50 protein-coding genes (2 of these 50 cut by a window edge) are annotated in these 55,904 nt (G+C 62.6%); 26 read left to right on the top strand and 24 right to left on the bottom strand.

What is annotated here, in order from left to right; translation table 11 throughout:
• On the bottom strand, nucleotides 1-41 hold the 5' portion of the coding sequence (locus AC3WP7_RS15025) for a helix-turn-helix domain-containing protein (RefSeq protein WP_102591741.1). The gene continues 397 nt to the left of window position 1, outside the view; only the first 41 of its 438 coding nucleotides appear in the window; it begins with the start codon at nucleotides 39-41; its stop codon lies beyond the left edge, outside the window.
• A gap of 79 nt (nucleotides 42-120) precedes the next feature.
• Here AC3WP7_RS15025 and AC3WP7_RS15020 point away from each other — a divergent pair, with 79 nt between their 5' ends.
• Complete coding sequence (locus tag AC3WP7_RS15020) at nucleotides 121-618, top strand: DUF2938 domain-containing protein (RefSeq protein WP_093124161.1); 498 nt, start codon at nucleotides 121-123, stop codon at nucleotides 616-618.
• A 4-nt stretch (nucleotides 619-622) separates the two neighbouring features.
• On the opposite strand, the gene AC3WP7_RS15015 is transcribed toward AC3WP7_RS15020, so the two are convergent.
• Complete coding sequence (locus AC3WP7_RS15015) at nucleotides 623-1,795, bottom strand: MFS transporter (protein WP_102591742.1); 1,173 nt, start codon at nucleotides 1,793-1,795, stop codon at nucleotides 623-625.
• Between the two features lie 118 nt (nucleotides 1,796-1,913).
• Here AC3WP7_RS15015 and AC3WP7_RS15010 point away from each other — a divergent pair, with 118 nt between their 5' ends.
• Entirely contained in the window at nucleotides 1,914-2,813 is a 900-nt protein-coding gene (locus AC3WP7_RS15010) for a LysR family transcriptional regulator (RefSeq protein WP_092244785.1), read from the top strand.
• 89 nt (nucleotides 2,814-2,902) lie between these two features.
• A complete protein-coding gene (locus tag AC3WP7_RS15005; RefSeq protein ID WP_092244788.1) occupies nucleotides 2,903-3,676 on the top strand; it encodes a DUF2242 domain-containing protein in 774 nt (257 codons plus the stop codon).
• Nucleotide 3,677: 1 nt separating this feature from the next.
• Here the strand turns inward: AC3WP7_RS15005 and aceE are convergent, their stop codons facing one another.
• Complete coding sequence (aceE, locus tag AC3WP7_RS15000) at nucleotides 3,678-6,338, bottom strand: pyruvate dehydrogenase (acetyl-transferring), homodimeric type (RefSeq protein WP_102591743.1); 2,661 nt, start codon at nucleotides 6,336-6,338, stop codon at nucleotides 3,678-3,680.
• A gap of 146 nt (nucleotides 6,339-6,484) precedes the next feature.
• Here aceE and AC3WP7_RS14995 point away from each other — a divergent pair, with 146 nt between their 5' ends.
• The gene (locus tag AC3WP7_RS14995) at nucleotides 6,485-6,955 is read left to right on the top strand and encodes a MarR family winged helix-turn-helix transcriptional regulator (protein WP_071492022.1); all 471 of its coding nucleotides are present in this window, start codon (nucleotides 6,485-6,487) and stop codon (nucleotides 6,953-6,955) included.
• Between the two features lie 23 nt (nucleotides 6,956-6,978).
• Here the strand turns inward: AC3WP7_RS14995 and AC3WP7_RS14990 are convergent, their stop codons facing one another.
• From AC3WP7_RS14990 to AC3WP7_RS14980, 3 genes are all read right to left on the bottom strand, one after another.
• Nucleotides 6,979-7,989, bottom strand: coding sequence for a transketolase-like TK C-terminal-containing protein (locus AC3WP7_RS14990; RefSeq protein ID WP_102591808.1), 1,011 nt, complete (start codon nucleotides 7,987-7,989; stop codon nucleotides 6,979-6,981).
• Nucleotides 7,990-8,322: 333 nt separating this feature from the next.
• Nucleotides 8,323-9,351: an AraC family transcriptional regulator gene (locus AC3WP7_RS14985; RefSeq protein WP_092244794.1), complete on the bottom strand. Its 1,029-nt coding sequence runs from the start codon at nucleotides 9,349-9,351 to the stop codon at nucleotides 8,323-8,325.
• Nucleotides 9,348-10,478: a carbon-nitrogen hydrolase family protein gene (locus AC3WP7_RS14980; RefSeq protein WP_093124140.1), complete on the bottom strand. Its 1,131-nt coding sequence runs from the start codon at nucleotides 10,476-10,478 to the stop codon at nucleotides 9,348-9,350. Before AC3WP7_RS14980 ends, AC3WP7_RS14985 begins: the two co-directional genes overlap by 4 nt.
• A 212-nt stretch (nucleotides 10,479-10,690) precedes the next feature.
• Here AC3WP7_RS14980 and AC3WP7_RS14975 point away from each other — a divergent pair, with 212 nt between their 5' ends.
• Nucleotides 10,691-12,730 (top strand): NADPH-dependent 2,4-dienoyl-CoA reductase, encoded by a 2,040-nt coding sequence (locus AC3WP7_RS14975; RefSeq protein WP_093527990.1) that lies wholly within the window; start codon nucleotides 10,691-10,693, stop codon nucleotides 12,728-12,730.
• Nucleotides 12,731-12,787: 57 nt separating this feature from the next.
• On the top strand, nucleotides 12,788-13,672 hold the full coding sequence (locus tag AC3WP7_RS14970; protein ID WP_102591744.1) for a 1-aminocyclopropane-1-carboxylate deaminase/D-cysteine desulfhydrase: 885 nt from the start codon (nucleotides 12,788-12,790) through the stop codon (nucleotides 13,670-13,672).
• On the opposite strand, the gene AC3WP7_RS14965 is transcribed toward AC3WP7_RS14970, so the two are convergent.
• The 3 genes from AC3WP7_RS14965 to AC3WP7_RS14955 all read right to left on the bottom strand — a co-directional run bounded on the left by AC3WP7_RS14965 (nucleotide 13,662) and on the right by AC3WP7_RS14955 (nucleotide 16,279).
• A complete protein-coding gene (locus AC3WP7_RS14965) occupies nucleotides 13,662-14,219 on the bottom strand; it encodes a cytochrome b (protein WP_071492016.1) in 558 nt (185 codons plus the stop codon). The genes AC3WP7_RS14970 and AC3WP7_RS14965 overlap by 11 nt on opposite strands.
• A gap of 114 nt (nucleotides 14,220-14,333) precedes the next feature.
• Entirely contained in the window at nucleotides 14,334-15,161 is an 828-nt protein-coding gene (gene phnX, locus AC3WP7_RS14960; RefSeq protein ID WP_092244805.1) for a phosphonoacetaldehyde hydrolase, read from the bottom strand.
• A complete protein-coding gene (locus AC3WP7_RS14955; protein WP_102591745.1) occupies nucleotides 15,158-16,279 on the bottom strand; it encodes a 2-aminoethylphosphonate--pyruvate transaminase in 1,122 nt (373 codons plus the stop codon). Before AC3WP7_RS14955 ends, phnX begins: the two co-directional genes overlap by 4 nt.
• A gap of 110 nt (nucleotides 16,280-16,389) precedes the next feature.
• On the opposite strand from AC3WP7_RS14955, the gene AC3WP7_RS14950 reads away from it, so the two are divergent.
• Both AC3WP7_RS14950 and AC3WP7_RS14945 read left to right on the top strand, forming a co-directional pair.
• A complete protein-coding gene (locus AC3WP7_RS14950; RefSeq protein ID WP_092244811.1) occupies nucleotides 16,390-17,247 on the top strand; it encodes a LysR substrate-binding domain-containing protein in 858 nt (285 codons plus the stop codon).
• A gap of 100 nt (nucleotides 17,248-17,347) precedes the next feature.
• A complete protein-coding gene (locus AC3WP7_RS14945) occupies nucleotides 17,348-18,055 on the top strand; it encodes a YebC/PmpR family DNA-binding transcriptional regulator (protein ID WP_058423896.1) in 708 nt (235 codons plus the stop codon).
• Nucleotides 18,056-18,098: 43 nt separating this feature from the next.
• On the opposite strand, the gene AC3WP7_RS14940 is transcribed toward AC3WP7_RS14945, so the two are convergent.
• Together AC3WP7_RS14940 and zapE are read right to left on the bottom strand one after the other, a co-directional pair.
• Nucleotides 18,099-19,400, bottom strand: a complete 1,302-nt coding sequence (locus tag AC3WP7_RS14940; protein WP_102591809.1) for a protein kinase — start codon at nucleotides 19,398-19,400, stop codon at nucleotides 18,099-18,101.
• A gap of 39 nt (nucleotides 19,401-19,439) precedes the next feature.
• Nucleotides 19,440-20,534: a cell division protein ZapE gene (gene zapE, locus AC3WP7_RS14935; protein WP_102591746.1), complete on the bottom strand. Its 1,095-nt coding sequence runs from the start codon at nucleotides 20,532-20,534 to the stop codon at nucleotides 19,440-19,442.
• A 215-nt stretch (nucleotides 20,535-20,749) separates the two neighbouring features.
• On the opposite strand from zapE, the gene AC3WP7_RS14930 reads away from it, so the two are divergent.
• From AC3WP7_RS14930 to AC3WP7_RS14900, 7 genes are all read left to right on the top strand, one after another.
• Entirely contained in the window at nucleotides 20,750-21,247 is a 498-nt protein-coding gene (locus AC3WP7_RS14930) for a Csu type fimbrial protein (protein WP_442963906.1), read from the top strand.
• Entirely contained in the window at nucleotides 21,241-21,783 is a 543-nt protein-coding gene (locus AC3WP7_RS14925) for a Csu type fimbrial protein (RefSeq protein ID WP_092244821.1), read from the top strand. Before AC3WP7_RS14930 ends, AC3WP7_RS14925 begins: the two co-directional genes overlap by 7 nt.
• Before the next feature lie 18 nt (nucleotides 21,784-21,801).
• Nucleotides 21,802-22,344 (top strand): Csu type fimbrial protein, encoded by a 543-nt coding sequence (locus AC3WP7_RS14920; RefSeq protein ID WP_034107216.1) that lies wholly within the window; start codon nucleotides 21,802-21,804, stop codon nucleotides 22,342-22,344.
• Between the two features lie 2 nt (nucleotides 22,345-22,346).
• Nucleotides 22,347-22,835 carry a Csu type fimbrial protein gene (locus AC3WP7_RS14915; RefSeq protein WP_092244824.1) on the top strand — a complete coding sequence of 163 codons (489 nt, stop codon included), beginning with the start codon at nucleotides 22,347-22,349 and terminating at the stop codon, nucleotides 22,833-22,835.
• Nucleotides 22,836-22,860: 25 nt separating this feature from the next.
• Entirely contained in the window at nucleotides 22,861-23,649 is a 789-nt protein-coding gene (locus AC3WP7_RS14910) for a fimbrial biogenesis chaperone (protein WP_102591747.1), read from the top strand.
• A gap of 71 nt (nucleotides 23,650-23,720) precedes the next feature.
• On the top strand, nucleotides 23,721-26,078 hold the full coding sequence (locus AC3WP7_RS14905) for a fimbria/pilus outer membrane usher protein (protein WP_102591810.1): 2,358 nt from the start codon (nucleotides 23,721-23,723) through the stop codon (nucleotides 26,076-26,078).
• A complete protein-coding gene (locus AC3WP7_RS14900) occupies nucleotides 26,075-27,049 on the top strand; it encodes a Csu type fimbrial protein (RefSeq protein WP_092244827.1) in 975 nt (324 codons plus the stop codon). The genes AC3WP7_RS14905 and AC3WP7_RS14900 overlap by 4 nt, the downstream gene beginning before the upstream one ends.
• On the opposite strand, the gene AC3WP7_RS14895 is transcribed toward AC3WP7_RS14900, so the two are convergent.
• Complete coding sequence (locus tag AC3WP7_RS14895) at nucleotides 27,046-27,783, bottom strand: anti-sigma factor family protein (protein WP_102591748.1); 738 nt, start codon at nucleotides 27,781-27,783, stop codon at nucleotides 27,046-27,048. The genes AC3WP7_RS14900 and AC3WP7_RS14895 overlap by 4 nt on opposite strands.
• Nucleotides 27,780-28,286, bottom strand: coding sequence for an RNA polymerase sigma factor (locus tag AC3WP7_RS14890; RefSeq protein ID WP_092244834.1), 507 nt, complete (start codon nucleotides 28,284-28,286; stop codon nucleotides 27,780-27,782). Before AC3WP7_RS14890 ends, AC3WP7_RS14895 begins: the two co-directional genes overlap by 4 nt.
• Before the next feature lie 167 nt (nucleotides 28,287-28,453).
• Here AC3WP7_RS14890 and AC3WP7_RS14885 point away from each other — a divergent pair, with 167 nt between their 5' ends.
• On the top strand, nucleotides 28,454-29,536 hold the full coding sequence (locus AC3WP7_RS14885) for a catalase family peroxidase (RefSeq protein ID WP_092244838.1): 1,083 nt from the start codon (nucleotides 28,454-28,456) through the stop codon (nucleotides 29,534-29,536).
• Complete coding sequence (locus tag AC3WP7_RS14880; protein WP_092244841.1) at nucleotides 29,533-30,072, top strand: cytochrome b; 540 nt, start codon at nucleotides 29,533-29,535, stop codon at nucleotides 30,070-30,072. Before AC3WP7_RS14885 ends, AC3WP7_RS14880 begins: the two co-directional genes overlap by 4 nt.
• An 18-nt stretch (nucleotides 30,073-30,090) precedes the next feature.
• Here the strand turns inward: AC3WP7_RS14880 and AC3WP7_RS14875 are convergent, their stop codons facing one another.
• Both AC3WP7_RS14875 and AC3WP7_RS14870 read right to left on the bottom strand, forming a co-directional pair.
• The gene (locus tag AC3WP7_RS14875; protein WP_102591749.1) at nucleotides 30,091-31,242 is read right to left on the bottom strand and encodes a M14 family metallopeptidase; all 1,152 of its coding nucleotides are present in this window, start codon (nucleotides 31,240-31,242) and stop codon (nucleotides 30,091-30,093) included.
• 465 nt (nucleotides 31,243-31,707) lie between these two features.
• The gene (locus tag AC3WP7_RS14870; RefSeq protein ID WP_092244847.1) at nucleotides 31,708-32,058 is read right to left on the bottom strand and encodes a DUF6124 family protein; all 351 of its coding nucleotides are present in this window, start codon (nucleotides 32,056-32,058) and stop codon (nucleotides 31,708-31,710) included.
• 132 nt (nucleotides 32,059-32,190) lie between these two features.
• On the opposite strand from AC3WP7_RS14870, the gene AC3WP7_RS14865 reads away from it, so the two are divergent.
• The gene (locus tag AC3WP7_RS14865) at nucleotides 32,191-32,823 is read left to right on the top strand and encodes a LexA family protein (protein WP_071492000.1); all 633 of its coding nucleotides are present in this window, start codon (nucleotides 32,191-32,193) and stop codon (nucleotides 32,821-32,823) included.
• On the opposite strand, the gene AC3WP7_RS14860 is transcribed toward AC3WP7_RS14865, so the two are convergent.
• The 4 genes from AC3WP7_RS14860 to AC3WP7_RS14845 are packed head-to-tail and all read right to left on the bottom strand — an operon-like array spanning nucleotide 32,820 to nucleotide 38,346.
• Entirely contained in the window at nucleotides 32,820-34,745 is a 1,926-nt protein-coding gene (locus AC3WP7_RS14860) for an acetyl/propionyl/methylcrotonyl-CoA carboxylase subunit alpha (protein ID WP_102591750.1), read from the bottom strand. The two genes, AC3WP7_RS14865 and AC3WP7_RS14860, sit on opposite strands and share 4 nt — an antisense overlap.
• A complete protein-coding gene (locus AC3WP7_RS14855) occupies nucleotides 34,742-35,548 on the bottom strand; it encodes a gamma-carboxygeranoyl-CoA hydratase (protein WP_092244853.1) in 807 nt (268 codons plus the stop codon). The genes AC3WP7_RS14860 and AC3WP7_RS14855 overlap by 4 nt, the downstream gene beginning before the upstream one ends.
• 15 nt (nucleotides 35,549-35,563) lie before the next feature.
• Nucleotides 35,564-37,171: a carboxyl transferase domain-containing protein gene (locus tag AC3WP7_RS14850; RefSeq protein WP_092244856.1), complete on the bottom strand. Its 1,608-nt coding sequence runs from the start codon at nucleotides 37,169-37,171 to the stop codon at nucleotides 35,564-35,566.
• Nucleotides 37,172-37,182: 11 nt separating this feature from the next.
• Nucleotides 37,183-38,346, bottom strand: a complete 1,164-nt coding sequence (locus AC3WP7_RS14845; protein WP_102591751.1) for an isovaleryl-CoA dehydrogenase — start codon at nucleotides 38,344-38,346, stop codon at nucleotides 37,183-37,185.
• A 150-nt stretch (nucleotides 38,347-38,496) separates the two neighbouring features.
• Between AC3WP7_RS14845 and AC3WP7_RS14840 the strand changes: the two genes are divergently transcribed.
• Entirely contained in the window at nucleotides 38,497-40,134 is a 1,638-nt protein-coding gene (locus tag AC3WP7_RS14840; protein WP_093527957.1) for an AMP-binding protein, read from the top strand.
• A gap of 541 nt (nucleotides 40,135-40,675) precedes the next feature.
• Here AC3WP7_RS14840 and AC3WP7_RS14835 read toward each other — a convergent pair.
• From AC3WP7_RS14835 to AC3WP7_RS14825, 3 genes are all read right to left on the bottom strand, one after another.
• Entirely contained in the window at nucleotides 40,676-41,575 is a 900-nt protein-coding gene (locus AC3WP7_RS14835) for a hydroxymethylglutaryl-CoA lyase (RefSeq protein WP_102591752.1), read from the bottom strand.
• Nucleotides 41,576-41,591: 16 nt separating this feature from the next.
• A complete protein-coding gene (locus tag AC3WP7_RS14830) occupies nucleotides 41,592-41,984 on the bottom strand; it encodes a MerR family transcriptional regulator (protein WP_071491993.1) in 393 nt (130 codons plus the stop codon).
• Nucleotides 41,985-42,097: 113 nt separating this feature from the next.
• Nucleotides 42,098-43,033, bottom strand: a complete 936-nt coding sequence (locus AC3WP7_RS14825) for a LysR family transcriptional regulator (protein ID WP_071491992.1) — start codon at nucleotides 43,031-43,033, stop codon at nucleotides 42,098-42,100.
• Between the two features lie 151 nt (nucleotides 43,034-43,184).
• On the opposite strand from AC3WP7_RS14825, the gene AC3WP7_RS14820 reads away from it, so the two are divergent.
• Nucleotides 43,185-44,393, top strand: coding sequence for an acyl-CoA dehydrogenase (locus tag AC3WP7_RS14820; protein ID WP_102591753.1), 1,209 nt, complete (start codon nucleotides 43,185-43,187; stop codon nucleotides 44,391-44,393).
• Between the two features lie 142 nt (nucleotides 44,394-44,535).
• Here AC3WP7_RS14820 and AC3WP7_RS14815 read toward each other — a convergent pair whose 3' ends face one another.
• On the bottom strand, nucleotides 44,536-45,867 hold the full coding sequence (locus AC3WP7_RS14815) for a substrate-binding domain-containing protein (protein WP_102591754.1): 1,332 nt from the start codon (nucleotides 45,865-45,867) through the stop codon (nucleotides 44,536-44,538).
• A gap of 120 nt (nucleotides 45,868-45,987) precedes the next feature.
• Entirely contained in the window at nucleotides 45,988-46,800 is an 813-nt protein-coding gene (xthA, locus tag AC3WP7_RS14810; RefSeq protein ID WP_093124042.1) for an exodeoxyribonuclease III, read from the bottom strand.
• Between the two features lie 168 nt (nucleotides 46,801-46,968).
• Between xthA and AC3WP7_RS14805 the strand changes: the two genes are divergently transcribed.
• From AC3WP7_RS14805 to AC3WP7_RS14780, 6 genes are all read left to right on the top strand, one after another.
• Nucleotides 46,969-47,619, top strand: a complete 651-nt coding sequence (locus tag AC3WP7_RS14805) for a GNAT family N-acetyltransferase (RefSeq protein ID WP_071491988.1) — start codon at nucleotides 46,969-46,971, stop codon at nucleotides 47,617-47,619.
• A 64-nt stretch (nucleotides 47,620-47,683) separates the two neighbouring features.
• Nucleotides 47,684-49,411 (top strand): autotransporter assembly complex protein TamA, encoded by a 1,728-nt coding sequence (locus AC3WP7_RS14800; protein WP_092244878.1) that lies wholly within the window; start codon nucleotides 47,684-47,686, stop codon nucleotides 49,409-49,411.
• Nucleotides 49,411-53,082 (top strand): translocation/assembly module TamB domain-containing protein, encoded by a 3,672-nt coding sequence (locus AC3WP7_RS14795; protein WP_102591755.1) that lies wholly within the window; start codon nucleotides 49,411-49,413, stop codon nucleotides 53,080-53,082. The genes AC3WP7_RS14800 and AC3WP7_RS14795 overlap by 1 nt, the downstream gene beginning before the upstream one ends.
• Before the next feature lie 203 nt (nucleotides 53,083-53,285).
• Entirely contained in the window at nucleotides 53,286-53,759 is a 474-nt protein-coding gene (locus tag AC3WP7_RS14790; RefSeq protein WP_092244885.1) for a MarR family winged helix-turn-helix transcriptional regulator, read from the top strand.
• Nucleotides 53,756-55,207 carry an efflux transporter outer membrane subunit gene (locus AC3WP7_RS14785; RefSeq protein WP_102591756.1) on the top strand — a complete coding sequence of 484 codons (1,452 nt, stop codon included), beginning with the start codon at nucleotides 53,756-53,758 and terminating at the stop codon, nucleotides 55,205-55,207. The genes AC3WP7_RS14790 and AC3WP7_RS14785 overlap by 4 nt, the downstream gene beginning before the upstream one ends.
• Nucleotides 55,208-55,222: 15 nt before the next feature.
• Nucleotides 55,223-55,904, top strand: the 5' portion of a protein-coding gene (locus tag AC3WP7_RS14780; RefSeq protein ID WP_071493452.1) for an HlyD family secretion protein. It continues 518 nt past the right edge of the window; the window shows 682 of its 1,200 coding nt (coding positions 1-682); the start codon lies at nucleotides 55,223-55,225; its stop codon lies off the right edge, out of view.

The following is a 55,904-nucleotide window of genomic DNA, read 5'->3' as shown; positions in this document are numbered from 1 at the left end:
GAGGGCAGCCCCGTACGCCGGGCCACTTCCGAGATATCCATGATGCCTCCCTTGACTTGAAGTTGACTTCAACTTCTATCCTGCCTGTGAACGAGGGGCTCATCAATCGGAGGGCAGGTCATGTTGTCGATGGAAGAAGGTGTAAGGCTGGTATTGATCGGGATCGGGGCGACTGTCGTGATGGATGTGTGGTCGATGATTCTCAAAGGCTTGGGCATTACAACGCTCGATTACTCGATGGTGGGCCGCTGGGCCGGCCACCTGCGTCACGGCACGCTTGCCCATGCCAGTATCGGCAAGGCCTCGCCGGTACGCGGCGAATCGGCGCTGGGCTGGGCGATTCACTATGCCGTGGGTATCGCCTTTGCGGCGCTGTTGGTGAGTATCTACGGCGTGCAATGGCTGCATGATCCCCAATGGTTGCCTGCGTTGATGGTGGGCACGCTGACGGTGGTGATCCCTTACTTCGTGATGCAGCCCGCGATGGGCGCGGGTGTGGCGGCGTCTCGCACACCAACACCTTGGAGAAATCGCCTGCGCAGTGTGCTGTCCCATGGCGTGTTTGGTGCCGGTCTGTATCTTTCGGCCGTGGCGCTCAGCCAGGTAGGGTCTTATTGATTCTTCAACTGCGGGCGCCTCTCGACGCCCCGGCCAATGCCCACAGCATCAGCAACACCACCGCCCAGGGAAATGCGGCGACGCCCCAGCCCTGGAGCAGCACCCCGCCCGCGAGGCCGCCGCCAGCGATGCCCAGGTTCCACACGGTCACCAGCATCGATTGCGCGGGGTCCGCCGACTCACCTGCCGATTTGGCCAGTGCGGTTTGCAGCAACGCGGGCAACCCGCCGAACGCCAGGCCCCACAGCGCGACCGCGAGGTAGATAGCCGCCGGCAGGTTCATCCAGAACGCCAGCGCCAAGGCGACCAGACCGAACAGCGCACAACTGATCAGCAGTAACGGGCGTAACCACCGATCAATCAATACACCCGCCAGCCAGATGCTCAGCAACGCGGCAAGGCCAAACACCAGCAGCACTTGGTCAATATCGGCGGCAATCCCCGCCGGCACCAGCAGCGGCGCGATGTAGGTGTAGAGAATGTTGTGGGCAAGCACGTAGGTAAAGGTTACCCATAGCACCGGACGGATACCCGGCAAGCTGAACACTTGATGCAGCCCCAAGCGGTTGCCCGCTGGTTCGCCGGCGAAATCCGGCAGTTGCAGGCGTGCCCAGATCAGTAGCACCAGCGTCAGCCCGGTCATGATTGCAAAACTCAGGCGCCAGCCAACCGCAGCCCCCAGAAAGGTGCCGGCGGGCACACCCAGCGACAGGGCCAGCGGTGCACCCAGCATCGCAACTGCGATGGCCCGGCCCTGCAGGTGGGGCGCGACCATTCGGCTGGCATAGCCCGCCAACAGCGCCCACAGCAGTCCGGCGAATACACCGGCAAAGAAGCGCGCCACCAGCGTCAGCCCATAGTGGCCGGATAGCGCGGTCACACTGTTGACCAGGGCAAAGCCGCCGATCGCGATCAGCAACAACGGGCGGCGTCGCCAGCTTCGGGTCAACAGTGTCAGGGGGATGGCCGCCAGCAGTGATCCAAGGGCGTACAGTGTAACCAATTGACCGACCAGCGCGGGCGACACGCCCAGGCCTTCGCCCATCTGCGGCAGGAGCCCGGCGGGCATGGCTTCGGTGAGGATAGTGATAAAGCCGGCGCTGGCCAGGGCCAGTAATCCTCCCAGCGGCAGTGTTTCTTTTCGGGCGGTCACGGGGGAATCGGTGAGGGAGGTCATCGCGCTCTATCCATGCAAAAGGGCAGCCGGCAGAGTAGAGGGCTGTGATCTGCGGAAAAACAGGCTAAGGTTCCGAACTTATCGGACGCTTGTGTCCGTAATTTCCAAGGATTCACCCATGGACAGTCTGGGTAGCCTCTCTGTATTCGTGCAGGTGGCAGAAACGCGTAGCTTCACCGTCGCCGGGCGCGTGTTGGGTGTGTCGTCGTCGGCCGTCGGCAAAAGCATTGCGCGGCTGGAAGACCGCCTGGGCGTGCGGCTGTTTCATCGCAGCACCCGCAGCATCACTTTGACTAGCGAAGGTGCGCTATTGCTGGAGCGTTCGCGCAGGATCCTGGCCGAGGTCGAGGCGGCTGAGCGGGAGCTGACAGACGCCAGTGCCACGCCCCGTGGCACGCTGCGCATCAGTGTGCCACAGGTGCGTGGCCTGCTGATGCCGGTGCTCAGTGATTTCATGCGTGCGTACCCGGAGATCGAGTTGGATGTGGATTTTTCCGACCGCATGGTGGACGTGATCGAGGAAGGTTTCGATGCGGTGATTCGCACCGGCAAGCCGGAAGATTCGCGCTTGATGGCACGCCACCTGGGGCATTACCGGTTGGTGCTGGTGGGTACGCCAGCCTATTTTCGCCAGCACGGCACCCCACGGCAGCCGCAGGACTTGAACGGCCATGCCTGCCTGCGCCACAAGTTCTGCGCCACTGGCAAGTTGGAACCCTGGCCGTTACGCCTGGCCCCCGGCGCGTCGGAGCCGGTCCTGCGTACTCCGTTGGTCAGTACCACCATCGAGTCCCTCAAGCATGTGGTGCTCGACGGGTTGGGGATCGCCTGCCTGCCGGACTACATGGTCGAACAGGCCGTGCAGGAGGGGCGCCTGCAAAGGGTGCTGGATGATTTTCTGGAACACCGAGGCAGTTTCTGGATGTTATGGCCATCAAGTCGCCATGCTTCGGTCAAGTTGCGCGTGTTTATTGATCATATGTGTGCAGGTCTTTTTCCTACGGGCGGCGTAAGGTAAGGCTGTGACGTTTTACCGACAGGAATGCGCGCGCCAAGGCCTCGTTCTGTTGCACAATACCGCCCGGACCGTTTTCCTCAGGATTTTCAATGTCGACATCATTTCACTTGCGTAGCCTCGGGCTGGCGCTGGTGCTGGCGGGCGCCGCGGGCTGCTCGTCACCCAAGACCGCCATTTATGAACATGAGAATTTCGACGACTCCGGTACGTTTTCCCGCGATTACCCGGTCACCGATGTGGCGGCGTGCGAAGCGGCGCGACGTGCCTTGCTGAGCCAGGGCTATATCATCACCAGCAGCGATCCGAAACTGGTGGTGGGTAACAAGAGCTTCCAGCAGACCGGCGAGACCCACTTGCAGATCAGCTTCAACGTGGTGTGTGCCGACGATGGCAAAGGTACCAATCACTCCACCATGTTCGCCAACGCCTTGCAGGACCGTTACGCGCTGAAGAAGGTCAACAACTCCGCGAGCCTGGGCGTGGGCGTGCTGGGTTCGGTGTCGATGCCGATCGGTTCCACCGATGACTCGATGGTGAAGGTGGCGAGCGAGACCGTTTCGGCACCGAAATTCTACGAGCGCTATTTTGCGCTGGTGGACGTGTTCTTGCCTCAGGAAGTGAAGAAGGCCGCGCATATCCCCGAGCAGCCGAAAGCCGAGCTGGGTGTGCCGGAACCTAAAACCGCACCGGCAGCAGAGAAAACCGAATCGCCGAAGGAGGAGCCTGCCGTTTCCCAGCCCGTCACGCCGCCTGCCGAGGCCGCGCCGATTGCGCCGCAGGCGGAACCCGCGCCGGCTACCAGTAACCCGGACCTGCCGGCACCGACAGAAGCGATTCCGCCCCTGCCGACACCGGCGCAGTAATTCATACCGCCACGGGGTTGACCTTGTCGACGTTGATCCCGTAGCGGCTGATGGCTTCACTGACTTTTTCACGACCGATAACGCCGTCATCCGCCAACGCCTTCAAGGCTGTCAGCGCGATGAAATACCGGTCCACTTCGAAGAACGCGCGCAGGGTGTCACGGGTATCCGATTGCCCGAAGCCGTCCGTGCCCAGTGCCACAAAGCGTCGGCCGTGGACAAAGGGGCGGATCTGATCGGCGAACAGCTTCATGTAGTCCGTCGCCACCACCACCGGCCCGTTCTGCCCGGCCAGGCATTGCTCCACATAACTTACCCGTGGCTCGCTCTGCGGGTGCAGCAGGTTCCAGCGTTCGGCTGCATGCCCGTCGCGGCGCAATTCGGTGAGGCTGGTGGCGCTCCACACAGTGCTGTGCACGCCGAAGTCCTGCTCAAGCAGCTCGGCCGCCGCGATCACTTCGCGCAGGATTGAGCCACTGCCCATCAGTTGCACCCGGGCCTGCTCGCTGGTCTTGAGCGGGTACATGCCCTTCAGAATCCCGTCTTCCACCCCTTCGGGCATCGCCGGGTGCGGGTAATTCTCGTTGAGCAGGGTGATGTAGTAGTAGATGTCCTCCTGTTCCACGTACATCCGCCGCATGCCTTCGCGAATGATCACCGCCAGCTCGTAGGCAAATGTCGGGTCGTAGGACACGCAGCACGGAATCACCGACGACAGGATATGGCTGTGTCCATCGTCATGCTGCAAGCCTTCGCCCATCAGCGTGGTGCGGCCGGCCGTGGCCCCCAGCAAAAAACCGCGTGCCCGTGCATCGCCGGCGGCCCAGGCCAGGTCGCCGACCCGCTGGAAGCCGAACATCGAGTAGAAGATATAGAACGGCACCGTCATCAAGCCGTGGTTGCTGTAGGACGTACTGGCCGCGATCCACGAGGAAATGGCGCCGGATTCATTCAGGCCTTCCTGCAGGATCTGTCCGTCCTTGCTTTCCTTGTAGTAGCTCAGTTGCCCTGCGTCCTGCGGGGTGTAGAGCTGGCCTACGGCGGAGTGGATGCCAATCTGACGGAACAGGCTTTCCATGCCAAAGGTGCGCGACTCGTCCGGCACGATAGGCACGATCAGTTTGCCCAGGTGCGGGTCCTTGAGCAGGGTGCCGAGGATGCGCACAAAGGCCATGGTGGTGGAGATCGCCCGTTCGCCGGTGTCCTTGAGCTGGGTGGCAAAGGCGGCGAGTTCGGGGATCTGCAAGGGTTCGACCGCACTGTGGCGTGCCGGTACATAGCCGCCCAGGGCCTGGCGGCGCGCAGCGAAGTAACGGGCTTCTTCGCTGTCGGCGGCGGGCTTGAGGTAGGGAATGTCGGCGAGTTGCTCGTCCGCGACTTCCAGGCCAAAACGATCGCGGAAGGCTCTTACCGCGTCTGCGCCCATCTTCTTCAATTGATGGTTGATGTTCTGGCCTTCGCCGGCTTCACCCATGCCGAAACCCTTGACGGTTTTCGCCAGGATCACCGTAGGCTGGCCGCTATGGCGCACAGCGGCGGCGTAGGCGTTGTAGACCTTGTCCGGGTCATGCCCGCCCCGTGAGAGCTTCCAGATTTCGTCGTCGGACATGTCCGCAACCAATGCCAGCAACTCCGGGTATTTGCCGAAGAAATGTTCGCGCACATAAGCGCCGTTCTGCGACTTGTAGTTCTGATAGTCGCCGTCCACGCATTCCATCATGCGTTGGCGCAGCAGGCCGCTGTGGTCTTTGTCCAGCAGGGCGTCCCAACCACCGCCCCAGATCACTTTGATCACGTTCCAACCGGCGGCGCGATACAGGCTTTCGAACTCCTGGATCACCTTGGCATTACCGCGCACCGGGCCGTCCAGGCGTTGCAGGTTGCAATTGACCACAAAGATCAGGTTGTCGAGTTTCTCGCGCCCGGCCAGGGAAATGGCGGCCAGGGATTCCGGCTGGTCCATTTCGCCATCACCGAGGAAGGCCCAGACCTTGCGCCCCTGGTGGGGTTTGAGGTCGCGCAGTTCCAGGTAGCGCATGAAGCGCGCCTGGTAAGCGGCAGTGATCGGGCCAAGGCCCATGGACACGGTGGGGAATTGCCAGAAGTCCGGCATCAGCCGTGGGTGCGGGTAGGACGAAATACCCTCGCCACCGGCCTCACGGCGAAAGTTGTCGAGTTGCGCTTCGCTGATGCGGCCCTCCAGGTAGGCGCGGCCATAAATGCCGGGGGAGGAGTGGCCCTGGATGTACACCAGGTCGCCGTCAAAGTGCTCGGTACGGCCACGAAAGAAGTGGTCGAAGCCTACGTCGTAGAGCACGGCGGCTGACGCATAGGTTGCGATATGCCCACCCACCCCTGAGTGCTTGCCTGCACGCAACACCATTGCCATGGCATTCCAGCGGATAAACGCATTGATACGGCGTTCGATGGCCAGGTTGCCGGGGTAGGGCAACTGACGGTCCACCGGGAGGGTATTGACGTACGGCGTGGTCACCCGCCCGTAGAAGTCGCCATGCCGCGCCACGTCGAAATCCAGCAACTGATCGATCAGGTAGTGCGCGCGGGGCCGGCATTCAGTGGACAACACCGATTCGATGGACTCCAGCCACTCGCGGGTTTCCTGTGGGTCGTCGTCGCGTCTGACAGCGTTGTTCGGGGTCATGTGAGGCTCCAGGGTAGGCAGGTTTGAAGTGGCGGGCTCCTTGTGGGAGTGCCGGTAAATATAATTGCAATTGCAACTACATGACCGAATCTAGCGCGGGATGAGCTACTATTGCAACCTTCTTGAAATTCTCCGGATGGTGTTGCATGTCGTCGAAAGAGCCGGATGTATGGTTCCGTTTTGTCAGGGCCCACAGGACGGTCATCCGTGAAATCGAGCGTCGCCTGGCTGAGGCGGACCTGCCGCCGTACGCCTGGTACGACGCGCTATGGGGGCTGGAAAGCGGCCCCGACGGCACCCGCCGCATGCACGAATTGGCCGACGTGCTGGCCATCGAACGCTACAACCTCACGCGGCTGGTCGACCGCCTGGAAAAGGACGGTCTGGTGGTACGTTCCCGCTCCGACGGTGATGGCCGCGCGGCGTTTGCCTCGATCACCGAGGCCGGTCGGGTGCTGCGTAAAAAGATGTGGAAGATCTACGAAAGCACGGTGGATGAGTTGTTTCTGTCGCAGATTGAGCCCGAGCAGCGCCAGGGCTTCGCCGACGCGTTGGAGCGCACCGCCGGGCTGGCGATGGAGGCGGGCGTGCAGACCCGCAGTCGCCGCAAAATCTGAAACCCTGCGGCGCTGCCTTGCCGTCACTCGCATTCCACTGCATAGCGCTTCATCGCGTCCTGCACTTGCCGTGTGTCGATCCGCCCTTCATCCGCCAATGCCCTGAGCGCCGATACCACGATCCAATATCGACTCGGCGCCGCCGCCTGTACCGACCCCGCGCCCAGCGCCACAAAGCGTGCATCCACGTGCGCCCCCAACTGATCGACAATCGCCTGCGGATACCCGGTCACCGCAATTACCGGCGCAGCGGTCCCCGCCAGGCAATCACGCAAATGGCAACCGCGCTTGGGCAGTCTTGGGTGCAGGCGATTCCAGCGTTCAGCGGCCGCTGCCTCGCGGGCCAGTCGTGTGTAGCTGGGGCAGCTCCATGGCTGCGCGCTGATGTTCCAGTGCTGTTTGAGCAAGCGCCTGGCGTGCACCACCTCGTCAAGCGCGCGGCCTGCGCCGAGCAATCGCACATCGAAGGGGCTGTTGCGCTGGAGTGGGTACATGCCCTTGAGCGCGGCCTCCCGGTCCTGCTCGCCCAACGGCGCTGCACTGTCCTGATCGTGCAACGCGAGGTAATAGAAACCGGGCTTGCCCTCGACATACAGGCTTCGCAACGCCGCGAGCACAATCGCGCGGGCTTCTTCCCCCGAGGCCGGGTCATACGGGGTACAGCGCGGATGAGTGGCCAGCCACAACGGCAAGGACGGCTGCGCACCTTTGGGCCACCGGGAGGGCTGGTTTTCAATGTCGTTGCACAGGATGCCGCGCTGCCGGGTAACGTTCGATAGCGCGCTCAACTGTGCCGCCGAGTGCGCGCTGTGCAGGTACAGCAAGGGTTTTTCCACGGCGTTGCGGGCGAACCAGGCGGGCCAGTTACCCACGCGTCGGGAGTGCGACTGGCCGTGGATCACCCAGGCCTGGCGGCTGGATTCGAGGGTGCTGGCCATGCTGATCACGGTGTGCAACGGTGACCGGCTGGCGGGGGTGGCAGTGCTCAAGGCGTCGATACAGAGCTGCGCGGCGTGTGCGGTAGCGGCGGTCATGGAGAGGGTCACCTGGCGACGAATGCCCATACCCTAATGGAAATTCGCATTTAATTGCAATTGCAATGATTGCAATAGTGCCTCATTCCTCGGGTGCTAAATCCCTGCAGCGCTGCTACGTTTAATCCTTGAGTGCAGGAACGTCATGACGTCGACATTTTTTCGTCATCACGGCACTTTAGGCTGGTGATGCAGGTCATTTATCTGCAACCCCTGTTAACGCAAGAAGGAGTCCGCCATGGACGATTACCAGGAAGAACTGCTTGAGTACCACGCGATTGAGTTGGACCCGCTGGAACCGGCAGACGATGCAACAGAGCTGTAATAAAGACTTCAGGCGGAATGCCGCTGACTGCGGCGAAATTCCCCTGGGGTCTGGTTGTTCCACCGCCTGAAGGCCCGTTGAAATGCCTGGGCCGAGGCAAAGCCGAGCAAGTAGGCGATCTCGCCGAACGCCAGTTCCGTGTCGCGGATGTAGGTCATGGCCAGGTCACGACGGGTGTCGTTGAGAATCGCGCGAAACTGAGTGCCTTCATCGGCCAGTTTGCGGCGCAGCGTCCAGGTCGGCAGCTTCAAGCGTGCCGCCACTTCTTCCAGGTCGGGTTCCCGGCCGCCATTGAGCATCGGCCCGAGCAAACGGGTAATGCGCTCGCGCAGGCTGCGGGTGCGGGTCAGTTGCTCCAACTCTCGCTCACACAGCTGCAACAACAGGTTCCAGGTACTGGGGCAGTGCTGCGGGTTGCGCAGGGCCAGGGTGTGCTGGCTGAGGCGCAGTTGATTGGCGTCGGCACCGAAGTGAACGTCTCCCAGCGCGTCGTAGCGTTCGCTGTACTCCGGCGCCTCGAACTCGATGTCGATACGCTGCGCCTGCACCGGTTGCCGGGCCAGGCTCGACAACTGATGCAGCCAGCCGGCGATGATCGAGTCCACCACGAAGCGGTTGTAGGCGTTGTAGGGGCTGATGGAGTAGAAGCGCAACCAGGCGCCCTCGGCATCCTCGACGAAGCTCGACTGCCCGCGATAGTTGGAGCCGTACAGCGCCTCGAAACGCGTTAATGCGCGCGCCGCCTCGCGCACGTTGGGCGCCTGGTCGGCGGTGACGCCGGCGAGCCCCGCCTGGCTCAAGCGGCTGAGCTGGCCCATGCGCAGGCCCAGGCCCGGGTCGCCGGTGAGCTGGATGGCGGCGTGGCCCAGGCGCATGTAACGCGGGATCGACAAGCGTGCACCGGCTTCGGCGAGGCGCGCCGAGTCGAGTCCGTATTGCAGTAGCAGCGGCTGCGGGTCCAGGCCGTGGCTGCTGATGGCATCGGCCAGGCTGTGCACGAAGCCCACCGACAGGTCCCCCAGCCGTACCGGTTTCACAGCCAGATATTCAACAAGCGCGCGCCACGGGCCTCGCCATCGGCGCTGATTTGCCCGTTGCTGCTGAGAAAACTGTGCCCGGCGGTGCCCAGGTCCCAGAACTGCCCGCGCAGGAACACGCTCATGCCGGCGCTGGCCTGGCTGATCGGTTGCTGGCTGATCAGCGTAAGACGGCGCCAGGCTTCGCCTTCACTGAGTTCTTCGGGCTTGAGGCTGATTTCGGTCGGGGTGGACACGCTTTTGAAGCCGCGCCACGGACGGTCCCAGGTATCGCGACCCAGCACAAAGGCTGGCACCGCGATCAATTGCGCGCCTTGTTCGTTGAGCTTGCGGTAGTTGTCCGGGTACCAGCTGTCGCTGCCGACCAGCACCCCCAGGCGCCCGGCCGGAGTGTCGACCACGCTGACGATGTTTTCATCGCCAGGCTTGATGAAGCCGCGCTCATCGTAGATCGGGTAGAGCTGGCGCTGCGGATCGCCGATCGGCAAGCCGTCGGCGGCAAACACCACGCTGGCGTTATACAAGGCGCCATGGCCGACCTGCAGTTGACCCTGGCTCACGCTCGGGTTCGGCAGGGTGATGGAGCCGGCCACCAACGTAACGCCGAACTCCTTGGCCAGGCCGCCGAACAACAGCTGATAGTCCCGTGCCATGCCCGAGGCTTTCATGCGCAGGTAGGCGTCGTCGGTGCGATTGTCGCCGGTGGCGCTGATCCAGGCGCGGGCGAACAGCAGCGGGTTGCTGACCGACAGCCAGTTCATCGCATCTTTCACATGGAGCGCCTGGTACACCTCGTTTTTTTCGCCGGTGAGCATCAGCCAGGTGCCGATATGTTCGGGCAGCACCACGATGGTCTTGTCATTGATCAGCCCCTGGTCCCGGGCTTTTTGCAAGTACGCCGCGAGCTTCAGGTGCAGGCGTTCCAGGCTCTGGTAGTCGGCGGGGAACAGTTCCGGCTGGATGCCCAGCAGGTTGCCACGGTCGGCAGGCAGGCCTTCGTTGACGGCGAGGGTGATCCGCAGGTCCGACAGGTAATGCGCCACGGGGCGTTCCTGGGTCCAGACCAGATAGGCGGCGATGGCGGCAACCAGCGCCAGGGAGACGGTAAGAGCAAGAAGTTTACGCATGGGGGAACAGACAACAGACCGTGTGCAGGGTTCGCCGACTAGGGTAGGGCCCATGGGCGGGCTTGCCAAGGGGCGCTGTGCATTTGGATCAATAACTTGTCAGTTTCAGTCATTGAGCCGTCATCCACCGCCTCTTAGTCTGTGGGACATAAACCGATGGCGGGTCGCACGAGCCCGTCACACCCCGTGATGATCCGTTGTGGAGCTTGACCATGACCGCTGCTGCCTACCCGCATCTGCTGGCCCCGTTGGACCTGGGTTTTACCACTTTGCGCAACCGTACCCTGATGGGTTCGATGCACACTGGCCTTGAAGAGAAACCCGGCGGGTTCGAACGCATGGCTGCCTATTTTGCCGAGCGCGCCCAGGGCGGCGTGGGCCTGATGGTCACCGGCGGCATTGGCCCGAATGATGAGGGCGGGGTGTACGCCGGCGCAGCCAAGCTGACCACCGAGGAAGAAGCACAAAAACACAAGATCGTGACCCAGGCGGTGCACGCGGCGGGTGGCAAGATCTGCATGCAGATCCTCCACGCCGGCCGATATGCCTACAGCCCCAAACAGGTCGCGCCGAGTGCGATCCAGGCGCCGATCAACCCGTTCAAGCCCAAGGAGCTGGACGAAGAGGGCATCGAGAAGCAGATCCAGGATTTCGTCACCTGCTCGCTGCTGGCCCAGGTCGCCGAGTACGATGGCGTGGAAATCATGGGCTCCGAAGGCTACTTCATTAACCAGTTCCTCGCGGCCCACACCAACCACCGCACCGACCGCTGGGGTGGCAGCTACGAAAACCGCATGCGCCTGGCAGTGGAAATCGTGCGTCGTGTGCGTGAAGCCGTGGGTCCGAATTTCATCATCATCTTCCGCCTGTCGATGCTCGACCTGGTGGAAGGCGGCAGCACCTGGGAAGAAATCGTGCAGTTGGCCAAGGCCATCGAGGGCGCCGGTGCGACGATCATCAACACCGGTATCGGCTGGCACGAAGCGCGCATCCCGACCATCGCCACCAAGGTGCCGCGTGGCGCGTTCAGCAAAGTCACCGCCAAGCTGCGCGGGGCGGTGCAGATTCCGTTGATCACCACCAACCGTATCAACACCCCGGAAATCGCCGAGCAGATCCTGGCCGAAGGCGATGCCGACATGGTCTCCATGGCACGCCCGTTCCTGGCCGACCCGGAGTTCGTCAACAAGGCCGCCGCCGGCCGCGCCGATGAGATCAATACCTGCATCGGCTGCAACCAGGCGTGCCTGGACCACACCTTTGGCGGCAAGCTGACCACTTGCCTGGTCAACCCACGGGCGTGCTACGAAACCGAGCTCAACTATTTGCCCGTCCAGCAGGTCAAGAAGATCGCCGTGGTCGGTGCCGGTCCTGCCGGCCTGGCCGCTGCGACGGTGGCCGCCGAGCGTGGCCACCACGTGACCTTGTTCGATTCCGCCAGCGAGATCGGCGGCCAGTTCAACATCGCCAAGCGGGTGCCGGGCAAAGAGGAGTTCTTCGAAACCCTGCGCTATTTCAAGCGCAAATTGCAGACCACCCATGTGGAGCTGTGCCTCAACACCCGCGTGGACGTGGCGCAACTGGCGGCGGGCGGCTATGACGAGATCATCCTGGCGACCGGTATCGCGCCACGCACCCCGGCGATCCCGGGGATCGACAACGCCAAGGTGCTGAGCTACCTGGATGTGATCCTGGAGCGCAAACCGGTCGGCAAGCGCGTGGCGGTGATCGGCGCGGGCGGTATCGGTTTCGACGTGTCTGAGTTCCTCGTGCATCAGGGCGTGTCCACCAGCCTGGACCGCGAAGCGTTCTGGAAGGAATGGGGCATCGACACCCAGTTGCAAGCCCGTGGTGGCGTGGCCGGGATCAAGCCGCAACCCCATGCCCCGGCGCGTGAGGTGTTCCTGCTGCAACGCAAGACCTCCAAGGTCGGCGACGGCCTGGGCAAGACCACCGGCTGGATCCACCGTACTGGTTTGAAGAACAAGCAGGTGCAGATGCTCAACAGTGTCGAGTACCTGAAGATCGACGATGCCGGCCTGCACATCCGCATTGGCGCCGAGGGCGAACCCCAGGTGCTGGCGGTGGACAACATCGTCATTTGCGCCGGCCAGGACCCGTTGCGCGAATTGCAGGACGGCCTGGTCGCCGCCGGCCAGAACGTACACCTGGTCGGCGGCGCCGATGTGGCGGCCGAGCTGGACGCCAAGCGCGCCATCAACCAGGGCTCGCGCCTCGCGGCCGAGCTATAAGACCCGGTGCGGGGCGGTGGTAGACTACCGCCCCGTTTTTCATGCAGATCCCGCCCGATGGGTCCCTTCGATTGGCTTCCCCACGCACCGCTTGAACCGCTGTATCTGGATTGGCTCAGAGGTGTCGAGCTGGCCGTGCTGCGCCTGGATCGCATCGACCCGCTGATCAGCGGCAACAAGTGGTTCAAGCTCACCGGGCATCTGGCGCAGGCGCAGGCCGCTCGTGGCCTGATCAGCCTGGGCGGGGCTTACTCCAACCATCTGCATGCCTTGGCTGCCGCCGGCAAGCGCTTCGGTTTCCCTACCGTCGGCCTGCTGCGTGGGCACCCGCAAGACACGGCCACCGTCCTCGACTTGAAAGCTTTTGGCATGCAGTTGCATTGGCTGGGTTATGGCGGTTATCGCGCGCGGCATGAACCGGGTTTCTGGTTGCCGTGGCGTGAGCAATATCCCCACCTGCACCCCGTGCCCGAGGGCGGCGGTGGCCGTGCGGGCGCCCTGGGTTGCGCGGTGCTGGTCGAGCAGGTGCGTGTGCAGTTGCACAGCGTGGGCTGGACGGATTACGACGCCTGGTGGCTGGCCGCAGGCACCGGCACCACCCTGGCCGGCCTGGCGCTGGCAGAGGCGGGCGCGCACCCGGTGTACGGCGCCATGGCGGTGTCGGACGATCATGGTGTGGCGCAGAACGTCGAGGCCATCGTGCAGGGCGGCTATGAACTGCTGGACGCCAGCCGAGGTGGCTTCGCCAAAGTCGACGCCGAGCTGCTCGACTTCATCGAGACCACGCAACAAGCCTGCGGCGTGCCCCTGGAACCGCTCTACACCGGCAAGGCGTTACTGGCCTTGAAGGTGCAAATCGAAGCCGGACGCTTCGCACCCGGCACTCGTCTGGTCTTCGTCCACACCGGCGGCCTCCAGGGCCGGCGCGGCTTCAAGGGTTAGCGCGCTTGCCCGGCATCATCCGCAACGCGGTGTTATCCCGCAGGATGTAGTGGTGAGCGATCCCGGCCAATGCATGCAGGCCGATCAACCAGTAACCGATCTTGCCGAACAGCACATGCCAGCCTTCAATCTGCTTGGCCAGCGCCTTGTTTTCCGCGATCAGCGGCGGCAATTCAATGCCATAGAACATCACTGAATGCCCCTCGGCACTGACAATCAGCCAGCCGGCGATCGGCATGCCGATCATCAATGCGTACAGGGCAAAGTGCATCAGGGTTGCCAGCAGGCTCTGCCACGGCGGCGGCGCCGGTACGATCTTTGGCGCTACCCCCAGGCTGCGCGCGAACAGGCGCAGCCACACCAGCACAAACACGGTAAGGCCGAACATGAAGTGCATCTCGACGATCAACGTTCGTGCACCGCTGCCTTTGGGAAACTGTCCGCGTAACTCAATGCAGGCGTAGACCACCGCCAGTAGCACCACCATCAACCAGTGCAACGCAATCGACATGGTGCTGTAGCGTGTATCGGAGTTTTTCCACGGCATCGCTGGGTTCCTCACTCATCAGGGCATACCTCCATTCTTTGGCGATGGAGTCCTTTAACTGTATGCCGGTTTTGAGCGGATTGCCTGGGGTAAGTGCCGTGATGTTGACTTCTATCAGTCGCTCTGCGGCATTTCCCCACGGGCCAGGCGCGCATTGATGGCGGTGATGACAGAAGGCAAGTCGTTGATGGTGTCGATCAAGTAATGCGGACGTGAACCTTCGAACATTGCTTCGATGCGCTTGCGCTCGCTGGCCAGAGTCGCGGCATCCAGGGCACGGAACTGTTCGTAGGTCAAACCCAGTGCATTGCCGGAGCAGGTCAGGGCCACGGTCCACATGCCGGCGCGCCGCCCTTCGAGGATGCCCGGCACGGTGTCGTCGACCTTCACGCATGCCGCCACATCGTCAATGCCCAGGGCGATGACGTTGGCCAGCGCCTGGGCCGGCCATGGGCGACCGTTGGGCACTTCGTCGGTGGCGACCACATGGTCGGCGATATAGCCGTTGGTGGCGGCCAGGGCGACCACCTTGTCCATCACTTGCTTGGGGTAGCCGGAGCAGGAACCGATCTTGATGCCTTGCACCCGCAGCCGGGCGAGGGTGTCGAGGGCGCCGGGAATCAGCGCCGAGTGCTCGGCGATCTTCTCGATCTGCAACGGCATGAAGCGTTGATAGATGGCCGTCACGTCATCGTCGGTGGGCGTGCGACCGAAGGCCTTGCGGTAGCGCTCGGCGACGTGCGGCTGATCGCACAAGGCACGGATGTGATCCCACTTGCCCATGCCCATCGGGCCACGGGCTTCTTCGATGGAGACTTGCACGTCGAATTCGGCGAAGGCTTCGACAAAGATCTGCGTGGGGGCGAAGGAGCCGAAGTCGACCACGGTGCCGGCCCAATCGAGGATCACGGCTTGCAGGGCGTTGGGGTTCTGGTAGTTCATGCGTGTGCTCCAATCGATGAGAGGGTGAGACCCATGGCCTGCAATCCGTCGGCGATGGCGGTGACGGCGGCGTGCATGTCGTTGGCATCGACATGGCCGATGCAGCCCACGCGGAAGGTTTCCACCTGGGTCAGTTTGCCCGGATACAAGATGAACCCCCTGGCCTTGACCCGTTCGTAGAAATCCCTGAACTGGTAGCGCGGGTCCTGGGGCGCGTGGAAGGTGACGATGATCGGCGCCTGGATGGCGGCCGGCAGGAAACTGCGCAGGCCCAGTTCGGCCATGCCGTCCAGCAGTGCCTTGCAGTTATGGGCGTAGCGTTGATGACGTGCGGGCAGGCCGCCTTCCTCGGCGTATTGCAGCAGCGCTTCATGCAGGGCCGCCACCACGTGGGTCGGTGGGGTGAAGCGCCATTGGCCGGTCCTGGCCATGTAGCTGTGCTGGTCGAACAGGTCCAGTGCCAGGGAGTGGCAGTTGCCTTCGGCGGCGGCCAACGCCTGTTTGTCGACGAAGACAAAACCCATGCCCGGCACGCCTTCCAGGCACTTGCCGGAGGCGGCGATCAGGGCGTCGAATGGCACCGTGCGGGCATCGATGGGCAACGCGCCGAAGGAACTCATGGCATCGACGATCAGGCGCTTGCCGTGGTGTTTCACCACCTGGGCGATCTCGGCCAATGGGTTGAGAATACCGGTGCTGGTTTCGCAGTGGATCAGCGCGACATGGGTAATGGTCTTGTCGGCGTGCAGCAGGCGGCCCACATCGGCGGCGGTGGTGGGTTGGTCCTCGGCGGTTTCGAAGGTGCTGAAATCGCGGCCCAGTATTTCGCAGATTTTCGCCAGGCGCTTGCCGTAGGCGCCGTTGATCAGCACCAGCACCTTGCCGTTGCGCGGGACCAGGGTGCCGATGGCCGCTTCGACGGCGAAGGTGCCGCTGCCTTGCAAAGGCACGCAATGGTGGCTCGCGGCGCCGTCGATGATTGCCAGCAACTGTTCGCAGACGCTGGCGGTAAGCTGGTTGAAGCGCTCGTCCCATGAACCCCAATCCACCAGCATGGCCTGGCGGGTGCGGTTCGAGGTGGTCAGGGGACCTGGGGTCAGCAGGATGGGCGTCGTCATTACAAATCCTCGCGAAGCATCGGTTGAATCTACGGCGCCTAAATTGCAGTTTGGCTTGTCATCAATCAAATTGTTTGTTGTTATGCGAGCTATCAGTGAGGCCGATAGCCATGAACCTGTTCCAACTGCGTGCATTCGATGCCGTGGCCCGCGAGGGCAGTTTTACCCGTGCGGCGGCGCGGCTGTTCATCAGCCAGCCAGCGGTTACCGGGCATATCAAGGCCCTGGAGGAGCACTACCAGATCGCGTTGTTGCGCCGCACCGCCAGGCGGGTGGAACTGACCGAGGAAGGCACGCGGCTGGCGGCCATCACCCGGGCGATCTTCGGCCTGGTGGACGAAGCGCAGACCCTGCTGGAGGCCAATCGCCAATTGCTCACCGGACGCCTGGAAGTGGCGGCGGACGGTCCGCACCTGGTGATGCCGATGATCGCCAGCCTGCGTGCACGCTACCCGGGCATCACCGTGAACCTGCGCCTGGGCAATGCTCAGGAAACCCTGGCGGCGCTGTTGTCCGAGCATGCGGACGTGGCGGTGCTGACCGAGGTCGAGCCGCGCAATGGCCTGCACCTGCAGCCTTTGGCCGAATCGCGGATCTGCGCGCTGGTGCCGGTGGCGCATCCGTGGGCGAGGCAATCCGAGGGCGTTCACCTGGAGCAACTGCATGAGGTCATCATGGTGCTGCGCGAACCCGGCTCCATCACCCGGCGCACGTTTGACGGTGCTTGCCTGGCTGCCGGTGTACAACCCAAGGTGTTGCTGGAGCTGGACAGCCGCGAGGCGGTGACCGAAGCCGTGGCTGCCGAATTGGGGGTTGGGGTGGTGTCGTCGATGGAAGTCAGCCCCGACCCGCGCGTGCGCGCCGTGCCGATCCTGGGCGACGGCCTGGTGAACCGGCACCTGCTCGGTTGCATGGAACGGCGTCGCGCATTGCGCCTGATCCAGGCGTTTTTCGAGTTGGCGCCCTGACGGATTTTTGGTGGAACGATGTGTTTTTGCGCTATAAACTCTGCCCCCAAAGCGCCGGCCAGTAGACGTTTGGGCGCGATGGACATAAAGAGAGTGAGTCATGGGCGCACAGTGGAAAGTCAAACATAAAGAAGCGGCAGCCAATGCCAAGGGCAAGATCTTCGGCAAGCTGGTGAAAGAAATCACCATTGCCGCCCGCAATGGCGCCGACACCGCAACCAACGCGCACCTGCGTCTGGTGGTGGAACAGGCGAAAAAAGCCTCGATGCCCAAGGAAACCCTGGACCGCGCCATCAAGAAAGGCGCCGGTCTGCTCGGCGAAACCGTGCAATACCATCGCGTGACCTACGAAGGGTTCGCCCCGCACCAGGTGCCGCTGATCGTCGAATGCGTAACCGATAACATCAACCGCACCGTGGCGGAAATCCGCGTGGCCTTCCGCAAGGGCCAGCTCGGCGCTTCCGGTTCCGTGGCCTGGGACTTCAACCACGTCGGCCTGATCGAAGCCTCGCCGGACAGCCCGGACGCCGATCCGGAAATGGCCGCCATCGAAGCCGGCGCCCAGGATTTCGAAGCAGGTGAAGAAGAGGGCACCACCCTGTTCATCACCGAGACCACCGACCTCGACGCCGTGCAGAAAGCCTTGCCGGAGCAGGGTTTTACCGTGTTGTCGGCCAAGCTCGGCTACCTCTCGAAGAACCCGGTGAGCGGTTTGAGCGATGAGCAGATGGCGGAAGTCGAAGCCTTCCTCGAAGGCCTGGACAACCACGATGACGTGCAGGATATGTTCGTCGGCCTGGCCGGCTGATCCCTCACAATGCGGGAGGGGACTTGCCACCTCCCACATCGGCTCAGCGGAGTTGGACTGATTCCAGGAGCGCTTCGATCTCTTCGAATCCAGGCCGTGCGAATACCTCGTGCTGACAGCAGTTTTTCTGCAGCTCGACTAAGTCGCTGCTCACCTGCTCCTCAACTCGCTCCAACAATTCCCCCAGCAAAATTCCGAACGCCCGCACTTCAATACGCTGCAACGCCCTGGTTTCCAAGGTATTCGCCGTGGCATGGAACGACGCCGCGCCAAAGTCCCCGAGCAGGCAGTCACCTGCTTCATTCCACAGAATATTGTGGCCATACAGGTCGCCATGGGTGATGCCGTGCCGGTGCAGATGCGCCGCTACCGAGGCGATACCACGGGCCATACGCAACGCCACCTCAAGGCTGAAACGGGTGTCCGCTGCGTAGATATCCCGGGTGCACGACGCCAGGCTCGGCAGGGCCGCGAGGTTGCGGTAGCTCGGGTCGATCAGGTCCATCACCAGGGCGGCCTGGTCATCGGGGTGGCCGACCACGCGGCCTTCGACCTTGATCAGGTTGGGGTGCAGCCCGGCGGCGATACAGGCCTGCATTTCGTGCAGCGGCGAACCGTCGCTGGTGATGCTGCCCTTGTAAAGCTTAACGGCGACGGGCTTTCCTGACGGTGCCCAGAGCGCCTTGCGGATCACCCCGGAAGCGCCTTCGCCCAGCACTTCGGCCAGTTCCAGTTCGGACCAGGGAACCTCCGGTGTGGTGTCTTCATTCGCCAGCGTCACCGCCATTTCCACCGGGTTACCGGCGTAGGCCAGCCAGGTCAGGCTCGGCAGCGTCAACAGCCACTCTGGCAGGTGCGTGAACCGGTTGGCGGCGATGCGCAGCAGTTCGAGGTTGTGGCAGTTGGCCAGGCTTTGCGGCAGGTGCGCCAGCTGGTTGCCGGCCAGCATCAGTTTTTGCAGCAATGGCCGTTCGCCCAATGCCTCGGGCAGCGCGCTGATGCGGTTATCGGTCAGGATCAGCCAGCGCAGCAGCGGCGGCAAGGCTGCGGCGGGCACGTGGCTGATCTGGTTGGCCTTGAAGCCGATCATGCTCAGGTTGGCGCATTGACCGAGGCAAGCCGGCAGCTCGGTGAACCGGTTGTCCGAGCAGAACAGCACGCGCAGGTGCGGCAGGCGGTGCAGGTCGTCGGGCAGGCTGCTCAGGGCATTGCCGCTGAGGTTGAGGATTTCCAGGGAGTCGGCCAGCTCGAAGATTTCCCGGGGGAATTCGGTCAGCCCGCAGGACAGGTCAAGGCGCGTGATGCCGGCCAATTGGCCGGCCTTGAGTTGGGCGAGGGTATTCATGAACGGCGCGGTCACTCGGCAAAAAGGCGTGGAAGGCGCTCATGATAGCGGGTCGGACGCGGATTGCGGGGCGGCCTGCTGCAATTGTCCGAGACGGCTGGCGGTGCGGGCCAGGTCGATGGCCTGGCCGCTCAGGGCAATCTCGAGCGGCAATTCGCCGATCAATACCAGATGCTTGTCGCGGTCGTAGAGCACATCCACCAGGTTGATAAAGCGCTGTTGCACGGCAATCGGGCAGTTCGCCAGTTGAGGCAGGCCGTCGATGATCCAGTGGTCGTAGTCCTGGCACAGCAGCAGGTAGTCCATCACCGCCGTCAGTTGTTCGCACAGGTCGTTGAAGGTGAAGGCAATGCTGCGCCCTTCATGGCGGCGGCACATCAAGGTCCGATGGCCGACGTCCAGGGGGCGCGGTGGGCTGCCTGCAGCGGGCAGGTCGAGCGCCGCGCGCTGGTCCGGGGTGCCCGGCCACACGTATTGACCGCAAGTAAACCGTTGCGCGCTCTGGGCCTGGGGCAGGCTGCGAAAGTCCTGGGGCGAGCTGACTTCCAGCACCTCCATGCGCGCGGCGATCAGGTCGATCACCGGCTTGAAGCGCTCATGGTACAGGGGGTTGGGCAGCAACCCTTGCGGTGCATAGTTGGACGTCACCAGCACCAGTACACCGCGCTCGAAGAGAGCCTTGAACAGCCGCGTGATCAGCATGGCATCGCCGATATCATGGACGTGGAATTCGTCGAAACACAGCACCCGGCAGCCTGCCAACTGTTCATCGAGCGTCACGGCCAGGGCATCGTCCTGCGCATGGTGCGTGAACATGCCGCGATGCAGTTGGGCGAAAAAATCATGGAAGTGCACGCGCTGCTTCTCGGCGATCGGCAACGCCTGGAAGAACCCGTCCAGCAGCCAGCTTTTGCCGCGACCCACGGGTCCGTGGAGGTACAGGCTGCGGGCGGGCTGGCCGGCGAGCAGTTGTTGGGTTTCCCGGGCCAGGGCGGCAATTGCGCGGGTTTGACCGGTGCTCAGGGTGTAACCCTGTTGCTCGGCCTTTTGCTGAAAAAACGCGGGAATAGGCGAAGCGTCAAGGGGCCCGGGCTTTTGGCCGAGCAGGCGACGGATCAGGGAAAGCGCGGCCAATGCAAGTCACTCTGTATTTCGATGGTCGCTCACTTTAGGGCGCTCGCTGCGTTTTGACCAATAGAGAAGGGCGCTGCCAGCTATCTCGAAAAAGCATCTCACGCCGATAATCCTGTCCAGACTGGCAGTTTCTCGCTGAGTGACTAACCTTCTACACAGCAGTCACCCCTGTACAAGGATCTGGGGCAGTGAAGGGACGAGCAGTATTGGCAGTCATGGGCGCAATGCTCTGCAACGCGGCTTACGGTGCACAGCTCCAGGTGGAGGTGCGTATCGATGTGCAGCGGGGCTGCCAGTTGGTGGGCACCACCCGCAGCGCTGGCATCGAGCAACTGGGCATACTGGATTTCGGCAGCGGCCCGCGTCTGGATGACCCGGCCGGGCCCCTGAGCGCGGCACTGATCAGCCAGCGCCAGCCGCGCCTGGAGTGCAACCCCGACACGCCGTACCAGGTCCGCGTCGATGGCGGCCTGCATGGTGGCACCGGCGAAGTGCGCTACCTCAGCGCCACCTCATCGACCAAACCCATTCCCTATCGCATCTATGCCGACGCGGCGCGGCGCGTGCCGTTGCCGGTGGATGTGCCGCTCAGCGGCCGGGTGCCGGACACAGGCTTCGTCGACCTGCCGCTCTATGGTCGCATCGAGCCGCTCAAGGACATCCCCGCCGTCGGCCGCTACACCGACCTGCTCAAGGTCACGGTGACATGGTAAGCCGTTGCCTGGCCCTGGTGGCCATGGGCGGCCTGCTGGTGCTGGCAGACGACGTGCAGGCGGCTGTCGCCAGCGGGTTCATCCAGGCGCGGCTGGTGATCACCGCCAGTTGCGAAGTGAGCAAAGGCGTGGAGAGCGCGCCGGTCAACCCCACGGGCGGCACGGCGATGCTCGACTTCGGCAGTCAGGGCCCGACCTGGAACAACCCATTGGGTGCTGGCGTCACCGCTGGCGACAAGGCGCCCCTGGCGGTGTCGTGCAACCCCTCGGTCTCGAGCTTCACCGTGACCATCGACGGCGGCACCAACGGCGATGGCACCACCCGGCGCCTGAGCAATGGGCGCCAGATGATTCCTTATCGACTGTCCGCCGACCCGCAGGGGCACAGCACCTATAGCATCGGGCAACAACGCAATTTTGTCGCGGCCAAGGGCACCCAGATACCGATCCCGGTGTTTGGCTCCGTGGTGGCAAATACCAGTGCCTTACCGGCAGGGATCTACACCGACACGTTGACGGTGACACTGGACTGGTAACTCAAGAGGATGAAAACCATGCATGTACTTGTTTCGCGATTAGGTGTTTGCGCACTGGGCCTGGCGATGGCCTCCAGCCTCAACGCGGCGACCACGGTGACCGGGCAGATCACCTCCAGCCTGATATTGATCGCCAGTTGCCAGGTCAACGGTTCGGGCGCGGCTACCGGGTTGAACTTCGGTAGCTTGAATTTCGGCACCACCAATAGCCTGTTCACCAACGCCGATGCCCAGTTGCTGGGCGGTACTGGCACCGGTGGCGCGTTGTCGATCCTGTGTTCCAGCGGCACTACGCCAGCGGTCAAGGTACGCGCCGGTGCACATGATGGTGCGTCCCCCGGTGGCAGCCGTGCATTGGCCGACGGTGCGGGCAACTTCGTGCCCTACGATTTCTACACCGACAGTGGCCACTCCGCACTGCTGGCGATTGACGGTGTGATCACCCTCGCCACCAGTACCGGCGTGGCGCAAACCGTCAACCTCTACGGTCGGGCGGTGGGCAAGGCGGGGCTGCCGGCGGGCACCTATACCGACACCGTGGCCGTGGAACTGACGTTCTAGCAATGTGGCTCAGAGTCTTGCTGGCCTGTGGGCTGGCGGTACCGCTGCCGTTGTCGGCGGTGACGAGCCAGAGTTTCCAGGTGAGCGCGACCATCATCCCGGGCTGCCTGATTGTGGGCGGCAGCTCCAATTATGGTGCGCTGACCTATGGCAGTCATTCGGCCCTGGCCACCAGCACGGTCACGGCGGCGCTGACGGGGGGCGTGACGTTGCAATGCACACCGGGTGTGACGCTGAGCATGAGCGTCGACGGCGGGCAGCACAGCAGCACCGGGCGCAATCTGCAGCTCAATAGCGGTAGCGCGCGGGTGGCTTACCAGTTGTTTCGGGATGCGGCGTTCAGTCAGGGCCTAGGGATCGACCAGAGCGTCAACGTGGCCTACAGCGATGCGAACAATATCAGCCTGCCGATCTACGGGCGGGTGCAATTGCCGGGCAATCAGCCTGGGGGGACATACAGCGACACGCTGCAGGTGCAGCTGACGTGGTAAGGCTATCGGTATAAGGAGTGGGGTTATGCGTTCACCATCCCGGCGGTTGTGGGCCGCGGGCATTGCCTTGAGTACGGTGTGCACGGCGGGGCTTGTGCAGGCGGCCAGCTCGGTGCTGATCTGGCCCATCGACCCGGTGCTGGAGGCCGATCAACAGGCTAGCGCGCTGTGGCTGGAAAACCGTGGGACCGAAACCGCGAGCCTGCAGATTCGTGTGTTTGCCTGGAGCCAGAGTGGTTTCGAAGAGCAATACCAGAACCAGCGTGATGTGATCGGCAGCCCGCCCGTAGCGCGGATCGAGCCGGGGCAGAAACAATTGGTACGCCTGACCCGCACCCGTGAAGTACCACCGGGGCAAGAGTTGGCCTACCGCATCATCATCGATGAAATCCCTTCACCCCTGCAGGTGCCCACGCCGCCGGAAGGCAAGAACACCGCAGCGGCGATCCGCTTTCAGATGCGTTATTCGGTGCCGCTGTTCGCCTACGGCGCGGGCCTGTGGAACAAGGAGGACAGCACGCGCCAGCGTGACCCCAAGGGCGCGGGCAAGCCGGATCTGAGCTGGCACAAGGTCACGGTAGCAGGGCGCGACTACATCGAAGTGCGCAACCAGGGCGCCGTGCATGCGCGCCTTACCGATGCCGCATTCAAGCAGGGCGGGCAGACACGGCCCTTGGTGGATGGCCTGTTGGGCTACGTGTTGCCGGGCGCCAGCATGCGTTGGCCGGTGCCGCCAGCGCTGTCGGCCGACCAGCCGCTGCAGGTCAGGGTCAACGGCGCATCCCAGTTGGAAAGCCTCGCGCCGCAGCGGTAACAAGCCTGTAACGGGGCAGGAACGCCCCGGGATTTAAACGGATGGAGATGTCCATTGAAGGACACAACGCCATGGTGAGTCGTGGTCTGGCTCGCAGTCTATGGCTGTCGGTGGTGGGCGGACTGGGCGGCGCAGTGGTTGCGCTTCCGGGCGTGGCTGGCGACCTGCCACCGCCCCCGAGCAGTATGGAGGCTGTCGCCGATGCACAGTTGTTTCTGGAGCTGGTGGTCAATCAGATGGACACCGGCCGCGTTATCGCGGTCGATCAACGGGCCGGGCAACTCTATGTGCCGGCCAGCGCACTGCAGGACGTGGGCATGAAGTTGCCCGGCGAATTGAGCGGCAGCGTGGCGCTGGACAGGATCCCCGGCCTGCACAGCGATTACGACAGCAACGGCCAGCGCCTGCTGCTGGATGTGCCGCCGTCGTGGCTGAAGGAACAATTTATCGGCAACCGCGACACTTACCCGCGCACCCAGGCAATGAGCAGCTTTGGCGCCTTGCTCAACTATGACCTGTATTTCAACGACACTGACGAAGGCGGCAGCTACCTCGCCGCCTGGAACGAAGTGCGGCTGTTCGACAACTGGGGCACCTTGTCCAATACCGGCCAGTACCGCCAGACCTTGGCTGATGGTGTCAGCAGCGGTACGTTCAACAACGGCTACCGGCGCTATGACACTACCTGGCGCTTCTCCGATGATGAGCGGCTGCTGACCTACGAAGCCGGTGACGTGATCAGCGGCGCCTTGCCCTGGAGCAGTTCGGTGCGCCTCGGCGGTGTGCAGTTCTCGCGGGACTTCGCGGTGCGTCCGGACCTGGTGACTTACCCCCTGCCGCAATTTGCCGGTGAGGCCGCGGTGCCGTCGTCGGTGGACCTGTTTATCAATGGCTACAAATCCGATAGCGCGCAGTTGCAACCGGGACCCTACACCCTGACCAACGTGCCGTTTATCAACGGAGCGGGCGAAGCGGTGGTGGTGACGACTGACGCCCTGGGTCGCCAGGTGTCGACCACCGTGCCGTTCTATGTGACCAGCACGCTGTTGCAAAAAGGCCTGACGGATTTTTCAGTGGCTGCCGGCACCTTGCGCCGGGATTACACCCTCAAGGACTTCGCCTACGGCCCCGGCGTGGCGAGCGGTACCTTTCGTTATGGCTATTCCGACAATTTGACCCTGGAGAGCCATGCCGAAGCCTCCACTGACCTGACCCTCGGCGGCCTGGGCGGTAACCTGCGGCTGGGCAATCTCGGCGTACTCAATGCCGCCGTCAGCCAAAGTCGATTCGAAGGGCGTAGCGGCCAGCAACTGAGCCTGGGGTATCAGTACAACAGCACGCGCTATAGCCTGTCCTATCAGCGGGTGGAACGACACGACGAGTACGCCGACCTGACCCTGGTCGACACCGCTTACGCCAGCCTCAGCAAGCGCAGCGAGCAGGTGACGCTGAGCCTCAACCTTGAACGTTTTGGCAGCCTGGGCATGGGGTATTTCGACGTGCAGGCGGCGGACGATTCGCGCACGCGGCTGCTCAACCTGAGCTGGAGCAAGCCGCTGTGGCGCAATACCAGTTTCTACCTGTCGGCCAACCGCGAGATCGGCGACAGCAATTGGGCGATGCAGGCGCAGTGGGTGATTCCGTTCGACCTCAACGGCAGCCTGGCCTTGAGCACCGAGCGCAGCAAGGACGGCGCCAGTCGCCAGCGCCTCAATTACAGCAGCGCAGTGCCCAGCGAGGGTGGGGTGGGCTACAACCTCGGTTATGCCCAGGGCGATGGTGCGGCGTACCGGCAGGCCGACCTGACCTGGCGCTTGCAGTCGGTGCAATTGCAGGCCGGCGTGTACGGCAGCAGCGATGCCCAGACGCGCTGGGCGGATGCCAGTGGCTCGCTGGTGTGGATGGGCGGCGACACCTTTGCCGCCAACCGTATCAATGATGCCTTTGTGGTGGTGAGTACCCAGGGCTTCGCCGGTATCCCGGTGCGCTACGAGAACCAGCTGGTGGGCGAAACCGACCGTAATGGGCATCTCCTGGTGCCGTGGAGCAGCGCGTACTACCGCGCCAAATACGAAATCGATCCGCTGAACCTACCGCTCAATGTGCAAAGCCCAAATGTGGAACAGCGTGTATCGGTGCGCCGTGGCAGCGGCTACCTGCTGGAGTTTCCGTTGCGCCGGGTACTCGCGGCGAGCGTTACCCTGGTGGACACCCAGCATCAGGAATTACCCTTGGGCAGCCTGGTGGTGCACGAGCAAAGCAACCAGCAGGCAGTGGTCGGCTGGGACGGCCTGGTGTACCTGGAAAACCTCTCGGCACATAACACCTTGCAGGTCACGCTGGGTGAAGGGCGTACGTGCCAGGCGCGATTCGAGGTCAACGAGCAGCAACAAGGCGTGCCGCTGATCGGGCCGTTGGTGTGCCAATGAGACGCGTGGGCTGGCTGTGGCTCCTCGGGATGGTGGGCTCGGGGCAGGCAATGGCGCTGTGTTCGACGGTGGCGACGGCTCCGGTGAGTTTTGGCTCGGTGAGTTCGATCAACGTACGCACCGCGACGCAAAACAGCTCGACCCTCAATGGCGGTTTGAGCTGCACCGCTTCACTGATCGCCCTCGGCACCAGTGACCACTTCTATGCCACGATCACCTCAACCACCAGCGGCATGGTCGGCCCTACGGGGGATGTGATCGGTTATACGATTTATGGCAACAACACCACCACGTTCCCTATTACACGAGGGCTTCAGTTCGATTTCGGTCCCAATGGCATTGCGACAAGCGCGGGTCTTTTGACGGGGCCGGGCAGCAAGAACCTGCCGCTTTACGTGGGCAGTATTACCGGGACCAATGTGGCGGCCGGGGTGTATACCGAAGTCCTCAGCGTTGCATGGACCTGGGATTATTGCATTGGCCTGGGGGTGGGCAACTTGTGCGTATTGCGGGACAAAAACCTGACTCCCCAAGTCAAGCTCCTGACCGTGAGCATGACCGTCACCAATGACTGCCAGATCACCGCGCCCAATATCAGTTTTGGCAGTGCGCCCGTCATCAGCGGGTTCACTGCCGTGACCGGCCAGACCATCAGTATTTCCTGCACCAAGGGCAGCGCCTATAGCGTAGGCCTGAGCGACGGCCAGAACGCCGTCAGTGTGGGCGGGCGGCGGCGCATGATCGCCGGCACCCACTACCTGGCCTACGACATCTTCAAAAGCGCCGGCACCACGCGCTGGGGCAGCGTGGGCGCGGCGCGACGCGACAGTTCTACCGCCGAGGTCAACCCCGGCAACGGCCTGGGTATCGGCAGCCAGGTGTTCAACTACAACGCCAGGATCTACACCGATCAAGCCACACCGCCCGCCGGCACCTACCTCGACAACGTGGTACTCGACGTGGGCTTCTAGAACTTCAGCATCGCCGGGGCGGGCTGATCCGCCGGGCTGACCACCGCATAGTTGTAGCCGGCACCGGACCAGTACTGGGCCTGCAAGCCATCGGCGCTGCGGCTGCCACGGGGCAGAAAGCCGTTTTCCGGGCCTGGCGGGCGGATGTAGAAGCTGATGCGCCGCCCTTGCGGGTCTTCGTACAGCACCATGGCGGCGGCGCCTTGCTCGGTGGTGAGCAGGCGCCCGCTGACCGGCGTGAAGCCCGACGCACTCAGGTCAGGCAGGCGGTGGGCCTGGTTGAAGTAGCGGTCGAGCCAGGCCTGCATCGTGCCGCCGCCCTGGCCCTTGTAGTCCGCCGGCATGATGCCGTCCTGGGCAAACAAGCGGAACGCCTGCATCGCGTCGGCCATGGGCAGTTGGGCCGGCTGGCTGACTTCACGGGCGTGCCAGCCACCGACACCGCCGAGGCCGACAGCGATCAGCAGCACGGCTGCCGTAGCCAAGTGGCGGCGTGATTGACGCTTGATGCGCTGGCGGATCAACGTCGGGTCCAGGTCCGGGTTGGCCGGTTGCTGCAGGGCACCGCCCAACGCGGCACGCAGCAACTGCGCGTCGTGCTGCCAGGCATGGACCTGGGCTGCGACATCCGGGTGGGCTGCCAGATAGGTTTCAAGTACACGGCGATCACTCTCCAGCAGTTGGTGATCGACGTAGGCATGCAAATCGCGTTCGCTGGGGGGCAGGCTGATCATTTGAGTATCCGCAGGGAAGGGCTGGCAATTTCGCCATCACTGAGTTGACGCAGGGCCTGGCGCGCACGGGACAGGCGTGACATCACCGTGCCGAGGGGCACATCGAGGATCTCGGCGACTTCCTTGTAGCTCAAGCCTTCGACCGACACCCACAGCAACAGGGCACGCTGCTCGGTGTTGAGTTGATCGAAGGCTTGCAGGGTCGACTGGGCGATCACCGTGCGTTCGACCGATGGCTGCGTATCGTCACGCCCGGTAAAGAATTCCAGCATGCGCGCATAGCGCCGGGTGCGACGGTGGGCATCGAGGAACTGGCGGTAGAGGATCGAGAACAACCAGGCACGCAAGTCGCCTTCGACACGTTTATCGGCCCAACTGATGATCGCCCGCTCCAGGGTCGACTGCACCAGGTCGTCGGCGCTGCTGGCGTTACGGGTCAGGGACACGGCAAAGCGCCGCAGCCTGGGGATGAGTTCACGTAACTGTTCGTCGAGTTCATGCATGGGAATCTGGCTGGTCACTACGCTGGGATTAGAGAGACGTGCGCCGTTGAGGGTTATTCCCCGTGCTTGAAAATAAATCCAGGGCCAGGGAATAGAGCCGATCGGCGTTCGTCTTCATGCTCCGACCTTATGTTCACCCCTAAGGCCTTTGGCCCCGGAGTTCCTTCATGGTAGATCACTCATCACCGCCTCGTCCCCCGTTGAGCACCGCGAGCCTGATCGCGCGCCTGGCGGGTATCGGTGCCGTGGTTGCGGTTGTGGCGGGGGCCTTTGCCTACGTCAACGGCACCCTCGACCCACAGCGCCTGCGTCCTAAAACCCTGGTCAACGCGCTGGAAACCAACAATGGCGTGCACCCGGGCTTTCGGCGTAACCATGCCAAAGGCATCTGCGTCGCCGGGTATTTCGAGAGCACGCCCGAAGCTCGCACCTATTCCAGTGCCCAAGTGTTCAGCGAGGCCAAGACCCCCGTGATCGGCCGCTTTGCCTTGCCCAGCGGCAACCCTTACGCGCCCGATAGCAGTGTGCCGATCCGCAGTTTTGCGGTGCAGTTCTCCCAGGCCAACGGCCAGCAATGGCGCACCGGCATGAACAGCATGCCAGTGTTCCCGGTGGGCACGCCCGAGGCGTTCTATCAGTTGCTCCAGGCCGGCGCACCGGAGCCCACCACTGGCAAGCCGAACCCGGCGAGCATGCCGGCGTTTTTCGCCGCCCACCCCGAGACCGCGCCGTTCCTGGCGTGGGTCAAGACTGCCAAGCCCTCGGCGAGCTATGCGACCGAAACCTACAACGGTATCAACGCGTTTTACCTGGTGGGCGCCGATGGCAAGCGCCAGGCCGTACGTTGGGGCGTGGTGCCGCAGCGTCAGGATGCGCCGGGCGATACCGCGCCAGCCGGAAGTGATTACCTGGAACAAGACCTGGTGCAACGCTTGGCCGCCGGGCCGCTGCGCTGGCAGTTGAACATGACCCTGGCCAACCCGGGTGACCCGGTGGACGATGCGAGCAAGGCCTGGACTGGCGAGCATAAAGTCATCAATGCCGGCACCCTGGTGTTGCAAAGCAGCCAGCCACAGGCGGACGGTGATTGCCGCGACATCAACTTCGACCCACTGATTCTGCCCAGTGGTATCGAAGCGTCCAATGACCCGTTGCTGGCGGCACGCTCGGCGGCGTATGCCAGTTCCTACCTGCGCCGCGCCGGTGAAGTCGGCCCGTTGCACAGCGCCCCTCAGGAGTCGAAGCCATGAATGCCCAACCACGGTTTTTTGCCCCGCTGGCGCGCCTGCTGCACTGGCTGATGGCGCTGATGATCATCGCCATGCTGTTTATCGGCGCGGGCCTGGCGGCTTCAGTGTCGGAACGGCATGAGTGGTTGATCCACCTGCACAAGCCGCTGGGTATCGCGATTCTGGCGCTGGTGATCGTGCGCCTGGCGGTTCGGTTCTCCACGCGCCAACCGCCGCTGCCCGTCGACCTGCCGTTGTGGCAAGTGTTGGCGGCCAAGGCGTCCCATGTGGTGCTGTATGCCTTGATGCTGGTATTGCCACTGCTGGGCTGGGCGATGATTTCGGCGGCAGGCGATCCGGTGATGCTCAGCAGTTCTGTGCGGTTGCCGGCGCTGGTGGGCGCGAACGCGCCATTGTTCGCGGTGCTGCGCAAGGCCCATGGTTATCTGGCCTACCTGCTGTTCCTGACGGTGCTGTTGCACCTGGCGGCGGCGTTGTTCCATGGGCTGATCCGCCGCGATGGCGTGTTGCAGAGCATGACCGGCACCAAGGAGTGATGCCGGTGGGAGAGGGCGTCAGCGCAGCACGGTGACGATATCGGCCACCGTGCTCAGCACGTCCTTGCCCAACTGCCTGGAGCGCTCGCCTGACCAGCCGGTCTTCGGGTTGGGCGCGTCGTTGTTGTCCTTGAAGGGCATTTCCAGGGTCAGCGACAGGCAGTCGTATTTCTGGCCGACCGCGTTGCACGCCAGGGTCATGTTGGCTTCGCCCGGCAGGTCGCGGGTGTAGCCGTGGGTGGTCTGGAAGTCGCGGGTCAGGGCGCTCAAGTGGCTGCGAAAGTGTTTTTCCAATGCCTCGATGCGTGGGGTGTAGCCGGGGTTGCCTTCGCAGCCGGCGGTGAAGACGTAGGGGATTTCCTCGTCGCCATGGATATCGAGAAACAGGTCGACGCCGTACTTTTCCATTTGTTGCTGGACGAACAACACTTCCGGGCTGCTCTCCTGGCTGGCGCTCTGCCAGGCACGATTGAGGTCCTGGCCCATGGCGTTGGTGCGCAGGTGACCGTGGAAGGCTCCGTCCGGGTTCATGTTTGGCACCAGGTACAGGTCGGCGACCTTCAGCAGTTTTTTCAGCTCGGCGTCACCGTCCTGTTGCAGGCGTTCGATGATGCCCTCCATGAACCATTCGGCCATGTGCTCGCCGGGATGCTGTTGGGCGATGATCCAGATCTTGCGCCGACCTTCGCCGCCCTTGCCGCGACGCAGTAGCTGGATGTCACGGCCTTCGGCACTTTTGCCGGTGGCCAGCAAGCAGGTATTGGCGCGACTCAGGGCCTGCTCGATCAGCCAGTCGTGGCGCTCGCGGCTATAGGGTTCGAAATAGGCGAACCAGGCGTGCTTCTCGCGGGTTTCCAAACTGATATGCAGGATTTCCCCGTCGAAGCGCGAAGGCACCCGGAACCAATTGACGTGGTCATAGGAGGCCACGGCGTTGTAGCCACTCCACGCGTGTGGGTAGGACGATTTACCCGCATTGCTCAGGCGAAAGGTGTGGGTATGGCCCACGTGCATGCCTTCGGCCTTGAAGTGGAACCATTGGTAATGTTGGCTGCGCGTGTCGGGTTTGATTGCCAGCAGTAACTGATAGGCGTCGTGGGCATCCAGTACCTGGATATTGCCACTGTCGAAGTCGGTGCTGATCCTGATGGAGGTCAAGGCCACGGTCATAGTCTGGTTGCCTGAATATGAGTGTTGTGGCGGCTATCTTACACAGGAGTCTGGTAAAGACTGGACGCAAAATTGTTGCGAAGGGGGAGGGGGCGTCTTCCTTGACGCCGCAGCAGCTTAGGATCTATGAGATTGATTCTCAAGCGCTATTTCGAAAAGATCGGGTCTAGAGCGGTAGACTGGCTTTCTTTTGGCGATAGTCTTTTGCTACCATGCGCGCCATCAAGCAACACACAGTCTTCATTAGCCTGAAGCCATGCCAGGGAAACTGGCAAAAAAAAGACCCGGCCAAAGAGCCGGGTCAAAAACCGTGATTAGCCTGATGAGGAGATATTCCAAGAGTCCGACCTAAGGTCCCTTGGCCTATCGACTGATCTCGCGATCAGCTGGGTCCAATAATAATCATTATCATTTGCAAGTCAAATGTTTTTATCCGTGAGATAGAAATATTTTTCTTCGCGCCTGTCATCCGTTCGCTTGAGCCTCCGGCGCCTGCAACGACCGCTCCACCATCGCCTTCGCCATATCGATCAAATACACCACTGAAAACGCCAGGTCACGATGAGTGCCGCGATGGCTGCTCGCGGACTCATAGGCCGTGGCCGCTGCACTGCGCAACAGGTCCGAGGCGTGCACCAGGGCTTCCTCAGGGCTGATGCCTGGCTTGATGGCAAACAGGGCATCGTCAGGGGCTGGTGCCGACATATCTTCTTTCAAGTAAAAGTCCAATGCGCGCTTGGCGGCGCCGCTGCTGCGCAGGTCGTGCAGCTCGGTGTCTTCGGGGATTTCAGGCAGCAGATACGGGCTTGTCGTCATAAGGGGCGGTACTCTGGGGTGGGTGTCGAAAACCTTATGCCCGATGATAGTACGTATCGTATTTATGTCGTTTTATGGATTACTACAAACTGTTTATTGCCCTGGAAACTGCGTGACGTATTGTCAGCGCCCATGGATAACTGGATCGCGTTGGTCAAGGCCAACATGGAAGACCGCAAGGTCACGCAAGGTGAACTGGCTGAGCGCCTGGGCATGTCCCAGGGCGGCGTCGGCCATTGGCTCAACAAGCGCCGTGCGCCGAGCCTGGTGGACATGAATCGGGTGCTGGCGGCGCTGGGGCTGGGCTATCTGGAGGTCGCGCTGGATATTCGCGAGCGGGTCGATGAGCCGCCTGCGGAGAAAAACTACAACCCGTATTTCCGTTATCCGGTCAGCGATTGGAATGGGTTGTGCGAAGTGCGTGAGCCGCGTACACCTTACGGCGCTGCCCGCTTCGAGCTGACGGATTACCACGCCCGGGGCGAAGCCTTCTGGCTGCCGGTCACCGGCGACGCCATGACCGCACCCAGTGGCCTGAGCATCAGTGCGGGCATGATGATCCTGGTGGACCCGGCCATTGCCGCCGAGCCCGGTAAATTAGTGGTGGCCCAGTGGGTCGGGAGCCCCCGGGCGACCTTTCGCCAGTTGCTGGAGGAGAGCGGCCAGCGTTACCTGGTGCCGCTCAATCCCACCTACCCGAAGCAGTTGCTGACCGACGATTGCCGCCTCCTGGGCGTCGTCGTACAGGCCACGGCAAAATTTTAACCAGCCGTTTCAAGCTCCACCAAAGTGCAACCTTCGGCAACCATTTCGCCTTCCTGGCAGAACAGTGCCTTGACCACCCCGGCCTGGGGCGCACGGATGCTGTGTTCCATTTTCATGGCTTCCAGCACCACCAGTTGCGTGCCGGCTTCCACCGGTTGGCCCACCTCTACCAGCACCCGTACGATGCTCCCATTCATCGGGGCTGTCAGCCCACCCTGATGGGATTGGTTGGCCTCGACTGCAGCAATCGGATCGAACAACGATACGCCGCGCATCTCGCCGTCCCAACGCAGATACACCGTGTGGTCATGGCGTACCGCCAGATGGCTGCGACGCACGCCCTGTTGTTCGATCAGCAACTGTTCGCCACGCAACTGTGGCGCCTGGGCGGCCTGCGTCACCAGTCGGTCCTGGCCATTGCAACTCAAATGCAGTGACACCTCGGCAGGCAGCCCGGCGCGAAAGCCGCGTTTATCTGCCCAGGGTCCATCCGATGGTGGCAGGCTCTGCATGTATGCTGCGGCGGCCGCCTGCCAGAATTCATCACCCAGTTCACCGGCCTCGGGCAACAAGTCATCCTGATAGCGCGGAATGAATCCGGTATCCAGTTCCGCATCCGCAAACGCCGGATGCCCGATAATGCGCCGCAGAAAACCCAGGTTGGTCTTGAGCCCGCCGATGGCAAACTCATCCAGCATGCCCAACAACCGCAACCGCGCCTGTTCACGGTCCTCGCCCCAGGCAATCAGCTTGCCGAGCATGGGGTCATAGAACGGCGAGACGTTGTCGCCTTGCTCGACACCGCTGTCCACACGGCGCCCTTGTCCGGGTGCGGATTCGCGATACAGCGCCAGGTGCCCGGTGGCAGGCAGGAAGTCATTGGCCGGATCCTCGGCATACAGCCGCACTTCGATCGCATGGCCGACCAGCGGCACCTGTTCCTGGGTGATCGGCAGCGCCTCGCCCTGGGCGACACGAATCTGCCAGGCCACCAGATCCAGGCCGGTAATCGCTTCGGTGACGGGGTGCTCCACCTGCAGTCGCGTGTTCATCTCCATGAAGAAGAAATCGCCACGCGCGTCGAGCAAAAACTCCACAGTGCCAGCACCGACATAACCGATGGCCTGGGCCGCACGCACAGCCGCCTCGCCCATGGCCTTGCGTTGTTCAACACTCAACCCCGGTGCCGGCGCTTCCTCGACGACTTTTTGATGGCGACGCTGAATCGAGCAGTCCCGTTCGTTGAGGTACAGGCAATGCCCGTGTTGATCGGCGAACACCTGGATCTCCACATGACGTGGCTTGAGCAGGTATTTCTCCACCAGCATCTGCCCATTGCCGAAAGACGACAGCGCTTCTCGCTGGGCCGAAGCGAGCGCCTCGGCCAACTGGCTGACGTCCTCGACCACCTTCATGCCCTTGCCGCCGCCACCGGCCGTGGCCTTGAGCAGTACCGGGTAGCCAATGCGCTCGCAGGCGGCGCGGAAGGTGTCCAGGTCCTGGGCGTCGCCGTGATAGCCCGGCACCAGGGGCACGCCTGCGGTTTCCATCAGCGCCTTGGCGGCCGACTTGCTGCCCATGGCATCGATGGCGGAGGCGGGCGGCCCGAGGAAGATCAACCCGGCGGCTTCAATCGCACGGGCAAACCCGGCGTTCTCCGACAGAAAACCGTACCCCGGATGGATCGCCTGGGCGCCGCTGGACTGGGCGGCGGCGATCAGCTTGTCGATTTGCAGGTAGCTGTCGGTAGCCTTGCTGCCGCCCAGGTCGACGCGAATATCCGCCTCACGGCTGTGCCGTGCATCGCGGTCGATGGCGCTGTGCACCGCCACGGTGGTCAGGCCCATGGCCTTGGCGGTGCGCATCACGCGGCAGGCAATCTCGCCACGGTTGGCCACCAGCAGGGTTGTCAATGTACTCATGAACGCGGCTCCTGGGGCTGCCAGCTCGGTGGACGTTTTTGCAGGAACGCGCGCAAGCCTTCCTGGCCCTCGGTGCTGACCCGGATGCGCGCAATGGCGTTTTCGCAATAGCGGCGCAGCGCTGGGGTGAGGGCACCGTTGCCCACTTCGCGCAACAGGTCTTTGCTGGCGCGCATGGCAGCCGGGCTGTTGTGCAGCAGGTTGGCGATCCACTGTTCGACCTGATGGTCCAGCTCGCCGATGGGATAGCTTTCCGCCAGCAAGCCGATGTCGCGCGCGCGCTGGCCGCCAAAACGTTCGGCGGTCAGGGCATAGCGCCGTGCTGCGCGTTCGCCGATGGCTTGCACCACGAACGGGCTGATCACCGCCGGCGCCAGGCCGATGCGCACTTCCGACAAGCAGAACTGCGCATCATCGGCACCAATCGCCATGTCGCAGCAACTGATCAAGCCGAGTGCGCCCCCGTAGGCCGCGCCTTGCACCACCGCCAGGGTCGGGATTTTCATTTTGGCCAGGTTGTACATCAGCTCCGCGAGTTCGCGGGCATCGTCCAGGTTGGTGTGGTAATCCAACTCGGCCGACTGCTGCATCCAGGCCAGGTCGGCGCCGGCGCTGAAGTGCTTGCCGCGCCCGCGCAGGACCAGGAAGCGCAGGGACGGATCGCCTTGTACCCGATCGAGGGCGATGATCAGCTCGCGGATCATCTCGGCGTTGAACGCGTTGTTCTTGGCTTCACGACTGAGCCACAGCGTGGCAAAGCCACGGGGGTCGATGATCAGTTCGAGGGTGTTGAAATCGCTCATGGGGTACAGCTCCATTTACATGCGGAACACGCCGAAGCGGCTCGGCTCGATGGGGGCATTCAGCGACGCGGACAAGGCCAGCGCCAGCACGTCACGGGTCTGCAACGGGTCGATCACACCGTCGTCCCACAGGCGTGCGCTGGAGTAGTAGGGATGACCCTGGGTTTCGTACTGGTCGAGGATCGGCTGCTTGATCGCGGCTTCTTCTTCCGTGCTGAACGCTGTACCGGCGCGTTCGGCCTGCTCGCGCTTGACCTGCACCAGCACCCCCGCCGCCTGTTCGGCGCCCATCACGCCAATGCGTGCGTTGGGCCACATCCACAAAAAGCGCGGGTCATAGGCGCGGCCACACATGCCGTAGTTACCCGCGCCAAAGCTGCCGCCGATGATCACCGTGAACTTCGGCACCTTGGCGCAGGCCACGGCGGTGACCAGCTTGGCGCCGTGCTTGGCGATGCCGCCGGCTTCGTACTTCTGGCCGACCATGAAGCCGGTGATGTTCTGCAGGAACAACAAGGGAATGCCGCGCTGACACGCCAGCTCGATAAAATGCGCGCCTTTTTGCGCCGCTTCGGCAAACAGAATCCCGTTGTTGGCCAGGATCGCAATCGGGTAGCCGTGCAGGTGGGCAAAGCCGCACACCAGGGTGGTGCCAAACAGCGCCTTGAATTCATCGAACACCGAACCGTCCACCAGCCGTGCAATGACTTCGCGCACATCAAACGGCTGCTTGGCGTCGGCCGGGATCACGCCGTACAACTCTTCACTGCTGTACAGCGGAGCTACCGGCGAACGTTGCAGCAACTGGCCTTGTTTGCGCCAGTTGAGGTTCGCCACGCTGCGCCGGGCCAGCGCCAGTGCATGCTCATCGCTGTCGGCATAGTGATCGGCCACCCCGGAAATCCTGCAGTGCACATCGGCCCCACCGAGGTCTTCGGCACTCACCACTTCACCGGTCGCCGCCTTCACCAACGGTGGACCGGCGAGGAAGATGGTGGCCTGGTCGCGCACCATGATTGCTTCGTCGGCCATGGCTGGCACATAGGCGCCACCGGCGGTGCACGAACCCATCACCACCGCAATCTGTGGGATGCCCTGGGCGCTCATGTTGGCCTGGTTGAAGAAGATCCGCCCGAAGTGCTCGCGGTCGGGAAACACTTCGTCCTGGCGCGGCAGGTTGGCACCGCCTGAGTCCACCAGGTAGATGCACGGCAGGCGGTTCTGTTCGGCGATGGTCTGGGCGCGCAGGTGTTTTTTGACGGTGAGCGGGTAGTAGGAGCCGCCTTTGACCGTGGCGTCGTTGGCGACGATCATGCATTCGACGCCTTCCACGCGGCCGATCCCGGCAATCACCCCGGCGGCCGGCACGTCTTCGCCGTACACCTGATGGGCGGCCAGTTGGCTGAGTTCAAGGAACGGCGAGCCCGGGTCGAGCAAACGATTGATACGCTCGCGGGGCAGCAACTTGCCGCGTGAGGTGTGTCGCTCCTGTGCCTTGGCGCCGCCGCCTTGCTGCACGTGGGCGAGCAGGGTGTGCAGGGCGTCGACCTGTTGGCGCATCGCCGCGCTGTTGGCGGCAAACTCCGCCGAACGCGGGTTGAGCTGGGTGTGCAAGGTGGCCATGGTGCGCTCCTTCAGCGGGTTTCGTTGAAGAGTTCGCGACCGATCAGCATCCGCCGGATTTCACTGGTGCCGGCGCCGATCTCATACAGCTTGGCGTCGCGCAGCAGACGCCCGGCCGGGAATTCGTTGATGTAGCCGTTGCCACCCAGGATCTGGATCGCGTCCAGGGCCATTTGCGTGGCGCGTTCGGCACTGTAGAGGATCACCCCGGCGGCATCCTTGCGCGTGGTCTCGCCACGCTCGCAAGCCTGGGCTACCGCGTAGAGGTAGGCGCGGCTGGCGTTGAGCTGGGTGTACATGTCGGCAACCTTGCCCTGGATCAGCTGGAATTCGCCGATGCTCTGGCCGAACTGCTTGCGGTCGTGAATGTAGGGCACGATCAGGTCCATGCACGCTTGCATGATTCCGGTAGGGCCGCCGGAGAGCACCACGCGCTCGTAGTCGAGGCCGCTCATCAGCACTTTCACGCCGCCGTTGAGCGCGCCGAGGATGTTTTCTTCGGGCACTTCCACATCATCGAAAAACAGCTCGCAGGTGTTGGAGCCGCGCATGCCCAGCTTGTCGAACTTGTTGCTGCGGCTGAAGCCCTTCCAGTCGCGCTCGACGATAAACGCGGTGATGCCGTGCGGGCCTTTTTCCAGGTCGGTCTTGGCGTAGATCACATAGGTGCTGGCATCGGGGCCGTTGGTGATCCAGGTCTTGCTGCCGTTGAGTACGTAATGGTCGCCGCGCTTATCGGCGCGCAGCTTCATCGAGACCACATCGGAGCCGGCGTTTGGCTCGCTCATGGCCAGGGCGCCGACGTGTTCGCCACTGATGAGCTTGGGCAGGTATTTGAGTTTCTGCGCGTGATTGCCGTTGCGGTTGATCTGGTTCACACACAGGTTGGAGTGTGCGCCATAGGACAACGCCACCGAGGCCGAGCCGCGGCTGATCTCTTCCATGGCCACCACATGGGCCAGGTAACCCAGGCCGGCACCGCCATATTCTTCTGGCACGGTGATGCCCAGCAGGCCCATGTCACCGAACTTGCGCCACAGGTCGGCGGGGAACAGGTTGTCGATGTCGATCTGCGCCGCACGGGGCGCGATTTCCTTGCCCACAAAGGACTGCACCTGGTCGCGCAGCATGTCGGTGGTTTCACCGAGGGCGAAGTTCAGGGACGGGTAACTCATGGACAGGCACCTTAATGTGAGCATTGTTGTTGTGTGGATGGGGCGCCAGGGGAGGGCGCTCACCTTTACGTTAACGTAAGCTTGCGTTGCGGCGCTGTCAATCGTAGTTTACGTTTACGTCAACCTACAAAAAAGACAACAGGGGTCGTTATGGAACAACCGAACCAGAGCTACAGCCGCGGCTCACAGGACAAGACCTTGCTGGCCATGACGATTGGCCAAGCCTTTGACCGAACCGTTGCGCAGTTCCCCGATGGCGAGGCCTTGGTGGTGCGTCATCAACAACGCCGCTACACCTGGCGACAACTGGCGGAGACTGTCGATTTGCACGCGCGGGCGTTCATGGCCCTGGGCATGCAAACGGGCGACCGCCTGGGCATCTGGGCACCCAATTGTGCCGAGTGGTGCATCAGCCAGATTGCCAGTGCCAAGCTCGGGGTGATCCTGGTCAACATCAACCCGGCCTATCGCAGCAGCGAGTTGGACTACGTGCTCAAGCAGTCCGGCTGCCAGTGGCTGGTGTGCGCCGGCTCATTCAAAAGCTCCGATTACCACGCCATGCTGCAGGAGCTGAAACCGGACGTGCGCGGCCTCATCAGCCTCGATCCCAAACCGCCCGCAGGGTTCATGCCGTGGTCGCAACTGGCCGCGCTCGGCGCTGGCATTGCGCCCGAACAGTTGCACAGTCGCCAGGCCAGCCTGCACTTCGATCAGCCCGTGAATATCCAGTACACCTCCGGCACCACCGGCTTCCCCAAGGGCGCCACCCTCAGTCATCACAACATCCTCAATAACGGCTACATGGTCGGCGAAAGCCTGGGCCTGACCGCGCAAGATCGCCTGGTGATCCCGGTGCCGCTGTATCACTGCTTCGGCATGGTCATGGGCAACCTGGGCTGCATCACCCATGGCACCACCATGATCTATCCGAACGACGGCTTCGACCCGCTGCTGACCCTCACCACCGTCGCCGAAGAACGCGCCACCGGTCTTTACGGCGTACCCACCATGTTCATCGCCCTGCTCGATCACCCACAGCTGGGCGACTTTGACCTGTCTACGCTGCGCACCGGCATCATGGCTGGCGCCACGTGTCCCATCGAGGTGATGCGCCGGGTCATCAGCGAACTGCACATGCGCGAGGTCCAGATTGCCTACGGCATGACCGAGACCAGCCCGGTGTCGCTGCAAACCGGAGCGGACGATGACCTGGAGCGCCGTGTGACCACGGTCGGGCGCACCCAGCCACAATTGGAAAGCAAGATCATCGATGCAGACGGCAACACGGTGGCGCGTGGAGAAATCGGCGAATTGTGCACCCGCGGCTACAGCGTGATGCTCGGCTACTGGAACAACCCCGACGCCACGCGCGAGGCCATCGACGACGCCGGCTGGATGCACACCGGCGACCTGGCAAGCATGGATGCCCACGGCTACGTATGCATCGCCGGGCGCAACAAGGACATGATCATTCGCGGCGGCGAGAACGTGTACCCGCGTGAGCTGGAGGAGTTTTTCTTTACCCATCCGGCGGTGGCGGATGTGCAGGTCATCGGCATTCCGGATGCGCGCTACGGTGAAGCCATCGTTGCCTGGATCAAGTTCCACCCCGGCCATGTCGCCAATGAACTGGAGCTGCAAACCTGGTGCAAGGGCCGCATCGCGCACTTCAAGACGCCCAAGCACTTCAAGTTCGTAGAGGAGTTTCCGATGACGGTAACGGGCAAGATCCAGAAATTCCGCATGCGCGAGATTTCCATGGAGGAGTTGGGGGCAGGGCAGGAGTAAATCCCTGAATGCACAAAGGGGACCCGAGGGTCCCCTTTAATTTGTCGTTGCGTGCTCTTTTTTTATTATTGAGGGGCGGTCTATTGTTGTTTTTGGCAACCGTTACCCTTTACCGCTGTTTTTGGCGACCCCCATCCGGGATCAAGAGCAAACGTATTTTTTTGAGCGCTGATCTGCTTCTTCGTGATGATCCAACCAGTGGGCAGCTACCTGAGGTAGTTTTATTTTTCTCTGACCGGTTGCGGGTTTCGGCATGCCGTACCCTGCGAAGCACATCTTCTCCAAAAAAATCTGTTAGCTGCGTCTCTGCCGTGTTGTTTTTGTTATGTCAGAGTCGTTTCGTCTTATTTTTATTAGGTTTGGCGCTTTTTATTCTTGTTATGCGATAGAGATAGCAGAACCCGTGCCAACTTTTTAAAACCCTTTAAAATCAATGATTTGATTTTTGTGTAGGGATTGGCCTACGGCAAATACGACAAAATATGTTCCCGTGTTACTCGATGTGTAGGCGTGCGGTAACACATTGTCACGGCCAGGCTACTCAACCGGCGTCACGCGCCTTGGCCACACGCGATCCTGTTGGCCGGCCCAGTACGCTGCTGATCTGCTGCCCCGCGCCAATCAATGCCTCAAGGTCGATACCGGTCTCGATGCCCAGGCCGTCGAGCAGGTACAACACGTCTTCGGTGGCGACGTTACCGCTGGCGCCCTTGGCATAGGGGCAGCCGCCGAGGCCCGCGATAGAGCTGTCGAACACCGTGATGCCTTCCAGCAGGCTGGCGTAGATATTCGCGATGGCCTGGCCATAGGTGTCATGGAAGTGCCCCGCCAGCTTGTCCCGTGGCACCTGCGCCGCGACCACCTCGAACAGCCGTCGCGTGGCGCCTGCCGTGCCGGTGCCGATGGTGTCGCCCAGAGACACCTCGTAGCAGCCCATGGCATACAGCTCCCGCGCCACCGCCGCGACCTGTTCCGGCGCGATCTCGCCTTCATACGGGCACCCCAGCACGCAGGACACATAGCCCCGCACGCTGACCCCTTGCTGCCTGGCCGCCGCCATGATCGGCGCGAAGCGCTCCAGGCTTTCACTGATGGAGCAATTGATATTGCGCTGGGAAAACGCCTCGGACGCAGCGGCAAACACCGCCACTTCCTTAACGCCAGCCGCCAGCGCGTCGTCAAACCCGCGCAGGTTCGGCGCCAGCGCACCATAAGTCACACCGGGCTTGCGCTGGATCTGCGCAAATACCTCGGCGGAACCGGCCATTTGCGGCACCCACTTGGGCGAGACAAAACTGCCGACCTCGATATAGCGCAAGCCGGCAGCGCTGAGGGCGTCCACCAAACGGACCTTGTCCGCCACGCTGATGGGTTGGGCTTCGTTCTGCAAACCATCGCGCGGGCCGACTTCCACCAGGCGCACGTGTGAGGGGAGGGACATGGCAATTACCTTCTGGTCAGTGGTCGGCCTGGCGCAGGGTGTGGGCCAGGGCCTGGGTGCAGCGCTCTTCGGCGGTGTCCAGTTCCAGCTTCATCTGTTCGATGTCCAGCAGTTGCTGTTCCAGCTGCTCGCGGCGCTCGGCGATTTTTGCCAGCATGCTGTTGAGTTGCACGTGGTTGCCACTGGTGGGGTCGTAGAGTTCGATCAGCTCGCGGCACTCGGCCAGGGAAAAACCGATGCGCTTGCCCCGCAGGATCAGTTTGAGGCTGACCTTGTCGCGCGCCGAGTAGATGCGCTCCTGGCCCCGGCGTTCCGGGGCCAGCAGGCCTTGTTCTTCGTAGAAGCGAATGGCGCGGGTGGTGATGTCGAGCTCGCGGGCGAGGTCGGAGATGCTGTAAGTCGTGCTCATGGGGGCGCTCAAGGAGGTCTTGGCGTTAAGCTACTGGCAGGTTGACGTAAACGTCAAGGGTCGCTGCGCGACCCATCGAGGGCAAGCCCCCTCCCACAGGACGCTCGCCAACCTCACGCCTGTTGTTTATCCAGCTTCTTCTCATGGGCCGTGACCTGCTGGCACAACTCGATCATCTGCTCGCGCATCCAGCGGTTGGCCGGGTCCTGGTCGGTGCTTTCGTGCCAGTACAGATGGGTTTCCACCGGCGGTACGTCGTTGACCGGCAGGTTGAACCAGTGCAGTTCATGGCGGCGGGCGAAGCGCTCGGGCACGGTCATGACCATGTCGGTCTGCTGCAGCACCTGCGAGGCCATCAGGTAATGCTGGGAGCGCAGGGCGATCTTGCGCTGGATGCCCATCTTGCCCAGGGCCAGGTCCACATGACCCAGACCGTTGCGCCGGCTGGAAATATGGATGTGGGTCAGCGACAGGTAGTCATCCAGCGTGAGCTTGTCCTTGCCGGCCAGCGGATGCCCCTTGCGCATGGCACACACGTAGCGGTCTTCCATCAGCTTGACGTGGCGAACCTGCGGGTCGGTGTTGAGCGGCGCATCCACGGCAAAATCCAGGCGCCCGGCGGCCAGTTCCTTGGTGGTTTCGCGGCGCTTGGACAGGAAACTCTCGATCACCACCGTGGGCGCCAGGCGACGCAGGCGCTGGAACAGCAGCGGCAGGATCACCGCCTCGGTGAGGTCGGTCATGCTGATGCGGTAGGTCTTGGCCGCCTGTTGCGGGTTGAAGATGCGGCTTTCCTGCACTGATACCCGCAGCAACGACAGCGCATTGCGCACCGGGCCGATGATGTTCTGTGCCATCGGCGTCGGCACCATGCCCTGGGCGGTGCGCACGAACAGCGGGTCGTTGAAGGTCTCACGCAGGCGCGCCAGCGCATTGGACACCGCCGGCTGGGTGATGCCGACAATCTGCCCGGCGCGGGTCAGGTTGGCTTCGGTGTAGATCGCGTCAAAGACGATAAACAGGTTGAGGTCGACCTTGCTCAGATTCATTTCGCAGCGCTCTTATTGTTAGGTGGCCATACGTCGATCATATATCGGTGATGAATGTTAATACACGCCGAGAATAGGCTAGGTAAATTATCAACGCTGTTCTAGCATCGATTGCATGACCTAAACAACCTCTCAGAGAAGGGAGCTGCTCATGGATTTCGCCTATTCGCCCAAGGTTCAGGAACTGCGTGAACGCGTCACTGCGTTCATGGACGCTTACGTTTACCCGGCCGAGCCGGTGTTCGAACGCCAGGTCAGCGAAGGCGACCGCTGGCAGCCCACCGCAATCATGGAGGGGTTGAAAGCCAAGGCGAAGGCCGAAGGCCTGTGGAACCTGTTCCTGCCCGAATCCGAACTGGGCGCCGGCCTCACCAACCTCGAATACGCGCCACTGGCCGAAATCATGGGGCGCTCCCTGCTGGGCCCGGAGCCGTTCAACTGTTCCGCCCCCGACACCGGCAATATGGAAGTGCTGGTGCGCTACGCCAACGAAGAACAGAAGCAACGTTGGTTGGAGCCCTTGCTGCGCGGTGAGATCCGCTCAGCCTTCGCCATGACCGAGCCGGACGTAGCTTCCTCGGACGCCACCAACATGGCCGCCCGCGCCGAGCGCCAGGGCGACGAATGGGTGATCAACGGCAAGAAATGGTGGACCTCCGGGGCCTGCGATCCGCGCTGCAAGATCCTGATCTTCATGGGCCTGAGCAACCCGGATGCGCCACGCCACCAGCAGCACTCGATGATCCTGGTGCCAGTGGACACCCCGGGTGTGAAAATCGTGCGCCCGCTGCCGGTGTTCGGCTACGACGACGCGCCCCATGGTCACGCCGAGGTACTCTTCGACAACGTCCGTGTGCCCTATGAAAATGTCCTGCTCGGCGAAGGCCGGGGTTTCGAAATCGCCCAGGGCCGCCTCGGTCCAGGCCGTATCCACCACTGCATGCGCTCCATCGGCATGGCTGAGCGTGCGTTGGAGTTGATGTGCAAACGCTCCGTCAGCCGGACCGCGTTCGGCAAGCCGCTGGCCCGGTTGGGTGGCAATATCGACAAGATTGCCGACTCACGCATGGAGATCGACATGGCGCGCCTGCTGACCCTGAAGGCGGCGTACATGATGGACACCGTGGGCAACAAAGTGGCAAAGAGTGAAATCGCCCAGATCAAGGTGGTGGCGCCGAACGTGGCCTTGAAGGTGATCGACCGCGCAATCCAGATTCACGGCGGCGCCGGCGTTTCCAACGACTTCCCGCTGGCCTACATGTACGCCATGCAACGTACCTTGCGCCTGGCCGATGGCCCGGATGAAGTGCACCGGGCGGCCATCGGCAAGTTCGAGATTGGCAAGTACGTGCCTAAATAGCTGATGCGCAGCGGGCAGTAACACCGCGTCGCCTGCATCGGGGGCAAGCCCCCTCCCACATTTTGATCTGTGAACACATCCAAGTGTGGGAGGGGGCTTGCCCCCGATGAGGCCGGATCAGGCAATGAAGCTCCATCAGCCCTCAGTAAACCCAAACCTCCACCCGCCGATTCTTGATCCGGCCTTCATCCGCCGTATTCGCCGCCACCGGCATCTGCGCACCCAGCCCACGGATATCGCGCAGCACCACGGCGTTCTTCACCAACTCCCGACGCACCGCCATCGCCCGCAACTTTGACAGTAACGCGGCGCGCTGCGGGTCATCCTTGGCATCGCCAAAGCCCACCAGCGTCACCTGCTTATCCAGCTTGTCGTGGCTCTTCAGATACGCCACCACCCTTTGCAGATCCTGGCGCGCCTTGTTGTCCAGGCTGGCGCTGCCTTCTTCAAAGCGAAAATTCACCGTCAGGCGCTGGGCGTCGCGGGCGATACCCTGATAATCATCGGGCATCGACGGGCGCGGTTGCACGGCGATCGCCTGCACCTGCTGCGCAATAAACCCGTTTGCGGCCACAATCGCCTGGCCCTTGGCGCTCTGGGTAAAGTCCACCAGCGCCTTGGCCCACGGGTTATGCCCGGACGGCGGCAGGTAGAAAAACAACCGGCGTGACAGCGGGTAATCCTCGGTAGCAATCAGGCTGTTGAGCGCCAGCATGGGCTGTGAATCACCATCCACAATCGCCACGGCCTTGGCCTGGCGTACGTAGGGCAGGCCGATAAAGCCGATACCCTGCGGGTCGTGGCTGACCGCGTCGGACAGCTGCTCGCTGGACTCGAAACGCTTGGCACCCGAGGCAAGCGGCTTGCCACGCAGACGCAATACCAGTTCCTTGAACGTGTCGTAGGTGCCGGATTGATCATCCCGTGCGTACACATGAATGGGGCCGCCCACTCCACCCAGCGCCTCCCAGGTACTGACCTCACCATTGAAAATCTGTGCCAGTTGCTCGGTATTCAGTGTGTTCAACGGGTTCTGCGGGTGGAGGATGATCGCCAGGCCGTCGATGGCAATCACTTGTTCGGCTTCAGGGCTTTTCAGGTCGCCCAGGGGTTCAAGGTCGACCAGTTCACTGTCCTTGATCGGGCGAGACGAGGCGGCGAGATCGGCGCTGGTTTTTTTCAGCGCCGTGAACCCGGTGCTCGATCCGTGGGCCGCGACCTCGATGGTCACGGTCTTGCCTTGGCGCGTCTTGCCGATCACACGCTGTTCATTGACGCCTTCGCCCGGTTCGCTGTGCACCGCCTGCAAGCCCTGATGCTCCATCAGCCCCTTGGCCAGTGCCGGACCCAACGCCGCGCCAATGGTATTGGAGCCCTGGATACGCAGTGCCGGGCCTTGATCAGGAAGGGGCAGGGGAGCGGATACGGCGAAGAGGGGAAAAACGGTCAGCAGTAACAGAACGCGCAGCCTCATGCCGGCACCTTCTCAAGCCAAAGGGAGTGCCGCGAGAATAAGACAGGCAGGTTGCATAAATGTGACGGGTGCGCCGCAAGGCTGAATATGGGAGTGGCAGCCCACTCCCACTTTTTGCGATCAGCTCAGTTCCAGCCAGATCGGCGCATGGTCCGAAGGCTTCTCCAGCCCACGCAGCTCGTAATCCACCCCGGCATCCTTGACCCGCGAAAGCAGGCCATTGGAGGCCAGGATCACGTCAATGCGCAGCCCACGCTTGGGCTCGTCTTCAAAGCCCCGGCTGCGGTAGTCGAACCAGCTGAAGCGGTCGGCCACGTCCGGGTTGAGGTGGCGGAAGCTGTCCACCAGGCCCCAGTTTTTCAGGCGAGCCATCCATTCGCGCTCTTCCGGCAGGAAGCTGCATTTGCCGGTCTTGAGCCAACGCTTGGCGTTGTCGGCACCAATGCCGATGTCGCAGTCTTCCGGGGAAATGTTTACGTCGCCCATCACCACCAGCGCCTGGTCGTTGCTGAACTGGCTTTCCAGCAGTTGCTGCAGGTCTTCATAGAAGCGCTGCTTGGCCGGGAACTTGGTCGGGTGGTCGCGGCTTTCGCCCTGGGGGAAGTAGCCGTTCATGATGGTGACCGGGTGGCCGTTCGCGTCGGCGAAGGTGCCCCAGATAAAGCGACGCTGGGCGTCCTCTTCGTCACTGGCAAAGCCTTTGTGCACGCTCAGGGCTTCCTTGCGCGAGAGCAGCGCCACCCCGTAGTGGCCTTTTTGCCCGTGGTAGTACACGTGATAGCCAAGGGCCTGCACTTCGGCCAGCGGGAATTGATCATCGTGGACTTTGGTTTCCTGCAAACCGATCACGTCGGGCTGGTGCTTTTCAATCAGCGCCGCCAACTGATGAGGGCGGGCGCGCAGCCCGTTGATATTGAAGGAGACGATTTTCATGGTCGGCAGTCCAGTCTGGCAAAAGGGCGATGCTAGCGGACAAGTCGGACGGGGGCCAGCGTGGCGGTAGGGCACATGCACTGCTAATGTCTGGGAACGACTCGTGCTGTGTAGGTTCGTACCCATAAGAACGCTGCCTTTTGAGCCGCGCCCAGGGAGATTGACGGTATGCCGGACACTACAACTGCAATTGCTGAAATTCGCCTGCTCAACAGCGGTTACTCCCGCGAGGCCCGGTCCCTGTTGTACCAGGCCTATCGGCATGAGCCGACCTTCGCCTACATCTTCGAAGCCGAGCGCCCCGGTTATGAACAACGGGTGCGCGCCACCGTGCGCGAGTTGGTCAAGCAGCACTTCTTTCAGAAACTGCCGGCCATCGGCCTGTTCGTCAACGACCGGCTGATCGGCATCGCCCTGATCGCGCCACCGCAGCGGCGCCTGGGCATCACCGAAAGCTGGGCCTGGCAACTGCGCATGTGGCTGAGCACCGGCGTGCGCGGTACACGGCGTTACCTCGACTACCATCACGCGGTGCTGGCGTGCCTGCCCAGTGAGTCGGTACATGTACTGCCGTTGCTGGGCATTCACCCGCAGTTCCAGGGTAAGCATTACGGCGAGCAGTTGCTGGAAGCCGTGCACAATTGGTGTGCCGAAGACCCGCATTCATCCGGTGTGGTGCTGGACACTGGGAATTCACGTTACCTGGAGTTCTATAAGCGTCAGGGCTACGAGGAAATCGGTGAAGTAGCGGTAGGCCCGATCCTGGAACATGTGTTTTTCCATCCCAATCCGCAGTCGTTACATGCTGCAACGGCTTAATACAGAATTATTCAGATAAATCCGAGTTCAAAGAGTCTCCCTTGCTCGTGTAGCATCCGCGCCTATGAAGTTTCCAGGAAGATTTACCAGCGGCTTGATTCTGCTGTTCACAAGCTGCGGCGCGTTGGCGCAAAGCGAACTGGACGTGCGGATCAAGCCTTCGAACGACGCGTTGAAAGCCAACATCGAAGGCTATATCGGCGGGGTGGGCGATCGTGATGAAGAGGCCCTGCTGCGGTTCAGCCGTGGCGCCGAGGAGCAGGCGCGCAAAGCCGCCCAGGCCCTTGGCTTCTATCAGCCACAGATCGACAGTGAAGTGAAGGGCGGCAAGAACCCGCGCCTGATCCTCACCATCGACCCCGGCGAACCGGTGCATTTGCGCAACGTGACCATTCGGGTCGACGGCCCCGCCGCAGACCTCAAGACCTTTCGCGTGCCCGTCAGCAACGACCTCAAGGCCGGCGCTGTGCTCAACCACGGCCATTACGAAGACGCCAAGCGCTTGATCCAGAACCAGGCTTCGCGCTACGGCTTTTTCAGCGGGCGCTTCACAAGCCAGAAACTTGCGGTAGATCCGAAGGCCGGTGTCGCCGATATCGAACTCATCTACGACAGCGGCCCGCGCTACACATTGGGCAAAGTCAGCTTCGCCGGCGACACGCCGTTTGACGAAGAGCTGCTGCAACGCATGGTGCCGTTCAAAAGCGGCACGCCCTACGATTCCGAACTGATCGCCGAACTCAACCAGAACCTGCAAGCCAGTGGCTTTTTTGAAGGCGTGCGCGTGGACGCCGCCCCTGCCGCGTCGACCAATGACATCATCCCGGTGGCCGTGCGCCTGGAGACCCGCAAGCCGCGCACCATGGGGCTGGGCCTGGGGTTTTCCACTGACGTCGGCCCGCGTGGCAAAGCCAACTGGACCCGCCACTGGGTCAACCCCCAGGGCCACAGCTATGGTTGGGAAGCCGAGCTGTCGGCGCCGCGGCAGAACGTCGGCCTGTGGTACGACATACCGCTGGACCCACCGCTCACCGATAAACTGCGCTTTGCCGGCGGCTATCAGAACGAAGAAATCGCCAATACCGACACCCTGAGTAAATTGCTCACCGTGGGCCCCGAGTGGCACAGCAAGTTGCCCAGCGGCTGGACCCGGGTGATTTCGCTCAAGTATCAGCGTGAAGAATATCGCCTGGGCAATGACTCCGGCCTGAGCAACCTGGTGATGCCGGGCGTCAGCTATTCCTATCTGCGCAGCGACAACCGCATCGACCCGCACAACGGCTACCGTCTGCAATTCGACACCAAAGTCGCCAAGGAAGGGCTGGGCTCCGATACCAACCTGCTTTACGGCACCGCCATGGTCAAAGGCCTGACCACGCTGTGGGACAACCATCGCTTCCTGGCCCGTGCGCAGGTGGGCGGCAGTGCCACCAACGGCTACAAATCGGTGCCGCCATCGCTGCGTTTCTTTGCCGGTGGCGACCAGAGCGTACGGGGCTATGAGTACCAGACACTGTCGCCGGAGAACGACCGGGGCGATCGCATCGGTGGCCGCTACATGGTGGCCCTGAGCGCCGAGTATCAATATTCCATCGCCGAGAAATGGCGGATCGCGACCTTCGTCGACCAGGGCAACTCGTTCAACACCCTGGAAATGCCCAGCCTTAAAACCGGCGTTGGCGTCGGTATCCGCTGGGTGTCGCCGGTCGGCCCGATCCGCCTGGACCTGGCCCATGCCCTGGAAGACCCGGGCGGCATTCGATTGCACTTTTCCATGGGGCCTGAGCTGTGATGCGTGGTGTGAAAATAGCGGGGTTGGCCGTGGTGGCGAGCCTTGCCGTGTTGTTGCTGGCAGTGTGGGCGCTGCTGGGCACCCAGGCGGGCAGCCGCTGGGCCTTGGCCCGCGTGCCGGGTTTGAGTGTCGACAATTTCCAGGGGCATCTGGGCGGCCAATGGAGCGCCGACCATTTGCTGTGGCAGCAGGACAGCAGCCGTATCGAACTCCAGGCGCCCCAGCTGGATTGGTCGCCGGCCTGCCTGTTGCGCCTGACCTTGTGCATCGACCGCTTGGACGTGGAACAGGTCAGCCTGCAATTTCCACCGAGCACCGAAGAAAGCAGCGGCCCCATCGCACTGCCTGACTTGAAGCTACCCGTGGCCATCCAGTTGGGCGACGTTCGCGTCGGCAGCCTGCTGTTCAACGGCAGCGAAGAGCTCAAGGGCCTGCAACTGGCGGCGCATTGGACCGCCGCGGGCATGCAGATTGATTCGGTGCATTTGCAACGCGATGGCCTGGTGCTGGACCTTTCCGGCTTGCTGCAACCCACCGGTGACTGGCCGTTGAGCGCCAGCGGTAACCTTAGCCTGCCCTATGCGCCAGATGATGCACCCTGGACGGTGGCGCTCAAGGTTGAGGGCGACCTGCTCAAGACCCTCAGGCTTGACGCCGACAGCTTGGGCTATTTGCCGGCCAAGCTCACGGGAGAACTTCAACCCCTGGTGGAACACCTCCCAGCGCAATTACACATCACCGCCGACGGCTTCAAGCCTAGCGCCGAGCTGCCCGACACCCTGCAACTCAATCAACTCGACCTCACCGCCCAAGGTGATTTGAGCGGTGGCTACCAACTGCAGGGCAAAGCCGTGCTGCCGGCGGAAAAAGGCCCGGTGGACTTGCTGCTGCAAGGCAAGGTCGACGCCAAGGGGGCGCAGATCGCCGGCCTGGACCTGAATGCCGGTGACAAGCAAAGCCTCAAGCTCAGCGCCAATCTGGACTGGCAACAAGGCTTCAGCGCCGATGCCAAGGTCGACTGGCTGAACTTCCCCTGGCATCGCCTCTATCCGGTGATCGACGAGCCGCAAGTCACCCTGCGTACGTTCAATGGCGAGATTTCCTATAAAGACGGCAACTACCTGGGCAATCTCAAGGCCGACCTTGATGGCCCGGCGGGCAAGTTCAATGTGGTCACGCCGTTCAGTGGCGACCTCACGCAAATCTTCCTGCCCGAGCTGAAACTCACAGCCGGCCAGGGCAAGGCCGAGGGTCACCTGAACCTGCAATTTGCCGATGGCATTGCCTGGGACACTGCCCTCGACCTGTCGGCGCTGAACCCGGCGTACTGGGTCGCGGAACTGCCCGGCACCCTGGCCGGGCCGCTGCGCAGCAAGGGCGAGTTCAAGAACGAGCAACTCAAGCTCAATGCCGACCTCGACCTCAAGGGCCGCCTGCGCGGGCAAACCGCGGTGCTGGCGGCCAAGGCCGAAGGCGCGGGCGAGCAGTGGACCCTGGCCAACCTGGACATTCGCCTGGGCGACAACCGCATCAACGGCAGCGGCAGCCTGCAACAACGCCTGGCCGGGCAGATCGATATCAAGCTGGCGCGCCTGGCCCAGTTGTGGCCGCAGTTGCGCGGGCAGGTCAATGGCCGGCTCGACGTGGCCGGCAGCCTCAACGCGCCTCAGGGCAAACTCGCCCTCAAGGGCCAGCAACTGGCGTTTGCCGAGAACCGCCTGCAAAGCCTTACCCTCGATGCCAACCTGGATAACGCCCAGCGCGCCAAAATCGACCTCAAGGGTAGCGGTATCCAGGCCGGCGACACCCAGGTCGGCACCCTGACGGCCAGCGCCCAGGGCGATATCAAGCACCAGAAAGTCCAACTGGACCTGGCCGGCCCGTTGGTCAAGCTGGCCCTGGCATTGGACGGCAATCTCGACAAAGGCAATTGGCGCGGGCGCCTGGCCAGTGGTGATGTACAGGCCGGTGGCCAGGACTGGAAACTGCAGGCGCCGGCCAAGATCGAGCGCATGGCCGATGGCAAGCTCACCTTTGCCGCGCACTGCTGGGTGTCCGGCCCCGCCAGCCTGTGCGGCGAAGACCAGCGCCTGATGCCCGAGCCGAAGCTGCGCTACCACCTCAAGCAATTCCCCATCGACAGCCTGGCGGCGTTCCTGCCCAAGGATTTTGCCTGGCAGGGCAAGCTCAATGCCGACCTGCAACTGGACCTCCCGGACAGCGGCCCCAAAGGCGTGGTCTCGGTGGACGCCAGTGGCGGCACCCTGCGCGTCAAGGACAAGGACCAGTGGCTGGATTTCCCGTACGACACCTTGAAGCTCGAAACCACCCTCAACCCCAAGCGCATCGACACGCAGCTCAACTTCCGTGGCGGCAAGTTGGGTGAATTGATGGTGCAGGCGCAACTCAACCCGTTGCCGAAAAACAAACCGATCACCGGCAATTTCAACTTGGCCGGCCTTGACCTTTCCGTGGCGCGGCCGTTTGTGCCGATGGTGGAAACCCTTAGCGGCAAGCTCAATGGTAATGGCCGTATTTCCGGTGGTTTGCTGGCGCCCCAGGTCAACGGCAACGTCAACCTGGTGGGCGGCGAGATCTCCGGGCCGGAGCTGCCCATCAGCCTGGAAGGCCTGAATGTGCAGGCGCTGATTGCCGGCGAAAGCGTGCAGCTCAACGGCGCCTGGCACAGTGGCAAGGCCGGGCAGGGCAGCCTCAAGGGTCAGATCGACTGGGGCAAGGCGCTGGTGGTGGACCTCAGTTTGCAAGGCTCGCAGTTGCCGGTCACGGTCGAACCTTACGCCGTGCTGGAAGTGGCGCCCGACCTGAAAATCAGCCTGAAGAACGACAAGCTGGCCATCGCCGGCAACGTGCACATCCCACGTGGCGACATCACTGTGCGCGAGCTGCCGCCGTCGACGGTCAAGGTTTCCGATGACACGGTGATCATCGGCAGCCAGACCGAGGAGGGCAAACCACCGATGGCCATGGCGATGGATATCAACGTGGTGGTGGGCGAAGACAAGCTCAACTTCTCGGGCTTCGGCCTCACCGCCAAGGTCCAGGGCCAGGTGCACATCGGCGACAACCTCGACACCCGGGGCGAGCTATGGCTCAACGATGGCCGCTACCGCGCCTATGGCCAGAAGCTCGATGTGCGGCGTGCGCGGCTGTTGTTTGCCGGGCCGCTGGACCAGCCGTTCCTGGATATCGAAGCGATTCGCAAGACGGGCGATGTGGTCGCCGGTATCCGCCTCAGTGGCAGCGCGGAACAGCCCACCACGCAAATCTTCTCCGAACCGGCCATGAGCCAGGAACAGGCGCTGTCCTACCTGGTGCTGGGGCGTCCGCTGAGCACCAGCGGTGAAGACAACAACATGCTGGCCCAGGCTGCGCTGGGCCTGGGTTTGATGGGCAGTGCCGGGGTCACCTCGGACCTGGCGAAGAACCTGGGCATCCAGGACTTTGAACTCGACACCCAGGGCAGCGGCAATAACACCGCCGTGGTGGCCAGCGGCAAGATCACCGAGAAACTCAGCCTGCGGTATGGGGTAGGCGTGTTCGAACCGGCCAGCACCATTGCCTTGCGCTACCTGTTGAGCAAGAAGGTGTACCTGGAAGTGGCGAGCGGCGTGGCCAGCTCATTGGACATCTTCTACAAGCGCGATTTCTAAGCCACACAGGGACAAAAATGTGGGAGGGGGCTTGCCCCCGATAGCGGTGTTTCAGTCGGCTTCAAGTTGGCTAACCCCCCGCTGTCGGGGCAAGCCCCCTGCTACATTACCAAGCAAGCTAATAATTCCATTTGACATTCGCTGCCTAAGCAGTAACATCTTGTCATACATTCACTGCCTAGGCAGTAATAAGGTGACTTCCGATGCCCCACTTCACCCCTGACAGCTTTCGCAACTGCCACCTCGGCCTGCTCCTGGGCCGGGCGGCGCTGCTCAAGGATCGCATTATCGACACCCATATGGAGCCGTACGGCGTGACCGCCGCGCAGTTCAAGGTGTTGATCATCATCGCTCAGTTCGACGTGGATACCCCGGCGGAGCTGTGCCGCAACCTGTCCCTGGACAGCGGTTCCATGACCCGCATGCTCGACCGCCTGGAGCAGAAAGGCCTACTGGCACGCCAGCGTTCCGAGCAGGACCGGCGCCAGGTGCGGCTGGTGCTGACCGAAGACGGCCAGCGCCTGGCGGACATGCTGCCGCACATCGGTGCCCAGTCGATGAACGAATTGGCCGGCGCACTGGAGCCCGGCGAGTTGCAGACCCTGGAGCGGATCCTCAAGAAAATTCTGGTAGCTGCCGGTGACGCCATCGTCATCCAGCGGGTAGGTAAAGAATGAACACACGTGCACTCAGCCTGGTGCTGGTGGCCATGACCATGGCCGGTTGCGCCAACTACAGCGGCCTCGACACCCAAGGCAAACGCCTCGACGCCAGCACATTGCAAACCGGTAAAACCTTGAGCGGTGTGACCTTGTCGAGCGCTGCCTGGCCGACCGCTGACTGGTGGAAAAGCCTCGGCGACCCGCAACTCGACGGTCTGATCCAGGAAGCCCTGCAAAACAGCCCCGACATGCAAGTCGCCAGCGCCCGGGCCCACCAGGCCGAGGCTGCTGCCTATGCCGCCAACGCCGAGCGCATGCCGACCCTCGACGCCAGCGCCGGTGTCAGCCGCTCGCGCCTGGCAAAAGACCAGGACCCGCGCGGTGAAGGCGATGCTTATTCGACCGTGCGCAACATCGGCGCCAGCTTCAACTACACCTTCGACCTCTGGGGCGGCCAGCGGGCTGCCTGGGAAGCCGCGTTGGGTGAGGCGCGTGCTGCCCAGGTCGACCAGCAGGCCGCGCGCCTGACCCTGGCCGCCAACGTGGCCAAGGCCTACAGCGACCTGGGCCAGGCCCATATCGTGCGCGACCTGGCCAACGACGACCTCAAGCGCACCCGGCAGATGCTCGACCTGGGCAAGCGCCGGCTGAATTCGGGCATCGACAGCCAGTACCAGTACCAGCAGACCGAAAGCCTGGAAGCCAGCGCCCAGTCGCAACTGATCGACGCGGAAAAACAGCTGCAAAGCGCCAAGATCGCCCTGGCGGTGTTGCTCGGCAAAGGCCCGGACCGTGGCAATGAACTGGCCCGGCCCAATGTGCTGAAACCCAGCGCTGTCGCCGTGCCCTCGGTGCTGCCGGCCGAGCTGTTGGGCCGCCGCCCGGACCTGATCGCCGCGCGCTGGCGGGTCGAATCGGCGGGCCGGAACATCGATGCCAGCAAGACGCGCTTCTACCCTAACCTCAACCTGAGCGCGAGCGCCGGGGCCGAGTCGTTGCTGGGGGATGCGATGTTCGGGTCGGCCAGCCGCTTCTTCAACATTACGCCGACGATCTCGCTGCCGATCTTCGACGGCGGCCGCCTGCGTGCCGACCTCGATGCCCGCGACGCCGACTACGACCTGGCGGTGGCGCAGTACAACAAAACCCTGGTGCAAGCCCTGGGCGATATCGGCAACACCCTTTCGCAACTGCGCGACACCGGCCGGCAGATCCAGGCCCAGCAACATGCCGCGGACATTGCCCAGCAGTCCTACGACACCGGGGTGCAGCGCTACAGCTCCGGGATCGGTAACTACCTGGATGTGCTCAGCATCGAGCAGCAACTGCTGCAGGCCCAGCGTCAGCTGGCAACCCTGAATGCCGCGCAGATCGATCTGTCGATTCAACTGATGCAGGCCCTGGGCGGCGGCTACAGCGCCGACAACGTGGCAGCGACCACCCCCGCCACACGCACGGAATAATTTGAGGTATTTGTCATGGCCACTGCCGAAAACACCAATGCAACCGAACAACCCAAAGACAACAACCCCCGCAAACGCAAGGTGATGCTGATCGGCCTGGCGCTGATCGTCATCCTCGCCGTGGTCGGCGTATGGGGCTGGTATGAGCTGTACGGCCGCTTCAGCGAAAGCACCGACGACGCCTACGTGAATGGCAACGTGGTGGAAATCACCCCGCTGGTCACCGGCACCGTGGTCAGTATCGGCGCCGACGATGGCGACCTGGTCCACGAGGGCCAGGTGCTGATCAACTTCGACCCGAACGACGCCGCCGTCGGCCTGCAAAGTGCCCAGGCCAACCTGGCCCGCACCGTGCGCCAGGTGCGCGGCCTGTACAGCAACGTCGACGGCATGAAGGCCCAGGTCAATGCGCAGAAAGCCGACGTGCAGACCGCCCAGGACAACTTCAATCGTCGTAAAACCCTGGCCCAGGGCGGGGCGATTTCCCAGGAGGAGCTGTCCCATGCCCGTGACAGCCTCACTGCGGCCAAAAACGCCCTGACCAACCTTGAGCAACAACTGAAAACCACCAATGCGTTGGTGGACGACACGGTGATCAGTTCTCACCCGGATGTGCAGGCCGCCGCCGCGCAACTGCGCCAGGCCTACCTGGCCAATGCGCGCAGCACCTTGATCGCACCGGTCACCGGCTATGTGG

It is taken from the genome of Pseudomonas sp. FW305-3-2-15-C-LB1 (assembly GCF_058787615.1).
Note: the sequence above shows the minus strand (reverse complement) of the source record. Positions and strands in the feature narration are given on the sequence as shown.

What these genes read in the sequence shown, in the direction of transcription:
- AC3WP7_RS15020 (WP_093124161.1), top strand. Translation starts at nt 121, where the DNA reads ATGTTGTCGATGGAAGAAGGTGTAAGGCTGGTATTGATCGGGATCGGG.
- AC3WP7_RS15015 (WP_102591742.1), bottom strand. Translation starts at nt 1,795, where the DNA reads ATGACCTCCCTCACCGATTCCCCCGTGACCGCCCGAAAAGAAACACTG.
- AC3WP7_RS15010 (WP_092244785.1), top strand. Translation starts at nt 1,914, where the DNA reads ATGGACAGTCTGGGTAGCCTCTCTGTATTCGTGCAGGTGGCAGAAACG.
- AC3WP7_RS15005 (WP_092244788.1), top strand. Translation starts at nt 2,903, where the DNA reads ATGTCGACATCATTTCACTTGCGTAGCCTCGGGCTGGCGCTGGTGCTG.
- aceE (WP_102591743.1), bottom strand. Translation starts at nt 6,338, where the DNA reads ATGACCCCGAACAACGCTGTCAGACGCGACGACGACCCACAGGAAACC.
- AC3WP7_RS14995 (WP_071492022.1), top strand. Translation starts at nt 6,485, where the DNA reads ATGTCGTCGAAAGAGCCGGATGTATGGTTCCGTTTTGTCAGGGCCCAC.
- AC3WP7_RS14990 (WP_102591808.1), bottom strand. Translation starts at nt 7,989, where the DNA reads ATGACCGCCGCTACCGCACACGCCGCGCAGCTCTGTATCGACGCCTTG.
- AC3WP7_RS14980 (WP_093124140.1), bottom strand. Translation starts at nt 10,478, where the DNA reads ATGCGTAAACTTCTTGCTCTTACCGTCTCCCTGGCGCTGGTTGCCGCC.
- AC3WP7_RS14975 (WP_093527990.1), top strand. Translation starts at nt 10,691, where the DNA reads ATGACCGCTGCTGCCTACCCGCATCTGCTGGCCCCGTTGGACCTGGGT.
- AC3WP7_RS14970 (WP_102591744.1), top strand. Translation starts at nt 12,788, where the DNA reads ATGGGTCCCTTCGATTGGCTTCCCCACGCACCGCTTGAACCGCTGTAT.
- AC3WP7_RS14965 (WP_071492016.1), bottom strand. Translation starts at nt 14,219, where the DNA reads ATGCCGTGGAAAAACTCCGATACACGCTACAGCACCATGTCGATTGCG.
- phnX (WP_092244805.1), bottom strand. Translation starts at nt 15,161, where the DNA reads ATGAACTACCAGAACCCCAACGCCCTGCAAGCCGTGATCCTCGATTGG.
- AC3WP7_RS14955 (WP_102591745.1), bottom strand. Translation starts at nt 16,279, where the DNA reads ATGACGACGCCCATCCTGCTGACCCCAGGTCCCCTGACCACCTCGAAC.
- AC3WP7_RS14950 (WP_092244811.1), top strand. Translation starts at nt 16,390, where the DNA reads ATGAACCTGTTCCAACTGCGTGCATTCGATGCCGTGGCCCGCGAGGGC.
- AC3WP7_RS14945 (WP_058423896.1), top strand. Translation starts at nt 17,348, where the DNA reads ATGGGCGCACAGTGGAAAGTCAAACATAAAGAAGCGGCAGCCAATGCC.
- AC3WP7_RS14940 (WP_102591809.1), bottom strand. Translation starts at nt 19,400, where the DNA reads ATGAATACCCTCGCCCAACTCAAGGCCGGCCAATTGGCCGGCATCACG.
- AC3WP7_RS14930 (WP_442963906.1), top strand. Translation starts at nt 20,750, where the DNA reads ATGGGCGCAATGCTCTGCAACGCGGCTTACGGTGCACAGCTCCAGGTG.
- AC3WP7_RS14925 (WP_092244821.1), top strand. Translation starts at nt 21,241, where the DNA reads ATGGTAAGCCGTTGCCTGGCCCTGGTGGCCATGGGCGGCCTGCTGGTG.
- AC3WP7_RS14920 (WP_034107216.1), top strand. Translation starts at nt 21,802, where the DNA reads ATGCATGTACTTGTTTCGCGATTAGGTGTTTGCGCACTGGGCCTGGCG.
- AC3WP7_RS14915 (WP_092244824.1), top strand. Translation starts at nt 22,347, where the DNA reads ATGTGGCTCAGAGTCTTGCTGGCCTGTGGGCTGGCGGTACCGCTGCCG.
- AC3WP7_RS14910 (WP_102591747.1), top strand. Translation starts at nt 22,861, where the DNA reads ATGCGTTCACCATCCCGGCGGTTGTGGGCCGCGGGCATTGCCTTGAGT.
- AC3WP7_RS14905 (WP_102591810.1), top strand. Translation starts at nt 23,721, where the DNA reads ATGGTGAGTCGTGGTCTGGCTCGCAGTCTATGGCTGTCGGTGGTGGGC.
- AC3WP7_RS14900 (WP_092244827.1), top strand. Translation starts at nt 26,075, where the DNA reads ATGAGACGCGTGGGCTGGCTGTGGCTCCTCGGGATGGTGGGCTCGGGG.
- AC3WP7_RS14895 (WP_102591748.1), bottom strand. Translation starts at nt 27,783, where the DNA reads ATGATCAGCCTGCCCCCCAGCGAACGCGATTTGCATGCCTACGTCGAT.
- AC3WP7_RS14890 (WP_092244834.1), bottom strand. Translation starts at nt 28,286, where the DNA reads ATGCATGAACTCGACGAACAGTTACGTGAACTCATCCCCAGGCTGCGG.
- AC3WP7_RS14885 (WP_092244838.1), top strand. Translation starts at nt 28,454, where the DNA reads ATGGTAGATCACTCATCACCGCCTCGTCCCCCGTTGAGCACCGCGAGC.
- AC3WP7_RS14880 (WP_092244841.1), top strand. Translation starts at nt 29,533, where the DNA reads ATGAATGCCCAACCACGGTTTTTTGCCCCGCTGGCGCGCCTGCTGCAC.
- AC3WP7_RS14875 (WP_102591749.1), bottom strand. Translation starts at nt 31,242, where the DNA reads ATGACCGTGGCCTTGACCTCCATCAGGATCAGCACCGACTTCGACAGT.
- AC3WP7_RS14870 (WP_092244847.1), bottom strand. Translation starts at nt 32,058, where the DNA reads ATGACGACAAGCCCGTATCTGCTGCCTGAAATCCCCGAAGACACCGAG.
- AC3WP7_RS14865 (WP_071492000.1), top strand. Translation starts at nt 32,191, where the DNA reads ATGGATAACTGGATCGCGTTGGTCAAGGCCAACATGGAAGACCGCAAG.
- AC3WP7_RS14860 (WP_102591750.1), bottom strand. Translation starts at nt 34,745, where the DNA reads ATGAGTACATTGACAACCCTGCTGGTGGCCAACCGTGGCGAGATTGCC.
- AC3WP7_RS14855 (WP_092244853.1), bottom strand. Translation starts at nt 35,548, where the DNA reads ATGAGCGATTTCAACACCCTCGAACTGATCATCGACCCCCGTGGCTTT.
- AC3WP7_RS14850 (WP_092244856.1), bottom strand. Translation starts at nt 37,171, where the DNA reads ATGGCCACCTTGCACACCCAGCTCAACCCGCGTTCGGCGGAGTTTGCC.
- AC3WP7_RS14845 (WP_102591751.1), bottom strand. Translation starts at nt 38,346, where the DNA reads ATGAGTTACCCGTCCCTGAACTTCGCCCTCGGTGAAACCACCGACATG.
- AC3WP7_RS14840 (WP_093527957.1), top strand. Translation starts at nt 38,497, where the DNA reads ATGGAACAACCGAACCAGAGCTACAGCCGCGGCTCACAGGACAAGACC.
- AC3WP7_RS14835 (WP_102591752.1), bottom strand. Translation starts at nt 41,575, where the DNA reads ATGTCCCTCCCCTCACACGTGCGCCTGGTGGAAGTCGGCCCGCGCGAT.
- AC3WP7_RS14830 (WP_071491993.1), bottom strand. Translation starts at nt 41,984, where the DNA reads ATGAGCACGACTTACAGCATCTCCGACCTCGCCCGCGAGCTCGACATC.
- AC3WP7_RS14825 (WP_071491992.1), bottom strand. Translation starts at nt 43,033, where the DNA reads ATGAATCTGAGCAAGGTCGACCTCAACCTGTTTATCGTCTTTGACGCG.
- AC3WP7_RS14820 (WP_102591753.1), top strand. Translation starts at nt 43,185, where the DNA reads ATGGATTTCGCCTATTCGCCCAAGGTTCAGGAACTGCGTGAACGCGTC.
- AC3WP7_RS14815 (WP_102591754.1), bottom strand. Translation starts at nt 45,867, where the DNA reads ATGAGGCTGCGCGTTCTGTTACTGCTGACCGTTTTTCCCCTCTTCGCC.
- xthA (WP_093124042.1), bottom strand. Translation starts at nt 46,800, where the DNA reads ATGAAAATCGTCTCCTTCAATATCAACGGGCTGCGCGCCCGCCCTCAT.
- AC3WP7_RS14805 (WP_071491988.1), top strand. Translation starts at nt 46,969, where the DNA reads ATGCCGGACACTACAACTGCAATTGCTGAAATTCGCCTGCTCAACAGC.
- AC3WP7_RS14800 (WP_092244878.1), top strand. Translation starts at nt 47,684, where the DNA reads ATGAAGTTTCCAGGAAGATTTACCAGCGGCTTGATTCTGCTGTTCACA.
- AC3WP7_RS14795 (WP_102591755.1), top strand. Translation starts at nt 49,411, where the DNA reads ATGCGTGGTGTGAAAATAGCGGGGTTGGCCGTGGTGGCGAGCCTTGCC.
- AC3WP7_RS14790 (WP_092244885.1), top strand. Translation starts at nt 53,286, where the DNA reads ATGCCCCACTTCACCCCTGACAGCTTTCGCAACTGCCACCTCGGCCTG.
- AC3WP7_RS14785 (WP_102591756.1), top strand. Translation starts at nt 53,756, where the DNA reads ATGAACACACGTGCACTCAGCCTGGTGCTGGTGGCCATGACCATGGCC.